This is a genomic window from Rhodoferax sp. (assembly GCF_030646845.1).
In the GTDB taxonomy this organism is placed as follows: domain Bacteria; phylum Pseudomonadota; class Gammaproteobacteria; order Burkholderiales; family Burkholderiaceae_C; genus Rhodoferax.
On the sequence record NZ_JAUSLE010000047.1, the window covers coordinates 1 to 54,458 of the forward strand.

At 62.9% G+C, this 54,458-nt stretch carries 62 protein-coding genes (1 of these 62 running past the window's edge); 30 read left to right on the top strand and 32 right to left on the bottom strand.

The genetic code is table 11. The features are described 5' to 3' along the window. The 3 genes from Q7T10_RS10545 to Q7T10_RS10555 all read left to right on the top strand — a co-directional run. Positions 1-555 (top strand): ABC transporter permease (locus tag Q7T10_RS10545; RefSeq protein ID WP_304747971.1); only part of this gene is annotated, 555 nt, incomplete at its 5' end. Then, positions 552-1,064, top strand: a complete 513-nt coding sequence (locus Q7T10_RS10550) for a hypothetical protein (protein WP_304747973.1) — start codon at positions 552-554, stop codon at positions 1,062-1,064. The genes Q7T10_RS10545 and Q7T10_RS10550, both read left to right, overlap by 4 nt. Then, entirely contained in the window at positions 1,061-2,401 is a 1,341-nt protein-coding gene (locus Q7T10_RS10555; RefSeq protein WP_304747975.1) for a GAF domain-containing protein, read from the top strand. The genes Q7T10_RS10550 and Q7T10_RS10555 overlap by 4 nt, the downstream gene beginning before the upstream one ends. Before the next feature lie 24 nt (positions 2,402-2,425). Here Q7T10_RS10555 and Q7T10_RS10560 read toward each other — a convergent pair whose 3' ends face one another. From Q7T10_RS10560 to Q7T10_RS10575, 4 genes are all read right to left on the bottom strand, one after another. Continuing rightward, positions 2,426-3,991, bottom strand: a complete 1,566-nt coding sequence (locus Q7T10_RS10560) for a hypothetical protein (RefSeq protein ID WP_304747977.1) — start codon at positions 3,989-3,991, stop codon at positions 2,426-2,428. A 55-nt stretch (positions 3,992-4,046) separates the two neighbouring features. Continuing rightward, complete coding sequence (locus Q7T10_RS10565) at positions 4,047-4,433, bottom strand: hypothetical protein (RefSeq protein ID WP_304747978.1); 387 nt, start codon at positions 4,431-4,433, stop codon at positions 4,047-4,049. Between the two features lie 32 nt (positions 4,434-4,465). Further along, entirely contained in the window at positions 4,466-5,203 is a 738-nt protein-coding gene (locus tag Q7T10_RS10570; protein ID WP_304747980.1) for a hemerythrin domain-containing protein, read from the bottom strand. 197 nt (positions 5,204-5,400) lie between these two features. Continuing rightward, positions 5,401-7,011, bottom strand: a complete 1,611-nt coding sequence (locus Q7T10_RS10575) for a GMC family oxidoreductase (protein ID WP_304747982.1) — start codon at positions 7,009-7,011, stop codon at positions 5,401-5,403. Positions 7,012-7,117: 106 nt separating this feature from the next. Here Q7T10_RS10575 and Q7T10_RS10580 point away from each other — a divergent pair, with 106 nt between their 5' ends. The 3 genes from Q7T10_RS10580 to Q7T10_RS10590 all read left to right on the top strand — a co-directional run bounded on the left by Q7T10_RS10580 (position 7,118) and on the right by Q7T10_RS10590 (position 8,801). Continuing rightward, entirely contained in the window at positions 7,118-7,597 is a 480-nt protein-coding gene (locus tag Q7T10_RS10580; protein ID WP_304747984.1) for a MarR family winged helix-turn-helix transcriptional regulator, read from the top strand. Between the two features lie 19 nt (positions 7,598-7,616). Beyond that, positions 7,617-8,303 (top strand): hypothetical protein, encoded by a 687-nt coding sequence (locus tag Q7T10_RS10585; protein ID WP_304747986.1) that lies wholly within the window; start codon positions 7,617-7,619, stop codon positions 8,301-8,303. A gap of 69 nt (positions 8,304-8,372) precedes the next feature. Continuing rightward, positions 8,373-8,801, top strand: coding sequence for an organic hydroperoxide resistance protein (locus Q7T10_RS10590; RefSeq protein WP_304747987.1), 429 nt, complete (start codon positions 8,373-8,375; stop codon positions 8,799-8,801). A gap of 284 nt (positions 8,802-9,085) precedes the next feature. Here Q7T10_RS10590 and Q7T10_RS10595 read toward each other — a convergent pair whose 3' ends face one another. Continuing rightward, on the bottom strand, positions 9,086-9,388 hold the full coding sequence (locus Q7T10_RS10595; protein ID WP_304747989.1) for a hypothetical protein: 303 nt from the start codon (positions 9,386-9,388) through the stop codon (positions 9,086-9,088). A gap of 95 nt (positions 9,389-9,483) precedes the next feature. Between Q7T10_RS10595 and Q7T10_RS10600 the strand changes: the two genes are divergently transcribed. The 4 genes from Q7T10_RS10600 (at position 9,484) to Q7T10_RS10615 (ending at position 13,568) form a co-directional block, all read left to right on the top strand. Next, positions 9,484-9,900, top strand: coding sequence for a helix-turn-helix domain-containing protein (locus Q7T10_RS10600; protein ID WP_304747990.1), 417 nt, complete (start codon positions 9,484-9,486; stop codon positions 9,898-9,900). Between the two features lie 15 nt (positions 9,901-9,915). After that, complete coding sequence (locus tag Q7T10_RS10605) at positions 9,916-10,563, top strand: thioredoxin domain-containing protein (protein ID WP_304747992.1); 648 nt, start codon at positions 9,916-9,918, stop codon at positions 10,561-10,563. Positions 10,564-10,703: 140 nt separating this feature from the next. Further along, positions 10,704-12,785 (top strand): sensor histidine kinase, encoded by a 2,082-nt coding sequence (locus Q7T10_RS10610; protein ID WP_304747994.1) that lies wholly within the window; start codon positions 10,704-10,706, stop codon positions 12,783-12,785. 12 nt (positions 12,786-12,797) lie between these two features. Further along, positions 12,798-13,568, top strand: coding sequence for a LytTR family DNA-binding domain-containing protein (locus tag Q7T10_RS10615; RefSeq protein ID WP_304747996.1), 771 nt, complete (start codon positions 12,798-12,800; stop codon positions 13,566-13,568). 3 nt (positions 13,569-13,571) lie between these two features. Here Q7T10_RS10615 and Q7T10_RS10620 read toward each other — a convergent pair whose 3' ends face one another. From Q7T10_RS10620 to Q7T10_RS10635, 4 genes are all read right to left on the bottom strand, one after another. Beyond that, positions 13,572-14,405 carry a hypothetical protein gene (locus tag Q7T10_RS10620; protein ID WP_304747997.1) on the bottom strand — a complete coding sequence of 278 codons (834 nt, stop codon included), beginning with the start codon at positions 14,403-14,405 and terminating at the stop codon, positions 13,572-13,574. A gap of 21 nt (positions 14,406-14,426) precedes the next feature. Further along, positions 14,427-15,458, bottom strand: coding sequence for an acyltransferase (locus tag Q7T10_RS10625; protein ID WP_304747999.1), 1,032 nt, complete (start codon positions 15,456-15,458; stop codon positions 14,427-14,429). Positions 15,459-15,464: 6 nt separating this feature from the next. After that, positions 15,465-16,619, bottom strand: coding sequence for a hypothetical protein (locus Q7T10_RS10630; RefSeq protein ID WP_304748001.1), 1,155 nt, complete (start codon positions 16,617-16,619; stop codon positions 15,465-15,467). 71 nt (positions 16,620-16,690) lie between these two features. Further along, positions 16,691-17,203, bottom strand: a complete 513-nt coding sequence (locus Q7T10_RS10635; protein WP_304748002.1) for a GNAT family N-acetyltransferase — start codon at positions 17,201-17,203, stop codon at positions 16,691-16,693. 167 nt (positions 17,204-17,370) lie between these two features. Between Q7T10_RS10635 and Q7T10_RS10640 the strand changes: the two genes are divergently transcribed. Then, positions 17,371-17,772: a phage holin family protein gene (locus Q7T10_RS10640; RefSeq protein WP_304748003.1), complete on the top strand. Its 402-nt coding sequence runs from the start codon at positions 17,371-17,373 to the stop codon at positions 17,770-17,772. A gap of 5 nt (positions 17,773-17,777) precedes the next feature. Here the strand turns inward: Q7T10_RS10640 and Q7T10_RS10645 are convergent, their stop codons facing one another. The 3 genes from Q7T10_RS10645 to Q7T10_RS10655 form a co-directional block, all read right to left on the bottom strand. Further along, positions 17,778-19,358 (bottom strand): methyl-accepting chemotaxis protein, encoded by a 1,581-nt coding sequence (locus Q7T10_RS10645; RefSeq protein ID WP_304748006.1) that lies wholly within the window; start codon positions 19,356-19,358, stop codon positions 17,778-17,780. A gap of 151 nt (positions 19,359-19,509) precedes the next feature. After that, positions 19,510-20,019 (bottom strand): heme-binding protein, encoded by a 510-nt coding sequence (locus tag Q7T10_RS10650; RefSeq protein ID WP_304748009.1) that lies wholly within the window; start codon positions 20,017-20,019, stop codon positions 19,510-19,512. Positions 20,020-20,037: 18 nt separating this feature from the next. Beyond that, a complete protein-coding gene (locus Q7T10_RS10655) occupies positions 20,038-20,604 on the bottom strand; it encodes a DUF2059 domain-containing protein (protein ID WP_304748010.1) in 567 nt (188 codons plus the stop codon). A gap of 167 nt (positions 20,605-20,771) precedes the next feature. Here Q7T10_RS10655 and Q7T10_RS10660 point away from each other — a divergent pair, with 167 nt between their 5' ends. From Q7T10_RS10660 to Q7T10_RS10685, 6 genes are all read left to right on the top strand, one after another. Beyond that, positions 20,772-21,392, top strand: coding sequence for an ATP-binding cassette domain-containing protein (locus Q7T10_RS10660; protein WP_304748011.1), 621 nt, complete (start codon positions 20,772-20,774; stop codon positions 21,390-21,392). Between the two features lie 20 nt (positions 21,393-21,412). Next, positions 21,413-22,018 (top strand): CDP-alcohol phosphatidyltransferase family protein, encoded by a 606-nt coding sequence (locus Q7T10_RS10665; RefSeq protein ID WP_304748013.1) that lies wholly within the window; start codon positions 21,413-21,415, stop codon positions 22,016-22,018. 31 nt (positions 22,019-22,049) lie between these two features. Continuing rightward, on the top strand, positions 22,050-24,224 hold the full coding sequence (locus Q7T10_RS10670) for an FAD-dependent oxidoreductase (RefSeq protein ID WP_304748014.1): 2,175 nt from the start codon (positions 22,050-22,052) through the stop codon (positions 24,222-24,224). Positions 24,225-24,226: 2 nt separating this feature from the next. Beyond that, positions 24,227-25,018: a DUF3047 domain-containing protein gene (locus Q7T10_RS10675; RefSeq protein ID WP_304748016.1), complete on the top strand. Its 792-nt coding sequence runs from the start codon at positions 24,227-24,229 to the stop codon at positions 25,016-25,018. A gap of 55 nt (positions 25,019-25,073) precedes the next feature. Further along, positions 25,074-26,231 (top strand): FAD-dependent oxidoreductase, encoded by a 1,158-nt coding sequence (locus Q7T10_RS10680; protein ID WP_304748018.1) that lies wholly within the window; start codon positions 25,074-25,076, stop codon positions 26,229-26,231. Between the two features lie 80 nt (positions 26,232-26,311). After that, positions 26,312-26,809, top strand: coding sequence for an RcnB family protein (locus Q7T10_RS10685; protein WP_304748020.1), 498 nt, complete (start codon positions 26,312-26,314; stop codon positions 26,807-26,809). A 38-nt stretch (positions 26,810-26,847) separates the two neighbouring features. Here the strand turns inward: Q7T10_RS10685 and selD are convergent, their stop codons facing one another. The 3 genes from selD to egtD form a co-directional block, all read right to left on the bottom strand. Further along, the gene (gene selD, locus Q7T10_RS10690) at positions 26,848-27,945 is read right to left on the bottom strand and encodes a selenide, water dikinase SelD (protein ID WP_304748022.1); all 1,098 of its coding nucleotides are present in this window, start codon (positions 27,943-27,945) and stop codon (positions 26,848-26,850) included. A 40-nt stretch (positions 27,946-27,985) separates the two neighbouring features. Continuing rightward, on the bottom strand, positions 27,986-28,945 hold the full coding sequence (gene senB / locus Q7T10_RS10695; RefSeq protein ID WP_304748025.1) for a selenoneine biosynthesis selenosugar synthase SenB: 960 nt from the start codon (positions 28,943-28,945) through the stop codon (positions 27,986-27,988). Positions 28,946-29,018: 73 nt separating this feature from the next. Then, entirely contained in the window at positions 29,019-29,990 is a 972-nt protein-coding gene (gene egtD, locus Q7T10_RS10700) for an L-histidine N(alpha)-methyltransferase (RefSeq protein WP_304748027.1), read from the bottom strand. A gap of 133 nt (positions 29,991-30,123) precedes the next feature. Here egtD and Q7T10_RS10705 point away from each other — a divergent pair, with 133 nt between their 5' ends. The 6 genes from Q7T10_RS10705 to Q7T10_RS10730 all read left to right on the top strand — a co-directional run bounded on the left by Q7T10_RS10705 (position 30,124) and on the right by Q7T10_RS10730 (position 35,883). Next, a complete protein-coding gene (locus Q7T10_RS10705; protein ID WP_304748029.1) occupies positions 30,124-30,990 on the top strand; it encodes a putative selenate ABC transporter substrate-binding protein in 867 nt (288 codons plus the stop codon). 68 nt (positions 30,991-31,058) lie between these two features. Beyond that, the gene (locus tag Q7T10_RS10710; protein WP_304748031.1) at positions 31,059-31,892 is read left to right on the top strand and encodes a phosphonate ABC transporter ATP-binding protein; all 834 of its coding nucleotides are present in this window, start codon (positions 31,059-31,061) and stop codon (positions 31,890-31,892) included. Positions 31,893-31,903: 11 nt separating this feature from the next. Beyond that, complete coding sequence (locus tag Q7T10_RS10715; RefSeq protein WP_304748033.1) at positions 31,904-32,758, top strand: ABC transporter permease; 855 nt, start codon at positions 31,904-31,906, stop codon at positions 32,756-32,758. Continuing rightward, positions 32,755-33,588 carry a phosphonate ABC transporter, permease protein PhnE gene (gene phnE, locus Q7T10_RS10720; RefSeq protein ID WP_304748035.1) on the top strand — a complete coding sequence of 278 codons (834 nt, stop codon included), beginning with the start codon at positions 32,755-32,757 and terminating at the stop codon, positions 33,586-33,588. The genes Q7T10_RS10715 and phnE overlap by 4 nt, the downstream gene beginning before the upstream one ends. A gap of 290 nt (positions 33,589-33,878) precedes the next feature. After that, the gene (gene rpoH, locus Q7T10_RS10725) at positions 33,879-34,820 is read left to right on the top strand and encodes an RNA polymerase sigma factor RpoH (RefSeq protein WP_304748036.1); all 942 of its coding nucleotides are present in this window, start codon (positions 33,879-33,881) and stop codon (positions 34,818-34,820) included. 67 nt (positions 34,821-34,887) lie between these two features. Further along, positions 34,888-35,883 carry a tripartite tricarboxylate transporter substrate binding protein gene (locus Q7T10_RS10730; RefSeq protein WP_304748037.1) on the top strand — a complete coding sequence of 332 codons (996 nt, stop codon included), beginning with the start codon at positions 34,888-34,890 and terminating at the stop codon, positions 35,881-35,883. 44 nt (positions 35,884-35,927) lie between these two features. Here the strand turns inward: Q7T10_RS10730 and Q7T10_RS10735 are convergent, their stop codons facing one another. The 6 genes from Q7T10_RS10735 to Q7T10_RS10760 are packed head-to-tail and all read right to left on the bottom strand — an operon-like array spanning position 35,928 to position 40,881. Further along, positions 35,928-36,746 carry a DNA alkylation repair protein gene (locus Q7T10_RS10735; protein ID WP_304748039.1) on the bottom strand — a complete coding sequence of 273 codons (819 nt, stop codon included), beginning with the start codon at positions 36,744-36,746 and terminating at the stop codon, positions 35,928-35,930. 5 nt (positions 36,747-36,751) lie between these two features. Further along, on the bottom strand, positions 36,752-37,357 hold the full coding sequence (locus tag Q7T10_RS10740) for an SCO family protein (RefSeq protein WP_304748041.1): 606 nt from the start codon (positions 37,355-37,357) through the stop codon (positions 36,752-36,754). Between the two features lie 8 nt (positions 37,358-37,365). Further along, entirely contained in the window at positions 37,366-38,262 is an 897-nt protein-coding gene (gene cyoE, locus Q7T10_RS10745; protein WP_304748042.1) for a heme o synthase, read from the bottom strand. After that, positions 38,259-39,392 carry a heme A synthase gene (locus Q7T10_RS10750; protein ID WP_304748114.1) on the bottom strand — a complete coding sequence of 378 codons (1,134 nt, stop codon included), beginning with the start codon at positions 39,390-39,392 and terminating at the stop codon, positions 38,259-38,261. Before Q7T10_RS10750 ends, cyoE begins: the two co-directional genes overlap by 4 nt. A gap of 51 nt (positions 39,393-39,443) precedes the next feature. After that, positions 39,444-40,208: a hypothetical protein gene (locus Q7T10_RS10755; protein ID WP_304748044.1), complete on the bottom strand. Its 765-nt coding sequence runs from the start codon at positions 40,206-40,208 to the stop codon at positions 39,444-39,446. Next, entirely contained in the window at positions 40,159-40,881 is a 723-nt protein-coding gene (locus Q7T10_RS10760) for an SURF1 family protein (protein WP_304748046.1), read from the bottom strand. Before Q7T10_RS10760 ends, Q7T10_RS10755 begins: the two co-directional genes overlap by 50 nt. Positions 40,882-40,896: 15 nt before the next feature. Between Q7T10_RS10760 and Q7T10_RS10765 the strand changes: the two genes are divergently transcribed. Continuing rightward, positions 40,897-41,118, top strand: coding sequence for a twin transmembrane helix small protein (locus tag Q7T10_RS10765; protein ID WP_304748047.1), 222 nt, complete (start codon positions 40,897-40,899; stop codon positions 41,116-41,118). 68 nt (positions 41,119-41,186) lie between these two features. Here Q7T10_RS10765 and Q7T10_RS10770 read toward each other — a convergent pair whose 3' ends face one another. The 8 genes from Q7T10_RS10770 to Q7T10_RS10805 form a co-directional block, all read right to left on the bottom strand. Further along, positions 41,187-42,068 (bottom strand): cytochrome c oxidase subunit 3, encoded by an 882-nt coding sequence (locus Q7T10_RS10770; protein ID WP_304748048.1) that lies wholly within the window; start codon positions 42,066-42,068, stop codon positions 41,187-41,189. Between the two features lie 54 nt (positions 42,069-42,122). Continuing rightward, entirely contained in the window at positions 42,123-42,344 is a 222-nt protein-coding gene (locus tag Q7T10_RS10775) for a DUF2970 domain-containing protein (protein ID WP_304748050.1), read from the bottom strand. After that, positions 42,341-42,940 carry a cytochrome c oxidase assembly protein gene (locus tag Q7T10_RS10780; protein ID WP_304748051.1) on the bottom strand — a complete coding sequence of 200 codons (600 nt, stop codon included), beginning with the start codon at positions 42,938-42,940 and terminating at the stop codon, positions 42,341-42,343. Before Q7T10_RS10780 ends, Q7T10_RS10775 begins: the two co-directional genes overlap by 4 nt. 3 nt (positions 42,941-42,943) lie before the next feature. After that, on the bottom strand, positions 42,944-43,054 hold the full coding sequence (locus Q7T10_RS10785; protein ID WP_304748052.1) for a cytochrome oxidase small assembly protein: 111 nt from the start codon (positions 43,052-43,054) through the stop codon (positions 42,944-42,946). A gap of 20 nt (positions 43,055-43,074) precedes the next feature. Further along, positions 43,075-44,709: a cytochrome c oxidase subunit I gene (gene ctaD / locus Q7T10_RS10790; RefSeq protein ID WP_304748054.1), complete on the bottom strand. Its 1,635-nt coding sequence runs from the start codon at positions 44,707-44,709 to the stop codon at positions 43,075-43,077. 41 nt (positions 44,710-44,750) lie between these two features. Then, positions 44,751-45,935, bottom strand: a complete 1,185-nt coding sequence (gene coxB, locus Q7T10_RS10795; protein WP_304748115.1) for a cytochrome c oxidase subunit II — start codon at positions 45,933-45,935, stop codon at positions 44,751-44,753. A 60-nt stretch (positions 45,936-45,995) separates the two neighbouring features. After that, a complete protein-coding gene (locus tag Q7T10_RS10800) occupies positions 45,996-46,472 on the bottom strand; it encodes a DUF2244 domain-containing protein (RefSeq protein WP_304748056.1) in 477 nt (158 codons plus the stop codon). A gap of 143 nt (positions 46,473-46,615) precedes the next feature. Continuing rightward, positions 46,616-47,488 carry a biotin synthase gene (locus tag Q7T10_RS10805; protein WP_304748057.1) on the bottom strand — a complete coding sequence of 291 codons (873 nt, stop codon included), beginning with the start codon at positions 47,486-47,488 and terminating at the stop codon, positions 46,616-46,618. Positions 47,489-47,523: 35 nt separating this feature from the next. Here Q7T10_RS10805 and Q7T10_RS10810 point away from each other — a divergent pair, with 35 nt between their 5' ends. Both Q7T10_RS10810 and trmL read left to right on the top strand, forming a co-directional pair. After that, positions 47,524-48,219 (top strand): phosphoribosyltransferase family protein, encoded by a 696-nt coding sequence (locus tag Q7T10_RS10810; RefSeq protein ID WP_304748059.1) that lies wholly within the window; start codon positions 47,524-47,526, stop codon positions 48,217-48,219. Between the two features lie 214 nt (positions 48,220-48,433). Continuing rightward, a complete protein-coding gene (trmL, locus tag Q7T10_RS10815) occupies positions 48,434-48,904 on the top strand; it encodes a tRNA (uridine(34)/cytosine(34)/5-carboxymethylaminomethyluridine(34)-2'-O)-methyltransferase TrmL (protein ID WP_304748061.1) in 471 nt (156 codons plus the stop codon). Here the strand turns inward: trmL and Q7T10_RS10820 are convergent. After that, positions 48,893-49,822, bottom strand: coding sequence for a LysR family transcriptional regulator (locus Q7T10_RS10820; RefSeq protein ID WP_304748063.1), 930 nt, complete (start codon positions 49,820-49,822; stop codon positions 48,893-48,895). The two genes, trmL and Q7T10_RS10820, sit on opposite strands and share 12 nt — an antisense overlap. 408 nt (positions 49,823-50,230) lie before the next feature. Between Q7T10_RS10820 and Q7T10_RS10825 the strand changes: the two genes are divergently transcribed. Continuing rightward, a complete protein-coding gene (locus Q7T10_RS10825) occupies positions 50,231-50,419 on the top strand; it encodes a hypothetical protein (RefSeq protein WP_304748064.1) in 189 nt (62 codons plus the stop codon). 121 nt (positions 50,420-50,540) lie between these two features. Here the strand turns inward: Q7T10_RS10825 and Q7T10_RS10830 are convergent, their stop codons facing one another. Both Q7T10_RS10830 and Q7T10_RS10835 read right to left on the bottom strand, forming a co-directional pair. After that, on the bottom strand, positions 50,541-50,996 hold the full coding sequence (locus Q7T10_RS10830) for a MaoC family dehydratase (RefSeq protein ID WP_304748066.1): 456 nt from the start codon (positions 50,994-50,996) through the stop codon (positions 50,541-50,543). 71 nt (positions 50,997-51,067) lie between these two features. Continuing rightward, a complete protein-coding gene (locus tag Q7T10_RS10835; protein ID WP_304748067.1) occupies positions 51,068-51,685 on the bottom strand; it encodes a ParA family protein in 618 nt (205 codons plus the stop codon). Between the two features lie 41 nt (positions 51,686-51,726). Here Q7T10_RS10835 and Q7T10_RS10840 point away from each other — a divergent pair, with 41 nt between their 5' ends. The 3 genes in view from Q7T10_RS10840 to Q7T10_RS10850 are tightly spaced (at most 29 nt apart) and all read left to right on the top strand, a layout consistent with a single transcriptional unit that may run on beyond the window. After that, entirely contained in the window at positions 51,727-52,377 is a 651-nt protein-coding gene (locus Q7T10_RS10840) for an NAD(P)H-dependent oxidoreductase (RefSeq protein WP_304748069.1), read from the top strand. Positions 52,378-52,385: 8 nt separating this feature from the next. Next, the gene (kefC, locus tag Q7T10_RS10845; protein ID WP_304748071.1) at positions 52,386-54,212 is read left to right on the top strand and encodes a glutathione-regulated potassium-efflux system protein KefC; all 1,827 of its coding nucleotides are present in this window, start codon (positions 52,386-52,388) and stop codon (positions 54,210-54,212) included. A gap of 29 nt (positions 54,213-54,241) precedes the next feature. After that, positions 54,242-54,458 carry the start of a hypothetical protein gene (locus Q7T10_RS10850; protein WP_304748073.1) on the top strand. It continues 551 nt past the right edge of the window, so only the first 217 of its 768 coding nucleotides appear in the window; its start codon is at positions 54,242-54,244; its stop codon lies off the right edge, out of view.

Below are 54,458 nucleotides of genomic sequence, written 5' to 3' on the forward strand. Positions count from 1 at the left end.
ATGCAGGCGGCCTCGTTCGAGGCGCTGTACTCAGCCTTCAGCCGCATGCATGTGCAAAAGACCTGGGACGGCATCATGAACGCGCCGGTCGGCCTGGACGACATCGTGCTGGCCGAGATGCTGTGGGCGGCCTTCAAGTCGCTGTTCACCGTCACCGCCATCCTGGGCGTAATGCTGGCCCTGGGCATCAGCCATTCGCCAAGACTGCTGCTGGCCTGGCCGATTCTGCTGGGCGTGGGCATCACCTTTAGCTGCATCGCGCTGATCTTCAACGCACTGGCCAAGGGTTATGATTTTTTCACCTACTACTTCACGCTGTTTCTGACCCCGATGATGTTTTTGAGCGGTGTTTTCTTTCCATTGGAGCAGTTGCCGGTGGCCGTGCGCGTGGTGGCGGACTGGCTGCCACTGAGCAACGCCGTGCAACTGGTGCGACCCCTGTTCATGGACCAGTGGCCTGCCAACGTGGCACGCCATGCACTGGTTTTGCTGGCCTATACCGGGGTGGCGTTTTGGGTGGCGCTGGCGCTGACGCGCAAGCGGTTTCGGGTATGAGTGCCCCACCAGCCCCCGTGCTGTCCGCCGATCTGATTGCCATGGTGCAACGCGGCGTCTCCACCATCGTGAGCTCTTGCGATGCGGCGCTGCGCCCCAGCATGATGCGGGCGATGGGCAGCACGATCACAGACGATGGGCGTTTTGCCACCGTCTACCTGTCGCGCAAGCAGTCGCGCCAATTGCTGCAGGACATCGCGGCCAGCGGGCGCGTGGCGGTCGTCTTCACGCATCCGGCCAGCAACCGGGCCCTGCAGCTCAAGTCCCTACAGGCCCGCACACGCAACACGGATGCCACGGACCAGGCCGTACTGGCGCGCTACCTGGTCGCCATGGAAACGGAAATCGCGGAGGTCGGCTTTCCGCCGGTCCTCACGCGCGCCATGCTGGCCCACGACATCGCCGATGTGGTGGCCGTGGAGTTTGAGCCCGCCGAGGCCTTCGACCAGACACCGGGGCCCAAGGCCGGCGCGCCATTGGACGCGGTGCGCGCTGGAGATGGCACATGAACAAGCCCACTCTGGGCGAGATTCGCCCCTGTCTGGAGGGCCTCATTCCGGCCGTCATCGCCACGGCCGCTGCCGACGGCACGCCCAATGTGGCCTACATCTCGCAGGTCTGCTTTGTCGATGAAGACCATGTGGCGCTGTCGTTCCAGTTCTTCAATAAGACGCGTGCCAACATCCTGGCCAACCCCCATGCCAGCCTGCTGGTGCTGCATCCGCAAACCGCGCAGTTCTTTCGCCTGCACATTCGGTATTTGCGCACCGAGACACAGGGCCCGCTGTTTGAAAGCATGAAGGCCCAACTGGCCGGCATTGCATCGCACACCGGCATGGCCAATGTGTTCATGCTACGGGGCTCCGACGTCTATGCGGTGCAGGAGATCGAGGCGCTGGAAGGCTCACCACTGCCGGCACCGCCGCCGCGCTGCGGCATGCTCAATAACGTGCGCCGCTGCAGCGAACGCCTGTCACGCTGCACGTCGCTGGACGAAGTGCTGAACGCCACGCTGGCCACACTGACCGACTTCATGGGCGTGCAACACGCCATGCTGTTGATGCTGGACCCGGTGAACCAACGCCTGTACACCGTGGCCAGCTGTGGCTACGCCACCTCGGGCGTGGGCTCGGAGATCGCCGTGGGCCATGGCGTGATTGGCGTGGCCGCACGCGAACGCACGCCGGTGCGCATTCAGCACATGACGACCGCCTACCTGTACAGCAGCGCCATCCGCAGCAGCCTGCAGGCGAATACGCCGGACCTTGCTCTGGACGTGGACATTCCCTACCCCGGCCTGCGCGAGCCGCACAGCCAGTTGGCCGTGCCCATCGTCTCCGCCGCGCGCGTGCTGGGCGTGGTGTTCGTGGAGAGCCCGCACGACATGCAGTTTGGCTTTGAGGACGAGGACATGCTGGTGGCCATTGCCGGTCATCTGGGTGCGGCCATCGACCTGATGCAGTCCGCCAGTGAGCCCCAGGAGACGGTGGCCGCCGAGCCATCCGCACCGCCGGCGCTCGGGTCCGCCCTGCAAGTGCGCCACTACCGCGCCAACGACAGCATCTTCATCGGCGACGATTACCTGATCAAGGGCGTTGCGGGCGCCATCTTCTGGAAGCTGGTGCGCAACTACACCGAGCAGGGGCGCACCGCCTTCAGCAACCGCGAACTGCGGCTGGACCCCGACCTGGGCCTGCCCGACGTGACCGACAACCTGGAGGCACGCCTGCTGCTGCTGCAGCGCCGGCTCAAGGAGCACGGCCCGATGGTGCGCATCGAGAAGACCGGGCGTGGCCGCTTCCAGTTGATGGTGCAGCGCCCGTTGGAGTTGCAGGAAGCCTCCTGACGCCCGCCCCTGTCAGCACCGCGCTCAGTTCAGCGTGTGAACGGTCTGGTAGCGGCCCGAGCGGAGCATTTCCGTGACGGCGGCCGTATCGTCGCCAAGACCATACCCCACCAGCAGTTGCACGCCCTTCAGGCCCGTGAGGTTCTCACTGGAAGCGAGGCGCACCGGCACCGACCGTGGCAGCGCTCCGGACAGATAGGGCGGGATCGCAGCCATCGTGGTGTAGGGCACCCAGCCGTTGGAGCCCAGGAAGAACAGGCCCGATCCCGTTTGTGCTGCCACGTAGACCCGGCCCGCCTTGCCACGGTGCAGCGTGGACACGGCTGCGGCGACGTCCACTGTGGCAATGCCCAGCGGGCCGGTCTGCGATCCGCTAAACATGCCGCTGGCTTCGCCCACCCGGCCCGCGTCAAATGGCACTCCGGCGGCCTGCATCACGCGCACGGGCGTGGTGGACTTGCTGGCTGCGCCGGTGGCCAGATTGGTGGCCCTGCCCCACACCCACACACTTCCGTCCGTCCCGATGGCTGCAGAAATGGCCGAGCCTGCGGCTGCGGCCACCACCGGCGGCAAGCCTGCGATGTGCGCAATCTTGGGCGCTTCGGTGGAGGGATTGACGAGCGTGCCGTCGCCCAGTTGACCGGCGCTGTTGGTGCCGCACGCATGGAGCGCGCCGTCGGCGTCGATGAACAGAGTATGACCATCCCCCGGTTCGATCTGGCTGATGCGCGCCAGGCCCTGGATGGGCGAGATATCGATCAGTGCATAGGACGACGTGCGTACACCGGCCTGTCCGCAGAAGGTGGCATTGGTTGATGCCTGGCCCCAGGCCACCACGGACCCGTCGTTCTTCAGCGCGTAATACTGTCCCGCGATGTTGATGGAGGTCGATGCGACAGCCTGCACGGAGGGCAAGGCATTGATCACGACGGGCGCCGTGGCGCTGCCGGCGACGGGTGCCAGTGCCTGGTTGCCGTTCAGCCCCCAGGCCAACAGCTTACCGTCCTGGCGCAGCGACAGCACCGCGGCGTCCGATGCGCTCACCGCCACCGCACCCTCTGCTCCGGCCACCAGCCGGGGTACATAGTTGCCACCCGCGCTGACTTGGCCGGTGCCCAGTTGCGCGCTGCTGTTGCTGCCCCAGGCATACACCCGCCCGGATGCGTCCGTAGCGAAGGCCGCTGCCGTGTCGGTGCCGGCATTGATGCTGACGATGTTGGACAGGCCATTGATCTGCACCGGCACGCTGGTGCCGTTGCCGCCGGTGCGGCCACCGGAGTTGTCACCCCAGGCCCAGACGGTGCCGTCGGCCTTGAGTGCCATCGAGAAGGAGCCCCGCGCCACCACCTGCACCACATTCTGCAGCGTGGGAATCTGGGTAGGCGCCGTGCGCGTGCTGGTGCTGCCCAGGCCGAGCTGCCCGCTGCCGCCATAGCCCCAGGCCCAGACCGTGCCGTCGGCGCGCAGCACCAGGGCATGGTCGCCACCCATGGACACGGCGGGCTGCACCGCGTGGGCGGCGGATAGGGCAAAGGCGGAGCACAGCGCAGCGACGCCTATGGCGGCGGCCGTACGAAAGTTCTGTTTCATCATTGGATGTTTCATCGGTTCAATCAAAAAGGACAAGAAGGAAGAAGGCTTGGTCTCATGCCCATTCGTCATAGGCGCGAAACACCATGAACAGCATGGTCGCCGCCCCCACCAAAACCGCGACCGACGAGAAACCCAGAATCGGCTCCAACTGGGGTGGTGGCACAAAGCCGCCGTACAGCAGAAACAGCCCCGCGCACATCGCTAGCACGCCAAGCTGGTGCGCCAGGAATTGCATCCAGGCCAGCGCCGGCCGTGCGGCCCGCAGCCACAGCTTGTAGACCACGCCATACACCAAGGAGGTGATGAAGCCCACCAGCAGAATGTGCGCATGGGTCACATGCTGCCCGTGGTTTTGCGATGCCGCCATGTAGATGCCCAGTCCCATGCCTGCCAGGGCATAGGACAGCGCGCACAAGACCTGTTTTCGATCGAATCCCATTTGCTGACTCCCTTTTCCGTTGTGCTGCGTGCTCACGCGGTGACCAGACCCGCCACCGGGGGCAGACCCAAGGCGCGGCTGAGCTTGGCCCAGTCCGCCTGCGACAGGTGCGGCTGCACGACAGCCAGCGCCGCGGCAAAGGCCGGCGCTGGGGCATGGGCCTGCATGTCGCCCAGCATGCCCGCCCGTTCGGCGGGGTTCATGGCGGGTACGAGCCAGCGCAGCGCAAACATCATCTCGGCCGGTGCAATCGATGCCAACAAGGCATCGTGGATGGCGATCAGCTCGGCATCGGTGTAACGGGCCCACAGCACGGCGTTGTGCGCGGTTTCTTCCATGTGCATGTGCTGGAAGTTCTCGGCCACGAAGAGGGTCAGGGCCAGGTACAGGTCCTGCGCCAGCGCTGCGGCTGAGCCTGCTTCGCTTGCACATAAGGCAGCCACCTTGCGTTTCAGGTTGTCGATGTTCGCGACATGGTCGTCATGCTCGTGTGCAATGCGTGCGCTGGCGCCTGGGGCGCGTGCCTCGATGGCGGTGTGCACAAAGTTGTTTTCGTGCTCCAAATGGGAGCTGCAAAAATCCAGCAGTTCCAGCACCCGCTCGCCTACGGCGGCCAGCTCTTGCGGATCCTGCGGGTCCATGCGCCCAACAGCCATCAGCGTGTCGGCCATCAAGGCGCGCATCGCCTTGTGGATGCCGGCATACATGTCAAAGCGGGGAGTGGAGTGGGCGGCCGCGACGGCCCGGTTTTCTTGTGCAGTGTGTTTCACGGTACTTCTTTCCTCAGGTTTTTGGTGCCCGTTTTGGGCCTGGCCTGGTGGCGCCCCATGCGCCAGTGACCATGGAAAGAAGTCTAGAAATTTGCCGTGTGCGGCGTTGCTAAATATTGCCTACGGTTTTGCTACGCAATACTTAACAATTTGCTAAAAAGATCTTAAGGACGGCAAACGCCGCATCGGCGGACCGCTCAGGCCTCCATCGCGGCGGCCTTGATCAGGTCGGCCGCCTTCTCGGCAATCATGATGGTGGGGGCATTGGTGTTGCCGCTGACGATGCGCGGCATGATGGAGGCGTCCACCACGCGCAGGCCCTGCACGCCATAGACCCGCAGCTTGTGGTCGACCACATCCATCAGGCTTTTGCCCATGCGGCACGTGCCCACCGGGTCGTACAGCGAATCGGCGTTGTCCCGCAGGAATTGCTCGATGTGGAAGTCGCTGCTGGCCTGCGCGGAGTGCTTGGTTTCACGCCCGCCCAGCTGGGCCAGTGCGGGTTGCTGCAACAGGTCGCGCATGATTCGGAAGCCACGCGCCAGGCGCTCCATGTCGTCGCGCACACCCAGAAAATTCGGGTCGATCAAGGGCGGCTCAAACGGGTCCTTGCTGCGCAGCGTCACGAGGCCCCGGCTCGCCGGGCGCAGCAGACTGACCAGGCCCGAAAATCCATGACCCAGCGCGGTGCTGCGACCATGGTCCAGCATCTTGCCCACGACGAAGTGCAACTGCAGGTCCGGCGTGCGCTCCGAGGACTGGCTTTTGATGAAGCCACCAGCCTCGGCGAAGTTGGTGGTCAGCAAGCCCGTGCGGTGTTTCTGCCACTCCACCAGGCCCCGGGCTACGTTGAGGGCTCCCGTCAGCGACAGACCAAAACTTTCGGTGAGGCGCGGCGCGTTGATGACCTGGGCGACGCCGATGTGGTCATGCAGGTTGTGCCCCACGCCGGGCAGGTCGTGCACGGTGGCAATGCCTTTGCGTACCAGGTGTTTGTGCGGGCCAATGCCAGACAGCATCAGGATCTGCGGTGACTGCAGCGCGCCGGCGCACAGCAGCACTTCGCGTGCGCAGCGCAGTTGCATGGTCTCGCCGTCGCGCACGAACTCCACACCCACTGCGCGTTTGTGCTCAACCAGGATGCGCGTGGCGTGGGCTCTGGTAAACACGCGGATGTTAGGGCGGCGGTGGATGGGCGTCAGGTAGGCCTTGGCGGCACTGCAGCGCTCGCCGTTGCGCTGTGTGACCTGGTACGGGCCCACGCCCTCCTGGCTGGCGCCGTTGAAGTCCGGGTTGGGCGAATACCCTGCCTGCTGGGCTGCCTCCAGAAATACTGTCCCCAGTCGACTGGGGCTGGCCAGGTCCATGACATGCAGCGGGCCCTCGATGCCATGGAAGTCGTCTTCCCCCCGGGCGTTGTCCTCGGCTCGTTTGAAATAGGGCAGCAGGTCGTCGTAGGACCAGCCCGGATTGCCCATCGCGGCCCAGTGGTCGTAGTCGGCACGCTGGCCGCGGATGTAGACCATGGCGTTGATCGCGCTGGAGCCCCCCAGCACCTTGCCCCGCGGCTGGTAGCCGCAGCGGCCGTTGAGTCCGGGCTGCTCCGTGGTCTCGAACTGCCAGTTGGCATCGCCCTTCTTCATCAGCACCGCCTGCCCCGCCGGGCAGTGCATCAGCACGCCCTTGTCCGACGCGCCCGCTTCCAGCAGTGCCACGTTGATTCCGGGGTTTTCGGTCAGGCGAGAAGCCAGCACGCAGCCGGCGGAGCCACCGCCCACGATGATGTAGTCAAACTGCCCCTCAGCCATGTGGTTGGTCTCCGCGGAATGTTGTGCTGCCTTGCCCCGAAGTACCTGCATCGTACAGATGTTTATTTAAATTGCACACAATTTAATTGCGTGCTACAATTCAACCATGCGAACCACACCTTCCACCACGCCCCCCGCCAATCCGGCCCAGCTGCTGGACAACCAGGTGTGCTTCGCGCTGTATTCCGCGTCGCTGGCCATGACCAAGCTCTACAAGCCGCTGCTCGACGCGCTGGGTCTGACCTACCCGCAGTACCTGGTGCTGCTGGTGCTGTGGGAGACGGATGGCCCCACCGTGTCCACGCTGGGCGAACGCCTGAGCCTGGATTCCGGCACGCTGACTCCCCTGCTCAAACGCATGGAAGCCGCCGGCTGGCTGGAGCGTCGGCGCTCCAGCGCCGACGAGCGCCGGGTGCACGTGTGGCTCAGCCCGGCGGGCCAACAGCTGCAGCGCGAGGCTGCCCACATTCCGGGCTGTGTGCTGGCCCAAAGCGGCCTGTCGCTGGGTGAGCTGGTCGCGCTGAACCAACAGATCAAAAAACTGCGCGGTGCCATGCATGCCAGCGCAGCCCCATCCAACCCCTGAACCCGAAAGGACCACCACTATGTACCCAACCCCAGACACCACGCCACGGCCCGCCAACGGCCTGCGCACCTTGGCCCGCAGGCTGGGTTCGCAGCTGCGGCTGGTTACCACCGCCATGGCGCTCAGCCTGGGTCTGGTCGCCGTCGGCCAGGTGGCAGACGCCGCCACCGCCCTGGTCAAGGTCGATGACAACAGCTTCAAGTGCATGCGCCAGATGGCCCAGGTGCGCCACTTCTATGTCGACAACCTGCTGGGTGATGTGATGTCCACCGTCACCGCCGCCAATGCACCCAAGGGCGCGATCTACCCGGTCGGTTCGGTCGTGCAATTGGTGCCCACCGAGGCCATGGTCAAGCGCGAGGCCGGCTTCAGCCCCGCCACCGGCGACTGGGAATTCTTTGAGTTGTCGGTCAATGAAAACGGCACCAAGATCGGCAAGCGGGGCTTTGCCGAGGTCAACAACCGCTTTGGCAAAAACTGCTTCACCTGCCACGTGCCGGCCCGTGAGACCTGGGACTTTATCTGCGAATCCGACCACGGCTGCGAAGCCATTCCCATCGACCACAAGATGACCGGCGCCCTGCAACGCTCCGACCCCCGCTGTGGCCCCGCCATTCCCGAAGCCGGCGACACCCTGGCTTTGCTGAAGCTGCGCGCCCTGGTCACCATCGGCGCCACCGTGAGCTGGTTCAAGAGCCTGCTCTAAGCCCCCGTTCTCTCACCCCATTACCCACCCGCTCCAACCCGGGGCACCTTACCTGAAAGCACCACCACCATGGCCACCAAAGTCGAAAAAGTCATTTACCAAGCCCACGCCAAATCCACCGGCGGACGCGACGGCACCACCCGCACGTCGGACGGTCTGCTGGACCTGAAGCTCGCCGTTCCCAAGGAAATGGGCGGCGCCGGCGGCGGCGTCAACCCCGAGCAGCTGTTTGCGGCCGGCTACAGCGCCTGCTTCATCGGCGCCATGAAGTTCGTCGCCGGTACGCAAAAGATTGCGCTGCCCGCCGACACCAGCATTGACGCCACCGTGGGCATCGGCCAGATCCCCCAGGGCTTTGGCATCGAAGTCCAGCTCGTGGTCAGCATCCCCGGCATGGAGCGCGCCGCCGCCGAGGCCCTGGTCGCCAAGGCCCACGCCGTGTGCCCCTACTCCAATGCAACCCGCGGCAACATTGAAGTGACGATCACCGTCGCCTAAGCAAGCGGCCGCTGCATCGGCCGAATCCACGACCCCGGCTTCGGCACCCAACTACCCCCTGTGGGTCATTGGGTGCCGAAGCCGGGGTTTTGCGTTGTGCCGAGACGGTTCATGCCAAACTGGCCTCTAGCCCCCGTCAATGCTATACATTGCGCTATCTTTATGGTAGCAATTCTGCGGCGAGACCATTGGGAGTCTGGGCGGCAGAGCGTTCTGCTCCGTGTCCCCCGCCCACTGCGCGGGCTCCTCCTTTACCTGCACAGAACGCTCTGCCGCCCAGCCTACTAAGCGCCACCGGCAGCCTTGCAACTGCAATTGGTGGCGCAGGCGGGTCGTGCAGAACTTTGTAGGCGCCTGCGCCACCACCAGACAATCAGGGGGCTCAACACCAGCAGGGCCGCCGCCGCCAGCCACCAGCCGTTGGTCAGCACATCCTTGAAGGAGTAGACGCCCAGGCTGGCGAGCAGGGTCAAGGCCAGGGGGGTGATCAATGGAATACAGCATACCCCGCAGGCCAGGACTGTGGCTGCAACTACGGCGGCTGCGGCTTTCCCTGTGTGTGGCGGGGTTTTGTGGATGGAAGTCATGGAACAGTCCTTGTGTTGTGTGCAATAGTGCAGGCCGTACCGTACAAGCTCAAGTCACTTGAGGTGCAAGCCTTTTTTGCAGAAAAACTTTCAAAATGTCCAACGCACCACTCACCATAGGCGCCCTGGCGGCCCATACGCGCTGCAGCGTGCCCACCATCCGTTACTACGAACAGATTGGTCTGTTGCCCAACCCGGGGCGTGCGGCCAACGGGCACCGCTACTACAGCCGCCGCGATCTCACGCGCCTGGGCTTCATCAAGCGGTGCCGGGACTTTGGTTTTCCGATCGAGCAGGTGCGCGTGCTGGCCCAGTTGTTCGAGGATGGCGACCGTGCCTGCCGCGAGGTGCGTGACCAGGCGCAGTTGCACCTGGATGCGGTGCGTGCCAAGCTGGCCGATATGCGCCAGTTGGAGGCCAGTCTGGAATTGATGGTTGGCAGCTGTGATGCCACCTGCAGTGCCGGCCCCACTCGGGACTGCTGCATTCTGACCGACCTTACCACCCTATAAATTCAGGACTCCATCGTGCAAAAGAAACCAGTTGTTGTTGTCGTCGTCGCAGCTTTCGCCATGCTGGCCCTTGGGCTTTGGTGGTACTTCGCCAATCAGAACTCCCAAAGTCTGGAAGCCGTCACCGTTGACCGCACGGCGCTGATCCGCCCCCATTCGCCCAGCATGGGCAAGGCCGATGCCCCCGTCGTCATCGTCGAGTACTTTGACCCGGCCTGCGAGACCTGCCGCACGTTCTATCCGATGGTCAAACAACTGATGGCACAGCATCCAGACCGCATTCGCCTGGTCATGCGCTACGCACCGTTTCACAAGGGTTCGGACAAGGTCGTGGCCGTGCTGGAAGCGGCGCGCCGGCAGGGGAAGTTCTGGCCGGTGCTGGAGGCCTTGCTGCAGAACCAGAAGGACTGGGTGTCCAACCATACCGCCAGGCCGGACCTGATCTGGCCCCTTCTCGATGGAGCGGGTCTGAACATGGAACAACTGGCCATTGACCTGACTGCACCCGACCTCCAGCAGGTCGTCGCACAGGACCTGGCCGACGCCAACACCCTGGGCGTCTCCCAGACACCGGAATACTTCGTCAACGGCAGGCCATTGCCGTCTTTTGGGTTCGAGCAGTTACAGCAACTGGTGCGCGAGGAACTCGCAAGAGCGAACTGACAAGCCGTCGCTTCATTCCCTGCTTTCTGCAATCTGTCCCTTTTCGCTGGCCTGGCCGGCACACGCCCGGTATTCTGACCCCCATTCGGCGCGATCACCCCGGTCGCACCACCCTCCTACTGCTACAGGTGTCAGCCATCATGTTCAAAGCTATCGGTGACTTTATCCACAAGACCCCCTGGTGGGGAATGATCGTCGGCGGCGTCGCCACACTGGCCGTGCTGGTGCTGTTTGCCCTGCCGGTGCACGTGATCCGCCTGGTCGACAGTGGTTCCACGCCGGCCGAGAACCGCGCCATCCAGCGTGAGATCGGGCTGACAGTGGGCACCCGTGCGCTCGACCTGGCCTCTGACGTGCTGGGCGCGATGAAAGACCGCAGCACCAACCCTGAGCGGCGGGCCGAATTTGAACGCGCGCAGGCCGAAGTGCGCCGCGCCCGGGCAGAGCTCATCCGCGCGCAAACGGCGGGCTATGACACCATGATCGATTCCGCACAAGAGGCTGCGGACGCGGCACTGGAGGCCGCCACCGATGCGGCCGAGGCCGCGCTGGACGCCGCCGTCGAGGCCCGCCAAGCAGTGGAAGAGGCCCGTGCCGACACGATGGAGCGCCTGCGCGACAAGGGTGTGGACGTCGCCGCCACACTGAAGTCCATGGAGCAACTGGTGGCGTCCGCCCACGAGAACGAAAAAACGGCGCGCGAAGCCCTCAACGCCTTGCGCGCCGCGCAGCACGGTGGCCAGGAAGCACGTACCAGCCAGCCAGGAGTACCTGGGGTACCAGGCATTCCTGGGGTACCCGGCGTTCCCGGTACTCCCGGCAAGGCCGCGATTCCAGCGATTCCAGCCGTCCCGGCGCTACCGGCACTACCAGCAGTACCAGCCGTTCCGGCAATTCCCGCGAAGCCCGCCAGTGACCACACCGTTTTAGTGCTGACGCCCGAAGTCCGGGGCGACATCCGCGCCCAGGTCGGCAGCGATGTCTGGCGCGTGGCCGTCGGCTCGGCACTGATCCTGGCGTTCATTCCCTTGTACGTGGTGCTGTTGATTGCCAAGTTTTTCATTGGCCGCTCCCGCAGCGCACTGGCCCTGGCCGACCGCAAGACGCGCGAGGCCGAAGTCAGCGACGTCAGCCGCCAGGTCACCGAGGCGCGCCTGCAGGCGCTACAGGCCCAGGTGGAGCCCCACTTTCTGTACAACACGCTGGCCAATGTGCAGGCCCTGAATGAAGTGGACCCGCCCGCTGCCAACCAGATGGTGGGCCACCTGATCCAGTACCTGCGGGCCTCGCTACCCAAGATGCGCGAAAGCACGTCCACCGTGGGCCAGGAACTGGAGCTGGTGCGCGCCTACCTCAACATTCTGCAAATGCGCATGGGGCCGCGTCTGGCGTTTGGCATCCAGGCGCCTGACGATGTGCTGGCCTGCGCCTTCCCGCCCATGATGCTGCCGTCCCTGGTCGAGAACGCCATCAAGCATGGCCTGGAACCCCAGCGCGAGGGCGGGCGTATCGACGTGGTGGTGGAGCGCGTGCTGGAAAGCCACGGTGAAACCCTGCGCGTATCGGTGTGCGACACCGGCAAAGGGCTGTCCGATACGCCGATACAGGCCGGTGGAGGTGTCGGCTTGAGCAACCTGCGCGAGCGCCTGGCGGCGCTCTATGGCACACGGGGGCGCTTTACCCTCACGTCCAACGAGCCCCAGGGCGTGGTGGCCCGCATCGAGGTGCCGCTGCAATCCTCCGCCGCCTACCTGTCGTCCCAACACAGGCCTCTACAGACTTCAGCCCAGCCCCCCATCCCAAGCGCAACGCCGCCCACCGGCTGGCGCCGCGTCTGGTACGCCACCAGCAAGACACATGGCGTGTGGGCCCGCCTGTTGGCCCGCATGTTCATGGTGCTGATGCTGGTGTTGGCAGGCCTGCTGCTGGCGGGCTTCGTTGCCCTGCTCACCGGCTGGCTGCCGGTGCAGATGGGCGACTTTCAGCTCGATGGCATCGAAAGCCTGGCTGTCGGCTCCGTAGGCCTGCTGATTGCGTTTGGCGCGGCGGCACTGGCAGTGGCGATTGTGGTGGGCGTGCTGTACGGCCTGGGCTTTCTGCTCGCCGCGGTACTGGTGGTGGTCGCGATATCCATCGTGATCGGCCTGCTGCCTGCCGTGTCACCCTTCATCGTCATCGGTCTGGTGATCTGGTGGCTGGTGACAAAACGCAAGCGCTCATAGCACAATCACCCCATGCAAACCACCGCCGTTATTGCCGAAGATGAACCGATTTTGCGGGCCCAGCTCAAAAGCAAGCTTGCCCGGATGTGGCCCGATCTGCGCATCGTGGCCGAAGTGGGCGACGGCGAGGCCGCACTGGAAGCGATCGAAGCGCAGCAACCCGACCTGGCGTTTCTGGACATCCAGATGCCGGAAATGACGGGTGTGGAAGTGGCCAGATGCCTGGCGACCAACTCGGCGGTTCGAACCCATCTGGTGTTTGTGACCGCCTTCGACCAGTATGCTGTGGAAGCGTTCGAGGCCAACGCCGTGGACTATGTGCTCAAGCCCTACACCGACGAACGTCTGCAGGCCACGGTCGACCGGCTCAAGGGGCGCTTGGCCATGGTGCCACCGCCTTCGCAGGATCTGCAGGCGCTGGTCGCACAGATATCGGCCCAGCTGCGACCCGCCACGGAGGCACTCCAGTGGATCAAGGCCAGCGTGGGCAACCAGTTGCGCCTGATTGCGATCGATGATGTGCTGTTCTTTCAATCCGACGAGAAATACACGCTGGTTGCCACCCGCGATTTGGACACCCTGATACGCACACCGATCAAGGACATCCTGACCGGGCTCGATGCCAACAAATTCTGGCAAATCCACCGCTCCACCATCGTCAATGCGACGGCCATTGAAACCGTGACGCGGGATTTTCGCGGTCAGGCGTCCGTCAAGATCAAGGGCCGCCCCGAGAATCTGACCGTGAGCCGGCCATTCTCACACCTGTTCAAGGCGGCGTAGGGGCTAGAGCCGCGTCGTGCCGGGCACCTTCGGTATGCTGCTTCCCAGCCGCTGGGCGGCCGCCGACAGGGATTTGTCCAGCGCGTCCGTCATCGCGACGGATATGGCGCTACCGGATTTGGACGACAGGAACTTCACGTACTGCTCCAGTTCCTTGTCGCTGGCCGTCTGGTAGGTCAGGGCAAACAGGGTCAGCACTACGCCCATGGATTGCGCCAGCATCTGCGGCTTTCTGGCTTCGAGCAACCGGCGCAACTCATCGGCAGACGGCGCGGCTGGGTTGGGCGCCACATTGGACAAGCCCTGCAGGACCGCCAGGGTGGTGTTGATCTGCATGGCCACCATGCCCTCGGCCGCGCGCGTCGCCTGCACCACCTGTGTCAGCAGGGTATAGCGCCGGGCCGATGCACTGCCCAACGCCTTGTTGCCGTCGGCCATCACGCGCTGCATGTCGTCGGAGTTGGCCGACGAAGCCTCCTCCAGACGGGTCATCAATTGCCCGGTCGGGCTGTCGTACCACCTGAGCGCGTGCGCGCCCTGCGCCACCGTCACCTGTTGCGACACCTCCCGCAGAAAGGCATCGCGCAGGCGGGGGGCCGCAAAGGCGTCTTCTGCCAGCTCTTCCAGCCGTTTCACGTCTTCGGCGGACATCTTGCCGCTGGTAGCCGACTGGGTGATTCCCGCTTTCACCTGAGCCGCCAGGCCGCCCAGCTGCGCCCATACGCCCGACTTGCGCATCAGTGCCTCTGCGGTTGCTTCAGGCACCTCTGCGGCAACCAGACTGTGCAGGCCGACCATGACAAGGCAGGCCAGAGCAAGACGAAATTGTTGGATCATGATGGCTCCCATATGCAGTGTTCAGTCAACCAGCCGCAACCCCGACAGGGGTCGCTCGACGTAGCGCTCAAAAGCCAGCGCCAATGCGACGCAGGCGCCCCAGGCTACCAGAGCAACCAGACCGGCGCTGCCCGAGAAGGTCCATTGCAGGTGTGCCCAGGCCACATTGGCCAGCAGGATCACACAAAAATGCGTCAGGAACAGCGCGTACGAACACCGCCCCAGCACCCTGACGGCCTTGGCCAAGCCCACGGGTAGAGTATGCGCGCGTCCGTCCCGGGCCATGCGCCAGCGCGCAAACCCCAGCCACAGGGCAACCACCAGCGCCAGCACGATGCGCAACCGAAAGTCCCACAACAGGGCGAGCGTGCCCACTGCGGCCAGCGCCGCAAGCCGCAGCCCGGCCTGGCGTGAATGCCCCGCCCACCAGGCAAACGCCCCCATGCCATAGGCGCCGAAAAAATACGGTGCCCAGTTGTCGCCCTCGGTTTGCAGATTGAAGACCAGCAACGATGCCAACGTCACCAGTGCCACCAGCCACTGAGCCTGGCGTCTGCCGAACCACAACAGAAAAGCCATCAGGACGTACAGCTGAAAATCGATGGCCACATACCAGATGCCAATCGATAGCGACTCCACACCCAGCACACCCTGCACCAGACCAGCATGGGTCAGCAGTTGCCACAGCCCCGGGGCCGCCGGAATGAACTCGGACTGCAGAGCGCCGCGCGCCAGGGCACTGGTGGCCATGACCAGCAACAGGGCCACAGAAAATGGCAACACCAGTCGCACATAGCGCTGCCCCACCCGACGAAGCAGATGCGAAAGCTGCAAGTAGCCGTGGGGCGCCAGCGAACTGGCCGCGAAGTAGCCGCCAATCACCAAAAACACCTGCACCGCCATGCGTGCGTACTCGAAGAAAAAATCCGTCAACCGCGGCGCGGCCACGCCCAGCGCATCGGCCAGGGGCCCATACACCGTGAAGTGGTGCAGCACAATGAGATGCGATGCAAGAACCTTGGCCGCATCGATGTGCAATTGGCGCCGTGGCATCGCGGGTCAGGGCAGCGGCAGGACCAGGTCGGTCGTGCCAGGGCGCACCCAGCGCGCAAACTCACGGGTCGTGTCAATGCAGCCCCCGGCGTCGGTATAGACGCCGCGTGGCTCGCGATAGCGCCCCATGACAGCCACAATGCGCACCATTTCGGCGGGGTCCTTCAAGGTTTCCTGCACCAGCCGGGCCACGCGGTCCTCATCAATGCGCTCTTCACCCGTGTCGTCGCGGTACACGGCATTGCGCCAGTGGTAGATCTCCAGGTACTTGGCCACCATGGTGTAGGGCTTGTCACGTTGCCAGAAGTTGTTGAACAGCCCACCGCCCAGGTACATCACCCAGGAACCTTCAAACCCGGAAGCATCGGCAGATGCCTCATCCGGGTTGCGAAACCAGGTGCGGTCACCCGGCACAAAGTAGTGCGGCGGCAGGGGGGCGTCCATGGACCCCTGCTCATGCAGAAAGACGTCATGGAACAGGCCTGACTTGATCGGGTTCGTCGTCCACATGGACTGCAGTTGTGCGTACAGAGCGGGATTGCATCGCTCCAGCTCCTGCGCAATCCCTAGCAATATGAGGTATTCAGAGGCGCGATAGCAGGAGAAGGAATACAACTCGCCCGATACTTCGGGCTGCGTCGCCTTGATGAGCGCGGTCGTCAGCGAAGCCTCGGGTCGCAGTACGAAGCCACGGTCTTCATCGTATTGCCAGCAGTCCTGCGGGCGCTCGGCCTGCATGGTATGGAAAGCCAGCATCGTCTTGCGTGCGGCCTGCACAATGTTGATGCGGATGTGAACGGCACTGACCAGCTCGTCCACGCTGGGGAACTCGAAGGCCACCGGCCCCATCAGCATGGCGACCACAATCTCACGGGCCAGATCCTGCCGGCTGCCTACCGTGTCGATTTGCAGGGTGGCAGCCAAGCCCAGAGTGTCGAGACCAGGGGCCCACTGCTGGACCTGATCGGGGTGGAGTTTCAGTGACAGGAACTTCTCATGCGACCCGTGCAGATGCTGTGCGACAACCATCGGCTGCAAATCCGCCAGACCCAGCCGCTCCAATATGTCGAGACAGGCCTGACGCGGGTCGGGAAGTGTGGGTCCATGAACATGGCACCCCATGCAATCGACATGCACCTGCCTTAGCAACCGACTCCCCATGGTCCCGATCCTCCGTGTCGTTAGCGGAGGCATTCCCAGCCGCGCGCAATGTTGGTCTGTTAAGTGTAGCGTCAGCCTTGGTGGGACTGCGTCGGTCCCGACGCGTCGGCGCTGGCCAGCGGCTTGAACATATTGATATTGGTCGGCACGTAGCCCAGCTTTTGGTAGAGCGCCTGCGCGCCTGCGTTGTGGCCAAAGACGTGCAGCGCGATGCCCGTGAGACCGAGCCTGCGGGCTTCGACCTCCAGCGCCGCAAAGGCGCGCCCGGCATGCCCCATGCGCTGGTGCTCTGGCCGGACATAGACGTCGTACACATAGGCGATGCGCTGGCCACCACGCAGCTGCGCCGCAAACCACAGCATGCCGACGTCCGCCTGTGTGGCGCCATCGCACAGTGTGTAGAAAAAGTTGTCGGGGGTGGCCAGGCCCTGTGGCAGCATGTCAACGTAGCCAGAACGCGACAGCTCCAGCGATTCGCCTTCGGCCCACTGACCGGCTTGCACCTTGTCCCGGGCAAAGTCAGGAATGGCATACGCCAGGTAATCCGCGAATGCGGATTCGGACATGGGAGACAGTGAGGTCATGGAATCCTTGGCTTCAAACAGGCACTGGCGCACCGGCAACTGATGAAAAATGGCGCCAGCCCTCGTGAAATATATCTATACAGCTATCAATACAATAGCATTCTTCGCGCTGGGCGGTATCAGCAATCAGGGTATATTGTGCCTTTGGCCATCACCACCCTTCCCCCATGCTTGACGAACTCAGACCCTTTATTCTGCATTGGTGCATCACCGCCGCCGCATTGTGGGTGGCCAGCGGTGTTTTCCGGGGGCTGCGGTTTGCCGATACCTCCTCGCTACTGATATCCGCCCTGTTGCTGGGTCTTGCCAATGCGCTGGTCAAGCCGCTGCTCATTGTTCTGACCCTGCCGCTGACGCTCATCACCTTTGGTCTGTTCCTGCTGGTGATCAATGCCCTGATGATCCAGCTGGTGGCCGCTCTGGTCAAAGGCTTCTCGGTGTCGGGCTTCTGGACGGCGTTTTTTGCCAGCATTTTCGTCTCGGTGCTGAGCTTCCTGATCGGCGCCTTCGTATTGGGCGGCAGCACTGCGCACCCGATACAGATGCCACACAGCGGGGTCTGGCTGTAGGGCGCTTACCGCAGCGCCAACGCCCCGCCCGTACCCAGCTGAAAAACCGATACGGCCTGCACCAGATCCTTGGCCTGGGATCGCAGGCCGGCGGCCGACGCCGCCATCTGCTCGACCAGGGCCGCGTTTTGCTGGGTCACTTGGTCCATTTGTGCCACCGCATCGCCGACCTGGGCCACGCCGGCGGCCTGCTCGCTGCTGGCCGAGCTGATCTCGCCCATGATGTCGGTGACGCGGCGAATGCTGCTGACCACCTCGGTCATGGTGGTGCCGGCCTGGTCCACCAGGGTGGTGCCGTGTTCGACGCGCTCCACACTGGCGTTGATGAGTGATTTGATTTCCTTGGCCGCTTCGGCCGAGCGCCCGGCCAGGCTGCGCACCTCGCTGGCCACCACGGCGAAGCCGCGGCCCTGCTCACCGGCGCGCGCCGCTTCCACGGCCGCGTTCAGGGCCAGGATGTTGGTCTGGAAGGCAATGCCGTCGATCACGCTGATGATGTCGGAGATCTTGCGGGAGGAGTCGTTGATGCCCTTCATGGTCTCCACCACCTGGCCCACGACTTCACCGCCCTTGACCGCCACTGAGCTGGCGCTCATCGCCAACTGGTTGGCCTGACGGGCGCTGTCCGCGTTTTGTTTTACGGTGGCGCTGAGCTGCTCCATGGAGGCGGCGGTTTCTTCCAGGGCGCTGGCCTGGCTCTCGGTGCGGGCCGACAGGTCGTGGTTGCCCTGGGCAATTTCTGCGCTGGCAGTCGCGACGCTCTCGGAGCCCTGGCGAACCTGGCCCACGATGGCAGCAAACTTGTCGCGCATGGATTTGATGGCATGCAACAAACTCGCCTGATCGTCATTCTTCAGAACGATATCGGCCGTGAGATCCCCCTCGGCAATGCGGTGCGTGATATCCGCGGCGTAGCCGGGCTCGCTGCCGAGCTGTTTCAATATGCCACGTGAAATCAGCAGGCCAATCACGAGCAAGATCCCGGCCAGCACCAAAGTACTAATGGCGAAACCAACGACGCGACTCGCGATGGCAGAGTCCACCGTATCCACATAAACGCCAGACCCAATCACCCAGCCCCACGGCGCAAACCCCTTGACATAGGAGACCTTCTGCACCGGCTGCTCACTGCCCGGCTTGGGCCACATGTAGAAAACAAAACCGGCGCCGCTCGCTTTGACCGTGTTGACGAACTCCACAAACAAATGCTTGCCTGTCGGATCCTTGTTGCCGGTCAAATCCTTGCCATCAAGCTCGGGGCGGATCGGATGCATCACCATTTTCGGCTGCATGTCATTGATCCAGAAATATTCGTTGCCGCTGTACCGCAGGTCCTTCAGGGCCGCCATCGCGCTGGCGCGGGCCTCTTCCTCCGGCATCTTCCCCTTGGCCACCAGCCCGTGAAAGTGAACCACCAGACTGTGCGCGGATTCCACCCCTTGCCTGACACCGTTCTGCCGCTCCTCCATGATCAACCGACGTTCCGAGACCAGGAACAGGGCAGACAGGATGATGATGCCAAGAATGGCGCTGCCGATGAGTACGCCCAGACGTTTGGCGATGGTGAAGGAAGAGAGATTGAACATGCTGGACCCGATACTTTTGGGACAACCCGTGCGCGACGGCCGATAGCCATTGTCAAACAAGCCGATAGCTAGAATTGTAGTTCGCTACGCATGAACGTGCATAGCGAGGTCCAATCCGGTCAGCCGGCGATCCCCCGTCGGATCCAAGTTGTCAGAATTCGATGTCGTCGCGGATGCTGGCGATGCCCGCCCTGGCACAGGCCTCGTCCATGTCGCCGGTCGGCGCCCCGGACACCCCGATGGCGCCAATGATGGTGCCCCCCGCCTGCACCATCACACCGCCACCGGCGCCGACAAAGCGCGGCACGTGGCGAATGCCGGAACTGGGCTGGCCCGCTTCCGTGGCCCGGGCCAATTCCAGCGTGTCTGTGCGAAAGCTGGCCGCAGTCCACGCTTTGTTTGTCGCGGTGTCCGGCGTGTGCGCGCCCGCAAACCGGTCACGCAGCATCACCTGCGCCACCCCGCTGCGATCCACCACCGCCACCGCCACCTGGAAACCGCGCTTGCGACAGTCCTGCAGCGCGCCCGAAGCGGCTTTCAGCGCCGCCTCGGGCGTCAGCAACCGTATGGTGTGGGTGCCCCCGCCGGCCTGCGCCAGCACGGGCACGCTGGTGCCAAGCAGGCAGGCAGCAGTCACAGTCGTCAAGATGGATTTCCTCATGGTTTCACTCCTTTGGTTTTACTTGCTCTCGGCTTTGGCTGGTGGACGCGCCGTGGCGGCGGGTGTCAGACCCAATCGTTTGGCGATGGACTGTTCCAGCGTCTTCACTTTGGGCTCGATCGCGCCCTGGGTCTCGGGAATCAGCTTCTCCACCAGCGCTTTTTGCATGTCGCCGTTCATCTGGGAGAATTTGCGCCCGACGGGTGACTCGAAAAGCGCAATGAGTTGTTTGAGTTCGTCCTCACTGAATTTTTCTTCCAGCAAGGCGCCAATGGTCGACGGTGCCAGCTTGACCGCCCGGTCACGCACGATAGGAACAGCCTCGTCGAGGTATTTCTTGATGTCGGCCTGAATCTCTTTGCCGATGGCCTCGCGCTTGTCTGCCGCCACCCGGGTCTGCAAGGCCAAACCGGCTTGCTGCATCATCAGCGCGGCCGGACGTTCCGCCAGGGCGCGCCCCGCCTGCTCGATGGAGGGCTGCTGCAGCTGCAGCACCTTCGCCACCAGCTCTTTCTTGGCCGCAGTCGACTCCGCCTGCGCACCACCGGCCAGCGCCAGCAGCGCCACGATCAATAATTTCTTCATCGTAAATCTCTCCATAAAAAAAGCACAACCCTGGCAGCCCGAACTGACGGACTGCCCATAGTTCATTATGGCCCTGTGACACGGGCGAACCCGACAATCAGGGATGATCGCGCCAGGCAAATGAAGAATTGTCAAGCCCGCCAGGATATTTACAACGCGAAAAATCAATGAGTCTTGAAATCGTACTGAAGCAACTGTCGACCCCTGGCGTCACGCTGGTGCGGGACTTGCACCTGCGCGTGCCCAACGGCGCCATCCATACCGTGATGGGCGCCAGTGGCTCTGGCAAATCCAGCCTGCTGGCCGCGGTTTGTGGCACTTTGCCGGACGGCATGGTGTTTGACGGCGAAATTTCCCTCCATGGCACACGTATTGAACGCTTGCCGACCGAACGACGGCATGTGGGCATCCTGTTTCAGGAAGACCTGCTGTTCGCTCACATGACCGTGTTCGAAAATCTGCTGTTTGCCGTGCCCCCCGGCCCCCGGGCCGAGCGCACGGCGTGCGTGGTGCAAGGGCTGCAGGATCTGGAAATGTCGCAGTTTGCGCAGGCCGACCCGGCCACGCTTTCCGGCGGGCAGCGCGCGCGCGTCGCCCTCATGCGGGCGCTGCTGGCCCAACCCCAAGCCCTGCTGCTGGACGAACCGTTCTCCCGACTCGATGCCGCCCTGCGCGGGCGCATGCGTGACTTTGTGTTCGAACTTGTAAGAAAACGCGGCATTCCGGTACTGATGGTGACGCACGATGCAACCGACATCGCCGACCCGACCCGTCTGACCTGCCTTTGAGCTTGCCTGAGCACCACCCCATGCTGGACCGCACCGCCACTGCTCTGATCAAACCCCTGGTGACCAGGCTGGCGCGCGCCTTGCTGCGCGCCGGGCTGAGTGCCAACCAGGTCACCATCGCCGGTTTTCTGATTGGTTTGCTTGCTGCATTATTGATAGCTAATGGCGCTTATATGACGGGGGCTGTGGCCATATTTGCCTCAAGACTCTGTGACGCACTGGACGGCGCGCTGGCGCGCCTGACGCGGGCCACCGATCGCGGCGGCTTCCTGGACATTGCGCTGGACTTTCTGTTCTACGCCAGCATCCCCCTGGCCTTTGCCTTCAGTGACCCCGCCCGCAATGCGCTGCCCGCTGCCGTGCTGCTGGCCGCTTTCATTGGCACCAGCTCCAGCTTCCTGGCCTTTGCCGTGATTGCGGCCAAGCGCGGCATGGTGAGCGTGGCCTATCCCGACAAATCGTTCTTCTTTCTGGGCGGCCTGACGGAAGCCACGGAAACGCTGGCCTTCTTTGCCGTCATGTGCCTGTGGCCAGCCCATTTCATCGAACTGGCCTATGTGTTTGCCGCGCTGTGCGGTGTCACCGTCATCACCCGCATCTGGTGGGGATGGCGCGCCTTTTCCTGATGCCGAACTGGATCAACCGGGAACCTGTCTGATGAACAAGAAAAAAGCCGGCCTGCTGCTGGCGCTGGCCGCGCTGGTCGTGAGCTACTTCGCACTCGATCTGGGGCGTTTCCTGAGCCTGGACTACCTCAAGGCCAGCCAGGCGGCGTTCGACACCCTGTATGCGCAAAAACCGCTGCTGATCGTTGCCGCCTACTTCGCCATTTACGTTGCCACCACGGCGCTGTCGTTCCCGGGCGCGGTGATCTTGACGCTGGCGGGCGGTGCCATCTTTGGCTTGTGGTGGGGCACGCTGATCGTGTCGTTTGCCTCCAGCGTGGGGGCCACCCTGGCGTTTCTGGCGGCGCGCTTTGTGCTGCGTGACAGCATCGAGGCCCGCTTTGGCCAGCGTCTGGCGGAGTTCAACCGGGGCATTGAGAAAGAGGGCGCCTTCTACCTGTTCACCCTGCGCCTGGTGCCGCTGGTGCCGTTCTTCGTCATCAACCTGCTGATGGGCCTGACCAAGATGAAAGCCGCCACCTTTTACGGGGTGAGCCAGCTGGGCATGCTGGCTGGCACGGCGGTGTATGTGAATGCCGGCACCCAGCTGGCGCGGCTGGACTCACTGCAGGGCATCCTGAGCCCCGCCCTGCTGGCGTCGTTCGCCCTGCTGGGCATCTTCCCGCTGCTGGCCCGCAAAGTGGCAGACGCGCTGAAACGCCGCCAGGTGTACGCGCGCTGGAAGCACCTGAGGCCGAACAAGTTCGACCGCAACCTGATCGTCATCGGCGCCGGGGCCGGCGGCCTGGTGTCCGCCTATATCGCCGCCGCCGTCAAAGCCAGGGTCACCCTGGTGGAAGCGCACAAGATGGGCGGCGACTGCCTGAACTATGGCTGCGTGCCGAGCAAGGCGCTCATCAAAAGCGCCACGCTGGCGCATCAGATGCAACACGGCACGCGGTACGGCTTGTCGGACACGCCGGTGTCGTTCAGCTTCCGGGCCTTGATGCAACGCATCCAGCACGTGATCGCCACCATTGCGCCGCATGACAGCATCGAGCGCTACACCAGCCTGGGCGTCGAAGTGCTGCAGGGCTACGCCAGAATCGTGAACCCGTGGACGGTGGAGATCACGCTGAATGACGGTGGCAAGCAAACCTTGACCACGCGCGCCATCGTGATTGCCGCCGGTGCGCGCCCTGTGGTGCCGCCGCTGCCGGGTCTCGACGAAGTAGGTTATGTGACCAGCGACACGCTGTGGCACGAGTTCGCAACGCTGGACGCGGTACCCAAACGATTGGTGGTGCTCGGCGGCGGCCCGATTGGCTGCGAGCTCGCTCAAAGCTTTCAGCGCCTGGGCGCCCAGGTCACGCAAATTGAGATGGGGCCACGCCTCATGGTCCGCGAGGATGCCGAGGTCTCGGCGCTGGCCCAGGCGTCGCTGCAGACCGATGGCGTGCAGGTACTGACTGGCCACAAGGCCTTGCGCTGCGAGAAGTCAGGGGATACCAAAGCAATCATTGTGGAACACGAGGGCCGGCAGATGCGCATCGAGTTCGACGCCCTGCTGTGCGCCGTGGGCCGCGTGGCGCGGCTGACGGGCTACGGACTGGAAGAACTGGGCATCCCCACCACCCTGCCCCAGGGCGGCACGATTGAGACCAACGAGTACCTGCAAACGATCTACCCCAACATCTTCGCGGCGGGGGACGTGGCCGGGCCGTACCAGTTCACCCACACCGCCTCGCATCAGGCCTGGTACGCCGCGGTCAACGCGCTGTTTGGTGACTTCAGGAAGTTCAAGGCCGACTACCGGGTGATCCCGTGGGCGACGTTCATTGATCCCGAAGTGGCGCGGGTTGGCTTGAACGAGCAGCAGGCCAAGGAAGAAGGCGTTGCCTGCGAGGTCACGAAATACAGCATCGAGGAACTGGACCGCGCCATTGCCGACAGCGAAGCACGGGGATTCGTGAAAGTATTGACGGTCCCCGGCAAAGACAGGATTCTGGGCGTCACGATCGTGGGAAAGCACGCCGGGGATTTGCTGGCCGAGTATGTGCTGGCCATGAAGCACGGCCTGGGCCTGAACAAGATACTCGAGACCATCCACACCTACCCGACCCTGGCCGAAGCCAACAAGTACGCCGCCGGCGAATGGAAGCGCGCGCACCAACCCACCGCGCTGCTGGCGTGGGTGCGCCGCTACCACGACTGGAGGAGAGGCTGAACATGCCCGCCATGGCATCCGTCATGAAGAAAACTCATTTTGCTATGTATTTCATAGCTGCATGCGCAGTTTTGACGGGGGCTACTCCCGCTTTTACTCAAGAGTCCACGCCGGCCGCTGCGCAACCCGCTGCGCTGACGCTGGCCCCCTTCAATGGCGTCGAAGCCAACACGCTGCACCCGGCCTGGCGCCTGGTCACGCTGCCCAAGGACAAAGGCGTACCGCCCTCGCGATTTGAGCTGATCACCCTTGCCGGCGAACCGGCCTTGCAGGTCAGCACCGACAAATCCTATGGCGTGCTGTCCCACGCCTGGCAGGGCCCGCCACCGACAGAACTGACCTGGCGTTGGCGCGTGGATCAGCCTCTGGCACAAACCGACATAGCCACCCGGGGCGGTGACGACGCGGCGCTCAAGGTGTGTGTCATGTTTGACCAGCCCGAGTCCGAGATTCCCTTTCTTCAGCGCGCCGGTCTGACTCTGACCCGCTCAGTGACCGGCCAAGACCTGCCAAACGCCACGCTGTGCTACATCTGGGACCAGCGCTATCCGCAGGGCACTGCCGGCGTCAACCCCTATACGGCCCGCGTGCGCTACATTGTGCTCGGGGGGCCTAACGCCCCAACCGGGCAATGGAGCACCCAGCGACGTCGGGTGGCCGATGATTTTCAGCGCCTGTTTGGCAGAGAGAGTAAGAGCACGCCCCCGGTCTCGGCGGTGGCGGTAGGCGCGGACAGCGACAATACGCAAGGTCACAGCCTCGCTTATCTCGGCCGGCTGCGCTGGCTGCCCTGAGTTCACGTCTGTCCGGTTGGCGTCGTCCCGTCCCCTTGCTACTGATCTTCCATTCATGAAAAAACTGGTATTGCTCGGCGCAGGCCACGCCCATGTGCACGTGCTGTCCACCCTGGCCGCCCAGCCCATGCCCGATGTTCAGATTACCCTGGTTGCGCCCTACCCGCGTCAGCTGTATTCCGGCATGGTGCCGGGCTTTGTGGCGGGGCATTACGCCCTGGAAGACTGTGTGATTCCGCTGGCACCGCTGCTGAAGAATACCGGCATCAAGTGGCTGACCCGCAGCGCCACCGGGCTGGATGCGAATGCACGCACTGTCACGCTGGATGACGGCAGCACGCTCAGCTTCGACTGGCTGTCAGTCAACACCGGGCCGGTGCAGGACCGGGACCAGATTGAACAGACCATGCCCGGCGCCAGTGAACATGGCCTGTTTGTGCGCCCGATCGAGGCGTTCGGGGCGCTCTGGCCCAAGGTGGCCGAGTTGGCAAAGACACGCGCCCTGCGGGTGGCCGTCATCGGCGGCGGCGCCGCGGGCATTGAGCTGGCGATGGCCATCCGGCACGGGCTGCGCAGTTCTTCCGTCACGATCATCAGCGGCGCGGCAGCCGTGGGCGCCAACTACACGCCGGCCGTGCAACAGCGGGTGGTCAAGGCCCTGAAGCGCCGCAACATCACGGTGCTGCCCGATCTGGCAGTAGGTATCCAGGCGGGAGAAGTTCTTCTGGGGTGTGGCGCCCGGCTGGCCTGCGACGTACCGCTGATTGCCACCGGCGCGCAGGCCCCGGCATGGCTGGCGGGCAGTGGCCTGGCGCTGGACGGGAACGGCTTTATCGCGGTGGATGCCTGCCAGCGCTCCACCAGCCACGCCCATGTGTTTGCCGCGGGCGATGTCAGCACGCGGGTGGATCGGGCCATCGCGCGCAGCGGCGTGTACGCCGTGCGGGCCGGGCCGGCCCTGGCCAACAACCTGGCGGCGGCCATCGCCGGTCGTGAGCCCACCCCTCACCAACCGCCCGAAAACACCTTGAACCTGCTGTCCTGCGGCGACCGGCAGGCCATCGCCAGCTGGGGCCACTACGCAGCGCAGGGGCGCTGGGTGTGGTGGCTGAAAGACCGGATCGACAGGGCATTTATCAAGCGGTACTCGCGTCCCCCTCTCACGCCCGCCGGAGACATGGACAGCGACGGTGCGCCAGCGAACAGACGATGAGCGGGGTGCCCGGCATGATTGGCATCAGACGGCGTGCCGTATCCCATCGCCCATTCTCTCCAACCCTCAAAAGGTTCACCATGAAAATCACTGAAATCAAAACAGGCCGTGCCCTGGCGTTTTTGCTCGCGGGTCTGCTGAGCACAGCGGGAGCGATGGCCGAAAAGCCGGAGTGGGCAGGCGGTGGCAAGCACGGCAAGCCCAAGCAGAACGAAATGCAGGAACATCAGGGGAAATCGGCGTCAGGCAAGACGGACCGGGCTGCCGGGCACTTTCGCGATGACCAGCGCACCGTGGTGCGAAATTACTATGGCGAGCAATACCGCGTTGGGCGCTGCCCGCCCGGGTTGGCCAAGAAAAACAACGGCTGCGTGCCGCCGGGGCAGGCCCGCAAGTGGGCGGTAGGCCAGCCAATGCCGCGTGATGTTGTGTCCTACAGCTTGCCCTCCGCCATCACCGTGCAACTGGGCGTGCCGCCAGCCGGACACCGCTATGTGCGAGTGGCCTCCGACATTTTGCTCATTGCCATCGGTACCGGGATGGTCGTCGATGCCATCCAGGACCTGGGTCGCCTCTAGCCGGACCGAGCCCGCAATGGCATGAAGGGGGAAACCCCTCAGCGCACCAGCAGCTTCGGCCCGTCCGTTCTGGCCGTGATCTCCCCAATCTCGGCCGCCGCATCAAACCCGTGCTGCTTGAAGATCGCCATCACGGCATCCACCGCGTCGGGCGCACACGACACCAGCAGGCCGCCACTGGTTTGCGGGTCGCTCAGCAGCGCCTGGTCGACGTCCGCAAAACCTGCGGGCAAGCCGATGTCGTGACCGTAACCGGCCCAGTTGCGCCCCGACGCGCCGGTGACCATGCCTTGCAGGGCCAGTGCACGCACACCATTCAGCAAGGGCACGCGAGCCCAGTCCAGTTGCACGGTGCAGTTGGCACCGCGTGCCAGTTCCAGCGCGTGGCCGGCCAGGCCGAAACCGGTGATGTCGGTCAGCGCGTGCACGCCCGCCAGTGCCGCCAGTTCGGGGCCGGGGGTGTTCAGCTTGGTCGTCACGGCGATCATCTGCGCGTAGCCGGCGGCATCGAGTTTTTCCTTCTTCAGCGCGGCTGACAGAATGCCCACGCCCAGCGGCTTGCCCAGAATCAGGCGGTCGCCCACCTGGGCATCGGCATTGCGTTTGACGCGGCTGGGATGCACCAGGCCCAGGGCCACCAGGCCGTAGATCGGCTCCACCGAGTCAATGGTGTGGCCACCGGCGATCGGAATGCCGGCCTCGCGGCAGACGGAAGCGCCGCCTTCGAGAATTCTGGCAATGGTGGCCGTGGACAGCACATTGATCGGCATGCCGACCAGGGCCAGCGCCAGAATCGGTTTGCCGCCCATGGCATAGACGTCCGAGATGGCGTTGGTGGCGGCAATGCGGCCAAAGTCAAACGGATCGTCGACGATGGGCATGAAGAAGTCAGTCGTCGCAATCAGGGCCTGCTCATCGTTGAGCTTGTACACGGCGGCATCGTCCGCGGTCTCGATACCCACCATCAATTCTTTGGGCATGGGCATGGCGGTGATGCCCTTCAGGATCTCGGACAGCACGCCGGGCGCGATCTTGCAGCCGCAGCCGCCGCCGTGGGACAGGCTGGTCAGGCGCGGCTCGCCCAGAGTGCTGCTGGCAATGCCTGGGCTGGTGGGAGTGATGGAGGTATTGGTCATGTTATTTCCATTGAATCGTCAGTTTATTTTGTTCGATAGATCAGGCGGCTGCCATCCGGGCGACCAGTTGGCGCAACAGGGCTTGCTCGCGCTGCGGCTCAAACAAGGGGGCACGCGCCTCGCATTGCTGGCGCAGCAGGGGCAGAAAACCGGCATCGTCGCGACAACGCTGCAATAACGCAGCCAGGGCCGCATCATCGCCCAAAGCGAAATACCCTGCATAGTGCGGGCCCAGCATGCCCACATTGCCGTCGATACGCGAGGCCAGCACCGGCGTGCCGCTTTGCACCGCTTCCAGAATCACATGCGCGCCGCCTTCCATCTTGCTGGGGTGCACCAGCACATGGGCGCGCTGGATGCGGCTGCGGGTCTGGGCATGCGCCAGGCCGCCCAGCCAGCGGTAATGCGGATGGCTACTGGCGGCTTGCTGCGCCGCCTGCCCGAGCGCGGGTTCGAGCGCGTCGCCAATGTGGTCCAGGTAGATGTCAGTTCGCTGCGCCAGGCGGGCCGCCGCACGCAGATAGGTCAAGGGGTCTTTTTCGTCGCGCAGGTGGCCCACCATCAACGCCCGGACATGCCCAGCGGTCTTGCTCAGCGTGGCACGCCGCGGCGCCGACTGAAAAATGACCCGGGTCTTGGGCCGTAGCGCCTCAGGCAGGGCGTCTGGCGCGCGTTCCTGCAGCACCACCAGTTGCCCAGCGGCCTGCAGGGCACGCTGGGCCGAGACGTCGGTGTGAATGTCACGGTACAAATCGGTACCGGTCAGCACCACCGCCAACCGCTCCGCGCCCTTGGCCTGTGCCCAGGCCAGCGCCGCGTCCGCCGATTTGCGCGCGTGCAGCGCCAGCATGACGTCGGCGTCCTCGCCCTGCCACTGGCTGGCGATGGTGGTGCGAAACAGCGGATGCAGCATGCGCGACCAGCGCCAGGCGGTTTGCCAGTTGCCGTTGTTGGACCCGGCCAGCGCCGGGCTGATGATCAGGACGTGCGGCTTCTTCATATGCCAAACAGACCTCTAACCCTCGTCTTCATTGCGCAACACGCTATCAATTTAATAGCATTCATACTCACCTTCAGCCTCGCGCCAGAAACACGGCAAACCAGTCCTGCGGGTCGCGCCATTGCTCGATCCGTGAGAAACCTGCCTCGCGCAGCAAGTCCTCAAACTGCTGCGGCGTGTATTTGCAGGAGTTTTCGGTGTGAATGCTCTCGCCTTGTTTGAAGTCGCGCTGCGCCCCCGGCCAGCGCACCGTCACGTCTTGTACGGCGTCCAGGTGCATCTCGATGCGGGCGTCCCCGGCCTTGTACAGCGCCCGATGCCGCCACTGCGACACCTCAAAATCGCTGCCCAGCAGCCGGTTGATGTGCAGCAGCATGTTGCGGTTGAAAGCCGCGGTCACGCCCAGCGCGTCGTCATAGGCCGGCTCCAGCACCGAGACGGGTTTGACCAGGTCCACGCCAATCAGCAAGCCGCCGCCCGGGGCCGCCTCGCGGGCCTGCCGCAGGAATACCAGGGCCTCGGCCGGCGTGAAGTTGCCGATGCTCGAACCCGGGTAGAACAGCAGGCGCTGCCCGTCACCCGCTGCCGGTGGCAGCGTCAAACCAGCCGAGAAGTCCATGCCCACGCCCACCATGTCCATCAACGGGTGCTGGCGCTGCAGACACTGCAGGGCGTCCTGCAAAAACGTGACTGAAATATCGACCGCCACATAGCGCGCGGGACGCAGCACGTCAAACAGGCGCGCCGCCTTTTCACAGTTGCCCGCCCCCAGGTCCACCAGGGTCATGCCTTGCGGGATCAGCGCCGCCATCGCCGGCGCGTGGCTGGCGAAGATGCTGGCCTCGGTACGGGTCGGGTAGTACTCGGGCAACTCGGTAATGGCTTCAAACAGGCGGGAGCCCAGCACGTCATACAGGTACTTGGGATGGGTGAAGGCGATGTCTGCCTGCAGACCACTCGCCAACTCGGCGCGCACGCCAGCATGGTCGTCCTGATGCAGCTGGACAAACAGGGGGGCTCGCTCGCGGACAGGAACTGGGTTCATCGGTTATCACCTTCTCGATGGGGTCGCAGGAATGCGCAAATACCCTGGCGGCGGTGCTGCCGTCCCGGCGGGTCAACAAAAGGGCGGGGTTTCGAGTCTAATCGGTGCTCGCAAAAAATTCATGGAGTCTCCAATGCTCATTTTTTCTTCCCCCCGTACCGTCAAAGCCCTGTTGGCTGGCGCCGTTCTGGCCTTCGGCAGCCTGGTCGGCGCGCAGCCCGTGTTCAAGGTGACCGCCATCCCCGACGAGTCGCCGACCGAACTGGCGCGCAAGGCGGTGCCGCTGGTGAAGTACCTGGAGCAGAAGCTGGGCATGAAGGTGGAGTTCACCCCGGTGTCCGACTACGCCGCCGCGGTGGAAGCGCTGGCCAACAAGCAGGTGGACATGGCCTGGTACGGCGGCTTTACCTTTGTGCAGGCCAACATTCGCTCCGGCGGCAAGGCCGTGCCCTTGGTGCAGCGCGAAGAAGACGAGAAATTCAGGTCGGTTTTCATCAGCAGCGACCCGGCCATCAAGACCCTGGCCGACCTGAAAGGCAAAACCGTCAGCTTTGGCTCGCAGTCCAGCACCTCCGGCCACCTGATGCCACGCAGCTTTCTGCTGCAGGCCAATATCGACCCTGACAAGGACTTCAAGCGCGTGGCCTACTCCGGTGCGCATGACGCAACAATAGCCGCCGTGGCCGCTGGCAAAGTGGACGCTGGCGCGCTCAATATCTCGGTGTGGGAAAAATTCGTGGCCGACAAGAAGGTCGACACCAGCAAGGTCAAGGTGATTTACACCACGCCACCCTACTTCGATTACAACTGGACCGTCCACGCCGACATGCCAGCCGCCCAGCGCGAAAAACTGACCAAGGCCTTTCTGGACCTGAACAAGAACACCCCGGAAGGCAAGGAAATCCTGGAACTGCAGCGCGCCACCAGGTTCATCCCCACCAAAGCCGACAACTACAAGGGCATCGAGACCGCGGCCCGCAGCGCCGGTCTGATCAAGTAAGTCGAACTCGCTATTTAAATGATAGCTACCTACGCCCTATCCACGAGGGCCAGAGGTCGATTTCATTCATGAAAATCTTGTTGGAAAACTGCTCCGGGTACCACCCCGCCGCCCGTGCCAATGCGCCGGCGGCGCTGCGTAGTGTGAGCCTGCAGGTGGCCAGCGGCGAGCAGGTGGCCGTGATCGGCCCGTCCGGCGCCGGCAAGACCACGCTGCTGCATCTGCTGGCTTGTGCGCTCAAACCGGCGCAGGGCAGCCTGCAACTGGACGGCCGCGATCCCTGGGCCTTGTCGCGCGGTGACTTGCAGCGGCTGCGCGGTGAACTGTTTCTCGCACCGCAGGTGCCGCCGCTGCCGCCGCGGCAACGCGTGGTCACTACGGTGCTGGCCGGACGGCTGCCGCACGAAAGCCTGTGGACCAGTGTGCGCAGCCTGTTCTACCCCACCGGTATCGCGCTGGCCGACCAGGCGCTGGCGCGTTTTGATGTGGGCGACAAGTTGTTCGAGCGGGTCGACCGGCTCTCGGGCGGCGAACGCCAGCGCGTCGGCCTGGCCCGTGCGCTGGCCACGCAGGCCCGGCTGTTTTTGGTGGACGAACCCCTGTCCGCGCTGGACCCGACCCGGGCCCAGCAAGCCATCGAATCATTGACCGGGGCGGCCCACGAACGGGGTGCCACGCTGGTGGCCACGCTGCACCATGTGGAGATGGCGCTGCGCCATTTCCCGCGCATCATCGGCCTGCGCGACGGTGAGCTGGCATTTGACCTGCCGGCCGCACTGGTGACACCGCCGTTGCTGCACCAGTTGTACGAACAGCACCTGGACGAACTCAACGGTGCGCCGCCTGCGGCCTTGCCGGACGCGCCCGAGGCGCCCGCCCCTGCGGCGATGCATTGCCGCTAGCGCCACCGGCCATGCAAGCCACGCTTCTCCCGCCATTGCCCCGCGCCCCAGGCCCGGCCCGGCGTGACCCGGCCTGGCGCGGACGCGTGTTCTGGACCCTGGCCGCGCTGGTGCTGCTGTGGCCGATGCTGGTGCTGACCGAGTTCAAGCCCTGGCTGCTGCTGGAGCCGGACGCCCTCAAGCCCACCTTGCGCTTTCTGGGTGATTTTTTCCCGCCCAAGCTGGACGGCGAATTTATGGCGATGGTGGCGCGCGAGACATGGCGCACGGTGGCCATCGCCACCGCCGGCCTGACGCTGGCCCTGCTGCTGGCGATCCCGCTGGCGCTGCTGTCAGTGCGGGTGCTGTCCATCTCCGCCCTCACCGGCCCCATGGCGCTGCTGCCATCCGTGGTGCGGCAACTCGTGCGCTGTCTGCTGATCGTGCTGCGCAGCGTACCCGAGCTGATCTGGGCGCTGGTGTTTGTGCGCGTGGTCGGGCTGGGCCCGACCGCCGGTGTGCTGGCCATCGCGCTGACGTTTGCCGGCATGCTGGGCAAGGTGTACGCCGAGATTCTGGACAGTGGCGAGACCCATGCCACCAGCAGCCTGCTGCGCAATGGCTCGGGCCGTCTGCAAGCCTTTTTGTATGCGCTGCTGCCGCAAAACGCGGCGGAGCTCACCAGCTACACCGTGTACCGCTGGGAATGCGCCATCCGTTCCTCGGCGGTGCTCGGCTTTGTCGGCGCGGGTGGGCTGGGCCAGCAGATGGACGCCTCCATGAAGATGTTCAACGGCTCCGAGGTGGCGACCATGCTGCTGGTGTTCATGGCGCTGGTCTGGCTGGCCGACCGCATCAGCGCCTGGCTGCGGCGGGGCTTGGCATGACACTTGACGTCAAGGCGGCGGCCAACGAGGTCTACAAGCTGCCGCCCCGGCTGTTTGATGCCCGCTGCAAAGCCTGCTGGTTCACGCTGGGGGTACTGCTGCTGGTGGCCTTGAGCTTCTGGACCCTGGACCTGAAGTGGGCGCAATTTCTGTCGCTTGATGCCCTCAACAAGATGGGCCGGTTCCTGGGTGAGCTGCTGCACCCCGAGACCAGCCCGGCATTTCTGACGAAGCTGCTGTTCGCCGCGCTGGAAACACTGGCCATGTCGGCACTGGGCACTTTGCTGGCGGTGCTGCTCGGGCTGGCGCTGGCCCTGCCTGCCAGCAAGGCGTTTGATGGCGACCCGGCGCGCTGGCGCACGCTGACCCGGCTGCTGCTGAACGCCTTGCGCAGCATTCCCGAACTGGTCTGGGCCACCTTGCTGCTGATTGCAGCCGGCCTGGGGCCGTTTGCCGGCACGCTGGCGCTGGGCTTGCACACCGCCGGTGTGCTGGGCCGCCTGTTTGCCGAGGCCATCGAGAACGCACCGCCCGGTCCCGGCTTTGCGTTGCGCGTGCGGGGGGTGGCCGAGAACCGCGTGTTTTTTTATGCCACCTTGCCGCAGGTGCTGCCCCAGCTGATGAGCTACACCCTGTACCGCTGGGAAAACAACATCCGCGCCGCCGCCGTGCTGGGGGTGGTGGGGGCCGGCGGGCTGGGCCAGATGCTGGCGTTTCACATGGGGCTGTTCCAGATGGGTGAAACCAGCAGCGTCCTCATCGCCATGCTGGTGCTGGTGGCGCTGGTGGATGCGCTCAGCTACGCCAGCCGACGCTGGCTGGCCAGTTAGATCCCGAACGCCCGGAGCGCCACCTCGTCATCGGTTGACTCCCATGTGGCCAGGGAGGAACCAAAGTATTGCGCCAGACTCTAATTTTGCATGTGATTGCGCTTGCGCGGCGATCAGCGGCCCCTCGGGTCTCTGTGCGCTGTCGTACAGACGGGACTTCAACGATTTGACACCCTCCATGCATGTCAATCGGCTGGGCAAAAACTTCTATTGCCCTCATTGAACTTATGGATTGGCACTCGATCATAGAGAGTGCTAATATTATAAATATGACAAAAAGGAGTTCTGGCATGACTAATCAAACTGGAGTTGCAGGTGCCGCACTGGCAGTCGCCAATCCGTGGTCGCTGGTGCCCCCCTTGGGCAATCTGGATGCCTATATTTCGGCAGCCAACCGCTTGCCCATGCTGACGCCCGAAGAAGAGCAGGAGTTCTCGCGCAAGTTCAGGTCAGACAACGATCTGGACGCGGCCGGGAAACTGGTGCTTTCCCATTTGCGGCTGGTGGTGTCGGTGTCACGCCAGTACCTGGGATATGGCCTGCCCCATGGCGACCTGATTCAGGAAGGCAATGTCGGCCTGATGAAGGCGGTCAAACGTTTCGATCCGGACCATGGTGTGCGTCTGGTGAGCTATGCCCTGCACTGGATCAAGGCGGAGATCCACGAGTACATTCTGAAAAACTGGCGCATGGTGAAGGTGGCTACCACCAAATCCCAGCGCAAGCTGTTTTTCAACCTGCGTTCCATGAAGCAGCGCTACAAATCCGACGATGCGGCGGCCGATGCCGGCACGCACCGCGAGACCCTGAACGAAGACCAGATCGATGCCATGGCGGCCACGCTCAAGGTCAAGCGCGAAGAGGTCATCGAGATGGAAACCCGGTTGTCGGGCGGTGATGTGCTGCTGGACCCCAGTCCATCCGACGACGGCGAGGACGCCTATGGCCCGATTGCCTACCTGACCGATGCCACGCACGAACCCACCGCGATGATTGAGGCCAGGGAGCGCGACGTACTGGCCAGCGATGGCATTGCGACCGCGCTGGAAGCCCTGGATGAGCGCAGCCGCCGTATCGTGGAAGAGCGCTGGCTCAAGGTGAACGACGACAACTCGGGCGGCATGACACTGCACGAACTGGCAGCCGAGTACGGCGTCAGCGCCGAACGCATCCGCCAGATCGAAGTGGCGGCCATGAAAAAGATGAAGAAGACGCTGGCCGAATACGCGTAAGTCCGGCCTGCCCGTGAAATGAGGCAAACTCCGTAGGTTTTTTTGCTGAAACCTACGGAGATTTGTCATGAACCGCACTTTGCTGCGACGCACCGTTCTGGTCGTCGCCCTCACCTCGCTCACCGGCCTGTCTTTCGCGCAGAAAGCGAAGCCCAACGCTGCACAGCCCTGGCCGACCAAGACCGTGCGCATCGTTGTCGGCTTTCCGGCCGGATCATCGCCCGACCTGACCGCCCGCACCCTGGCTGAACCGCTGGCCAAGGCGCTGGGCCAGGCCGTGATTGTGGAGAACAAGGTGGGCGCCGGTGGCAATATCGCTGCCGACTTCGTGGCCAAAGCCACTGACGATCACACCATCGGCCTCATGATCAATGGCAACATGACGATTGCCAAGCTGCTCAATCCCAAGCTGAACTATGACCCGCTGAAAGACCTCACGCCGATCAGCCTGATCGGCATGTCGCCGCTGGTGTTGACAGCACCTGCGGGGTCGCCCGGGGCCACGGCGCAGGAGTTTCTGGCAGCGGCCCGCCAGGCGGGTGACAAGTGGAGTTACGGCTCGCCCGGCGTGGGCACGGTAGGCCACATTGGCATGGAACTGCTCAAGAGCCGCAGCGGCATCAACCCCGTGCACGTGCCCTACCCCGGCTACCCGCAGGTGGCGACTGCCATGATCGGTGGGCAACTGCAGCTGTCCATGATGCCGCCAGCACTGGCCCTGGCCCAGATCCGGGCAGGCAAGCTGCGCGCCATTGGCGTGACCTCGGGCGGACGCAGCACGCTGGCACCCGAGTTGCCCAGCATGTCGGAAGCCGGCGTGCAGGGATTCAACCTGGAAATCTGGAACGCGGTCGCGGCCCCGAACTCGCTGCCCAAGCCGGTCGTGGCCAGACTGTCCGCCCTGTTCAGCGAGATCGTCCGCACCCCCGAGATTCGGCAAAAGCTGTTCCAGCAGGGCTGGCAGGTGGCGGGCACCACATCCGAGGGTCTGGCCAACCGCGTCAAGTCCGATACCGCTGTGCTGGGCGGCATCATTGCCACGCGCGGCATCAAACCTGAATAGTCAAAGAAATCGCCCTTTAGCCCCCATCCATGGGGCGCATTCAGCTATTGTTTTGATAGCGTACGCAGGGCCCGCTGCACAATGTAGCGGGTTTGGGGCGCAGCCGACTCGTCGAGCCAGCGCTCACACAACCCGCTGACCCATTGCGGCTGCGACTTGCTGGCATCGTTGAGCCAGTTCGCCACCGAGTTCTGCACGTAGCGGCTCGGATCGGCGCGCAACGGCTCCAGCAAGCTCAAAGCCCGCCACGGCTCGGCCTTGAGAACCTCGATCTGGGCGCACCAGACACCGCGCGGACGGGTCAGCTCACTGGCGAAGCGGCGAATGTTCGGGTCACGGTCGAGGACCCAGGGCTGCAGCAACGCCACGCCTCGATCGGGCGCCGCCGCCAGCTCGTCACGCACCGCCATCCAGGCGGTTTCACGCGCGCCGAAATGGCGATCGGCTGCGAACCGCCGTACCGAGTGCAGCTTGTCAGGCAAGGCCAGTTCCGAGAGCATGACCCACTGGGCCGCCCAGCAACGGGCGACGTCACTGGCATGCGTGGCCAGGCGATGGGCGATGGCGTCACGTTCGGAATGGGCCGCCGTCAGGTCGTAAAGGGCGCGCGCCACATGCAGGTGGCGCTTCATGGGCTTGAAAGCCCCGAGCATGGCCAGTGTGTCACTGAGGCGTTCATCGCCGGCATCCAGCCCGATGTGGGTCGCCACGCTGGCCGTCAGGCGCGCCAGGTCGATCGCCAGAAATTCATTGAGGTTGACCGTCTCGATCAATCCCTCATTCAGCGCGTCCAGCACGGGCGGCGGGATCAGCGCGATACGGGCCGCGCCAGTCCGCCCCAGCAGCGGCTGGAGGTCTGCCATGCTGACTAGGGTTGCAACAACAGCTTGATGTCGGCCGCCAGTGGCTGGGCACCGGTGCCGTAGCGGGTGTACAGACGCAACTTGCCCTGCGTGTCGTACACATAGCTGCCCGCCGAGTGGTCCATGGTGTAGCTGGTGGGCGTTTTGCCATCGACCTTTTTGAAATAGACCTTGTATTCCTTGGCAAGCGCTTCCAGCTTGTCGGGCGTGGTGTACAGCGCCAGAAACGACGGATCAAAATTGGCCATGTACCCTTTGAGCACTTCGGGCGTGTCGCGCTGGGGGTCCACCGTGACAAACAGGCCCTGCAAACGCTCGCCATCCTTGCCCAGCAGCTTTTTGACTTCGGCCAGCTCCGCCATCGAGGTGGGGCACACGTCAGGGCATTGCGTGTAGCCAAAGAACAGTACCACCACCTTGCCGGTGAAATCCTTGATGGTTCGGGGCTGGCCGTTGTGGTCCGTCAAGGCAAAGTCCCGCGCGTAGTCTGCGCCGGTGAGGTCGATCGCGGCAAAACTTGGTTTTTTCTCAGAACATGCAGAAATTAGACCGGCAGCCCCCGCAACCATTGCGCAAGTTGCTATGAATTTAAGAGCATTTCTTTTTTTCATGGGATCCGTCACAGTACATAGTGGTCCACCAGCAAGGCGGCAAACAGCACGCTGAGGTGAATGAGGGAGAAACGAAAGGTCTTGCGGGCCAGTGCGTCCGAGTAGTCGCGCCAGAGCCAATAAGCATACAGACAAAACCCCACACTCAACGCCAACGCGGCGACGAGATAGATCCACGAACTCATGCCGTAGATATATGGCATGAGGCAGGCGGCGAACAGCATGAAGGTGTACAGCAGCACCATCAGCCGCGTGAACTCGTTGCCATGCGTCACCGGCAGCATGGGCAAGCCTGACTTGCGGTAGTCTTCCACGCGGTACAGGGCCAGGGCCCAGAAATGCGGCGGCGTCCACAGGAAAATGATCAAAAACAGGATAAGGGCTTCCGGCCCGACGGTGCCCGCCATCGCCGCCCAGCCCAGCACGGGCGGCATGGCACCCGAGGCACCGCCAATCACAATGTTTTGCGGCGTCAGGGGTTTCAGGATCACGGTGTAGACCACCGCATAACCGATGAAGGTGGCAAAGGTCAGCCACATCGTCAGCGGGTTGACCCAGACATACAACACCGTGGAGCCCAGCCCACACAGCACGCCCGAGAACAGCAGCGTCTGCCGGTCGTTCAGCTCGCCTTTCGCCGTGGGGCGCCAGGCGGTGCGTTTCATCTTGGCGTCGATGCCTTTTTCGACGATGCAGTTGAAGGCGGCCGCGGCGCCGGCCACCAGCCAGATGCCAAAACAGGCCACCAGCGCCCGTTGCACCTCCACCCATGACGGTACGCCGGGCACGGCGAGCACCATGCCAATCAGGGCGCAAAACACGATGAGCTGGATCACACGCGGTTTGGTCAGGGCGTAGTACTGCCGAAACACGGAAACTTGAACGGCTAGCAAATTGGCACTCATGCGGGGACTCTCGATGCAGAGGTTTCTGGGGCGACAGGCGCCCGGGTTCGTGGGTCGGTCCGGCTGGCAGCGATGGCCCAGGTCAAAACGATGCCCAGCGCGCCGGCCCCACCAGTATGCAGCACGGCGGCCACCAGGGGCCAGTCGAGCACGACGTTGCTCAGGCCGGTCACCAGTTGCAGGCTGATGAGCGCGGCGATCCAGCGGGAGGGACTGCGCATCGCCGCCACGCGATTCAGTCGCCAGGCCAGTACACCGAGCAGCGCCAGGACAATGAACGCCATGATGCGGTGAACATAGTGAATGGCCGTCAACGCGGAAAAGCTGATGTGCTCGCCCGTGCCGGTCAGCCCCAGCTCGCGCCAGAGCTCAAAACCCTGGCGGAAGTCCATCAGCGGCCACCAACTGCCCTGGCACATCGGAAAATCGGTGCAGGCCAGCACAGCGTAATTGGTGCTGACCCATCCGCCCAGCGCAATTTGCAGTACCAGCAGCGCAAAGGACAGCCACAGCAGCCGTCGCAAGCCCGCGCGCATGGCCACCGGTGCCATGCCCCCCTCAAACTGTGCAGAGCGTACGACCTGCACGCACAGCAGCGCCAGCAGCGCCAGCCCCCCCAACAGATGAAGCGTGACAATTGCGGGAAAGAGCTTCATCGTGACCGTCAAAGCGCCAAACGCGCCCTGAATGCAGACCCATACCAGGGTCAGTGTCGGCCACCAGGGACTCATGAGACGTGCCCGCCCATTTCGCGCTGAACGCTTCCAGCCCACCCAACTCACGATCGCCAGCACCAGAATGAGCACGCCAACGCTGGTAGCCAGATAGCGGTGAATCATTTCAACCCAGGCTTTGCCGTGCGTCACCGGGCCCGTGGGCATGGCGCTTTGGGCCGCTTCAATGTGGGCACTGGCGCCGATCGGGCTGGCGTTGCCATAGCAGCCGGGCCAGTCGGGACAGCCCAGACCCGAGTCGGTCAGGCGGGTGAATGCGCCAAACAAGACCAGGTCAAAGGTCAGGAACAAAGTCAGCAAGGTCAGCGCCTGGAGCCGCCGCAGCGGCGTGGCGTGGCGGTGCTGATGCCACACCCACACCAATGGCCCCAGCGCCAGCACGACGCCGCCCAGCATCAGGCGCGCCAGCGGCGACAGGTCGTAGAGAGATTGCACCTGCAACTGCTCCTAATTGCCGCCCGCAGCCGCAGGCTCCCGCCCGGCCCGGTCCCACGAAGCAGACGCGCGCATGAGGCGTTCCAGATCCCGTTTCGCCTTCGCGGCGCTGGATACATCCAGATTGGGGGGAAAACGCATCATCCAGTTGCCCATCGGGTCAACCAGGTACAGGTGCTCGTTGAGCTGGTGACCACTGTCCGGCGCCAGCCACCCGGACAGGCCAGCCATGGGCACGCGCAATACCGTGGCCTCCTTCAGCCCCGGCAGCAGCTTGCTGGCCACCGGCGCATCGTCCGGGATCAGCCAGACCCAATCGACCCGGTCCTTCTCCTTGCCCAGGCTCTCGCGAAGCTGGCGCTGCAGATACAAGTGGCGGCTGCAGGTTTCGTCGCAGGCGCCACCCGCCACGCTGACCAACAACCATTGCCCCTTCAGCGCCTTGAGGTTTCCGGCTTGACCGCTCAGGCTGACGCTGGCCTGGTCGGGCAAAGCGCGCTGCGGATCGATCAATTGGCCGAAATTGCGGCGACCCTCCGGGCGCACCACGTAGTAAGTGAAATACGAGGCCACGATCGGCGCTGCGCAGACCAGCATCAAAACCAGCATTGTCCAGCGCCCTTTGCGTCGTGCCTGCAGTTCCACGACCTGTTCCGGCGAGGGGATGGAATGAACGGTCAAACCCAGCGGTTGATCGGCGTGGCGGGGGCCTGAGCCTTTTGACGCCTCAGGCGCGCTTTGGGTAGATGAATCGTCTAACAATTTGAAACCAGACATAAAGAATTGCGATCAGACCGCTGAGTCCGAACCATTGAAAAGCATAACCATAATTTTTGTCGACGCCCATCCTGGCAAGCGGCCATTCGCGAAGCAGGCCTTCACTGGCGGCGCCAGTCTGCTGAACCCAGACTGACAGCAACGGCAAGCCGGTCTCGGCGCGAAACTGCGCGATATCCAGATTCTGACGTATAGGCCCTGTCTCAGTGCCGCCGAGCTCGTATAGCTTGGATAACGGGGGGACAATGCGTCCCCCGATTTCAACTACCCCCGCAGGTGTGTCAAGCGTTGGCACGCTGGTGCGATCGACAAAATTTCTCGCGACCCAGCCGCGCTGAACCAGGATGACCGCCTCACCGCCCTCCAGTTTCATGGGCGTCACCACATACAGACCCGGCTTGCCGTTCATGGGGCGATTGTCGAGAAAGACCGTGCGTTCGGCGAGCCAGCGGCCACGCAGACTCACGCCCCGGTACATCTCCTGCGCCGGATCGGGCAGCGAGGCCATCGCCGGTCCACTCAGTGGTGGCGATCCCGTCTTTTCGTCGATGCTGGCCTGCACCGCCTGCTTCTGGGCAGCACGCGACAACTGCCAGCGCCCCAGCGCCAGCGTAACGGCGATCGCCAGCAAGGAAGAAAGTGTGATCAGCCAGAATTTCGAGCGCGCAGTCACCGGATAATCGTCTCCATGAAGTACTTAGTCATTCTTGCGTTTTTCGCCATCATTGGCAGTCTCGGTACCGCCCTTTTCTTCATGATGAAGAACGATGCCAGCGGAAAATCCAGAGGCCAAAAAATGGCGCGTGCACTGGCCATGCGGGTGGGTATTTCCATTCTGCTTTTCGTCTGCATTCTGGCGGCCTGGAAGCTCGGCTACATCCACCCTACCGGCATCCCGTCGGGACAGTAGCCGACGCATCGCCCGCACCAACCAAAAAGGCACCGCGAGCGGTGCCTTTTTTCAGGTCGCCCGGCAGCTTAAAGCCAATAGACGAGGACGTAAAGTCCGAGCCACACCACGTCCACAAAGTGCCAATACCAGGCAGCACCTTCAAAACCAAAATGCCGCTCGGCCGTGAAGTGGCCTTTTTGCAGACGCAGGGTAATGAACAGCAGCATCAACATGCCCACGAGAACGTGGAAACCGTGGAAACCGGTCAGCATGAAAAAGGTGGACCCATAGACGCCTGAAGTGAGCTTCAGGTTGAGCTCATGGTAGGCATGGTAGTACTCGTAGCCCTGAACACACAGGAACACGATACCCAGCAAAACAGTCAGCCACATAAAGGCAATGGTCTTGCCCCGATTGCCACCGATCAGGGCGTGGTGCGCAATGGTCAGCGTGACCCCTGAACTGAGCAACAACGCGGTGTTGATCGTGGGAAGCCAGAACGGCCCCATGGTCTGGAAGGGCTCCACGGTGCCGGCCGGGGACCCGGTCACGCCTGCCGCGAGGCTGGGCCAGACAGCCTTGAAATCAGGCCAGAGCAATGCATTGCCCAAGTTGCCCAAGTCCGGCACCGAATGGGCACGAGCCCACCACAATGCCGTGAAAAATGCGCCGAAGAACATCACTTCCGAGAAGATGAACCAGCTCATGCTCCAACGGTAAGACAAGTCGATCTTGTGTCCGTACTGGCCGCCTTCGCTTTCACGAACAGCCTCGCCGAACCACTGATACAGTACGCCCAGAAACCACACCATGCCGAAGGCCAGCAAGTACTTGCCCCAGTCCGAACCGTTGATCCATTGACCAGCGCCAAAGAAGACACATAGCAGACCAAACGCGGCCAAAACAGGATGCCGCGACGGATTGGGCACAAAGTAATACGGGGTTGTACCGTGTGTTGTTGAACTCATTTCAGCTCCATTCCTTCCAGTTCTCTTCAATCATTTCAGGTGCCGGGCCGCACTTTATTTAGCGACAACCCAATTCACCAACACTATCAAACCAACTACAAAAACAACTGCAATCCCGATCCCCACTCCAATGATATGAAATGGGTTGACCCGGGCCATGTCTTCCTGCGATTCACTATTTTTTCGAATGCCAAAAAACGACCAGGCGACCATCTTGATGCTGCGTAAAAAAGATCCAGCGCGCACCGGCTCCCTGGCCTTGCCATCCTCACTCAAGAACCCGCTCCAATGACCAGGTGCCCACGGGCATCGGCGACGGGCGCCGGCGGCGTTTTGCCGCCTACCTCAAAAAACGTATAGGACAGCGTGATGGTCTTCACATCCTTGGACAGCTTGGGATCAATCACAAAAACAACCGGCCAGGACTTCTTCTCACCCGCTTCCAGTGTGTACTGGCTAAAGCAGAAGCACTCCAGCTTGCTGAAATGGGCGCTTGCCTGCTGCGGGGCGTAGCTCGGGATAGCCTGGGCAGACATGCGCCGGTTCTGCACATTCTGGAACTCGTACATCACGGTCGCCAATTCGCCCGGATGAACCTGCAATGAACGCTGCGCCGGTTTGAACTCCCAGGGTCCGCGCGAATTCGCATCGAACTCAATCGTGATCGTACGGCTGGTGTCCACCTGCGTATTGGCGGGCAGAGTCACGGTGGCACCGGGTATGTTGCGGTCCCCGAGCGCCAGGACGTTGATGCCCGTCATCTCGCATATGGCCTTGTAAATCGGCACCAGCGCATAGCCGAATGCAAACATGCCAGCCGCCACCACGGCCAGCTTGCCCACCATCCTGACATTTGCGCGCCGCAGACTCATGGTCTATTTACCCAGGAAAGCCATCTTGATCATGAATCCAACAAAAAACACCGCAACAACCGACAGCAGGATCAAGCCGGTCTTCAGATTGGTTTTCTTTTGTTCAGGCGTCATGTTGGATCTCAGTTTGCGTCTTAACCAATGATTTTGGTTGCCGTCGCGTCCAGTTTGGGCGGTGTGGCAAAGGTGTGGAACGGCGCTGGCGAGGGCACTTCCCACTCCAGCCCTTCGGCACCGGCGCCATCAGCGTCGTTCCAGGGGCGCTGGGGCGCCTTCTTGCCCTTACCACGCATTGCAGGCACCACAATGAACAGGAAGAAATAGACCTGCGCAAAGCCGAAGAAGAAGGCACCGACCGAAGCCACCGCGTTGAAATCAGCGAACTGCATCGGGTAATCGGCATAGCGGCGTGGCATGCCGGCCAAGCCCAGGAAGTGCATCGGGAAGAAGGTCACGTTGAACGCGATCATTGACCACCAGAAGTGGATCTTGCCGCGGGTTTCGCTGTACATCACACCGGTCCACTTGGGCGCCCAGTAGTAGAAACCCGAAAACATGGCGAACAGGGAACCAGCGACCAGCACGTAGTGGAAGTGAGCCACGATGTAGTAGGTGTCCTGCAGCTGGATATCGATCGGCGCCATGGCGGGAATCAGCCCGGTAAAGCCGCCGATGGTGAACACAAAGATGAACCCGACGGCAAACAGCATGGGCGTCTCAAAAGTCATCGAGCCCTGCCACATGGTGGCGATCCAGTTGAAGATCTTCACGGCAGTCGGCACCGCGATCAGCATCGTGGCGTACATGAAGAACAGCTGACCGGTGACCGGCATGCCGGTCGTGAACATGTGGTGAGCCCATACGATGAAGCTGAGAATCGCAATCGAGGAAGTTGCGTACACCATGGAGGCGTAGCCAAACAGTTTCTTGCGCGCAAACGCGGGTACCACCTGGCTGATGATGCCGAAGGCCGGCAAGATCATGATGTACACCTCGGGGTGACCAAAGAACCAGAAGATGTGCTGGAACATGACTGGATCGCCGCCACCGGCGGGGTTGAAGAAGCTGGTGCCAAAGTGGCGATCCGTCAGCGTCATGGTGATGGCACCGGCCAGCACCGGCATCACGGCGATCAGCAGGTAAGCGGTGATCAACCAGGTCCAGCAGAACATGGGCATCTTCATCAGCGTCATGCCAGGCGCGCGCATGTTCAGGATGGTCACGATGATGTTGATCGAGCCCATGATGGAACTCGCGCCCATGATGTGCAGCGCGAAAATACCGGCATCCATGCTGGGGCCCATTTGCAGGGTCAGCGGCGCATAGAACGTCCAGCCGGCAGCGGGCGCGCCACCGGGCATGAAGAACGAGCCGGCCACCATCAGGCCGGCCGGAATCAACAGCCAGAAGCTGAAGTTGTTCATGCGCGCAAAAGCCATGTCAGCAGCGCCAATTTGCAGCGGAATCATCCAGTTCGCAAAACCAACGAAAGCCGGCATGATGGCGCCGAACACCATGATCACGCCGTGCATGGTGGTGAGCTGGTTGAACAGCTCGGGATTGACCAGCTGGAGGCCGGGCTGGAACAGCTCGGCACGAATCAGCAACGCCAGTACCCCGCCAAGCATCAGCATGGTGAAGCTGAACAACAGATACAAGGTACCAATGTCCTTGTGGTTGGTCGCAAACACCCAGCGGCGCCAGCCGGTGGGCGCATGATCGTGATGATCGTCGTGGGCGTGATCGTGGTGGTCTAGAACAGCACTCATTCTGATTTCTTTCTCAATACTTGTATTCGTGGCACGGCTGCTTACTTGCGTGCAGCGGTGATGTCGGCCGGCTGAACCAGTTGACCCGTCTTGTTGGACCAGCTGTTCTTGGTGAAGGTGATGACAGCCGCAATATCAGTGTCGCTCAGCTGCTTCCAGGCCGGCATACCAAGATTTTCGCGGCCGTTGAGCATCACCGCAATCTGGCTTCCCTTGTCGGCATCCAGCACAACGGCAGACCCATCGAGCGGCTTGATCGGACCAGCACCCTTGCCGTTGGCCTGGTGGCAGGCGGCACAGTTGGCAGCATATACTTTTTCGCCGCGCTTGGTGATGTCTTCTGCGGTCCAGACCTTGGTCGGATCATCGGCTTTGGCAGCCATTTTCTTCTTCTCACCCGCCACCCACTGCGAGTAGTCCGCGGCAGAGACGACCTTCACGTGGATCGGCATGTAGGCATGCTCCTTGCCACACAGCTCGGCGCACTGACCGTAGTAATCGCCAATCTTTTCGGCACGAAACCAGGTATCGCGCACAAAGCCGGGAATGGCATCCTGCTTGACGCCGAAGGACGGCACCATCCAGGCATGGATCACGTCAGTCGCGGTGGTAATGATGCGGACTTTCTGGTTGACGGGCACCACCAGCGCGTTATCAACTTTCAGCAGGTAGTCGTTGACTACTTCGCCGGCCTTCGGACCGCCGTTGTCGGACATGGCACGCTGCGTGCTGTCCAGCGATGCAATGAAACCAATGCCCTCGCCTTCACCCTTGAGGTAGTCATACCCCCACTTCCATTGCATGCCGGTCGCCTTGATGGTGAGGTCGGCATTGGTCGTGTCCTTCATCGCCACCACCACTTTGGTAGCCGGCAGCGCCATCAGAATCACGATGATGAAAGGCACCACCGTCCAGATGATTTCCACAGTGACCGATTCATGAAAGTTGGCCGCCTTGTGTCCGACCGACTTGCGGTGCTTCCAGATCGAATAGAACATCACCGCGAACACGGCGACAAAGATGACCGAGCACAGAATCAGCATGAACCAATGCAACCAGGCCTGTTCCTCGGCAATTTTGGTGACTGGCGGATGCAAATTCAGCTGATTGACAGCCGGTCCGCCAGGCAAATCGCTGACTGCATGTGCCGCTGTGAAAGCCACGGTGCCGGCCCAAGCACTTGCGGCCAGCAGCACGCCGGCCAATTTATTGAAAATGCTCTTCATCATGTTCACTTTTTCATTGCCTCAAATTAACCAAATCTGACCCGACAACCGGGCGTACCTTCACGCACCCCGCAGTGCCATCCGAATCTCTTTTGCAAGCACCGGACGCAATTCCGGCCTGACAAAACGGCCCACATCGATGGAGCGCCCCTGTCCCGACACCTCTATCAGCGACCGGTCGCCCAATCTCGGCTCCACACGAACCCATTCACGACGGAACTCGGCACGCTCCAGCCTGCCGGCGTTTTCAAATTCCACTACGAGACGCCCGTCCTGCAGGTAAATTCGCTCACCGTCCGTGGCATGCCGGGCGTAGAGCAGAAAAGCGGCACCAACCGCCAGCAATTCAGCCCAGGCAAACCAAAGAACCAGCACCGCGCCCTGAAACCAGAACACCGCGCCAATGCCTAGCGACACAACGCACAGCGAGAGGTAAAACCAGCCCAACTGAGTCGGCGTCAGCGCACAGTTACGTCGCAAGAACCACTGAATGGTCTTGCCTTGCACCGTTGCGAAGCGAAATACCATGTTTGTCACACGTTATACCTGCTGAACACCATTCCGAACAAGCGTCGGACGCAAGAGAAAGGGAGACTTCCGTCAATCTATCTGCCGGGCATTGTAGCCGACGCTTTTGACTGCTTCTTCAATGTCAAGCCCTTTTCTCAAGGATCTTTGGATTACCTTTTGCGCTGGTTCAAGGTTTCACGCATTTCGGCCAGAGAAAGTACGGTTTCGGGGCGAATGGGGAGGCGGGGCCGGGGCTTGAAGGCGTGACCGTATATAACCTCGAAGGTCAGTCGCAGGGGTGCCCCCTCAAGCGCCTGATGCAACTGCCCGTGCCACTGCCGTCCGCGCATGGCGGGGAAACGTTGCGAATTCAGGTTGCGCCCCAGACCGCGCAATTCTTCCAGCAGCCGCTGCGGCGTCTCGAATGTCAGCGTGATGCGTTCCATGTCCATCACGGGCTCGGCGAAGCCGGTGGCGACCAGCATGTCGCCCCAATCATGCATGTCGGTGAACTCGTGCGAGGGGGCCGGCCAGCCCAATGATTGATAGAGCCCGCGCAATTCCTGCAAGGTGTCCGGCCCCAGGCAGGAGAACATCACAAATCCATCGACCGCCAGGGCCCGATGCCACTGGGCAATCAAGCCCTGAGGATCGGCCGCCATGTGCAGCGCCATGTTGGCCCACAGCATTTGAACGGCGCCATCGGTCGGCGCTTCAAGCCGGGGTGCCGTGCCCGTCCATCGGGACGGCTGCCACCACGGTGACGCCATTCTTTTTTCGGCGTAGGCGATCCTGGCTTTGTCCGCCTCCACCACAAAACACCCGGCATCCGGATAGCGACGGTTCAGCAGGGCATGCGCCTGAAGACCGCCGCGCACAGGCTCCCAGTGCGCCCAGTTTTCGGGTTTGAGCTTGATCCATTCGAGCCGCTCTTCCATCCGCCGGGCCACCTCCTCGTGCAGCCACGGGGACGGACCGGCGGGCATGTGCTGCCAGCGCCGGACAGCCTGGGGATCAATGGTGGGGGGGCGCTGGGTGGTCATGATGCGTAGTGGGATCGCAAGAGTATATTGATCTGATGTTTCCTGGATTGTTCAATGGGATGTTCGAGGCCTTGCCCAGCCAGTGCCTGGTGTGCCATGCGTGGCCGGCGCAGCCGCTTTGCGAGGACTGTGTGAATCGTTTCGCCCAGCCGCAGCCGCGCTGTCAGACTTGTGCGCTGCCGGTGCCGATGGGTGTCAGGCAATGCGGCATGTGCGTCAAGTCACCGCCCCCGCTCGACACCTGTCTGGCGGCAGTGTCCTACGCGTATCCCTGGTCTGACCTGATCGTTGGCTTCAAATTCCAGAAGCAGCCAGGCCGCGCGCGCGCCTTTTCCCTGCTGTTGCGCAGCACCCCGTGGGTGGAGCCCGCACTCGACGCCGCCGATGCAGTGGTGCCCATGCCGCTGTCAGGTTTGCGCCTGCGGTCGCGCGGCTTTAACCAGGCTCTGATGCTGGCCAGGCAACTCGCGCCTGACAAGACCGACAGCCGTCTCCTGCTTCGCATCAAGGACACGCCACCCCAGAGTTCTCTCAAGCGCGCAGAGAGGCTGGGCAGCGTGAAGGATGCGTTTGCCGTGGATCCCTTGCTGCTCAATCGCACCAAGGGAGCACGGCTGGTGCTGGTTGACGATGTCATGACCAGCGGCGCCTCGCTCTTTTCCGCCGCGCGGGCGCTGCGGGCGGCGGGCGCGGCACACATCACCGGTGTCGTGATTGCGCGCACAGAGTAAACCACGCCCCCACGCTTGTCGCTACGCGTACTACGCTGCCCGCCGAGGGTGGCCGTGCCATGCTTGGGGCGGCCCGGCGCTGCGGCAGCCCCCATGCTTGTCGCTGCGCGCACCACGCTGCTGCCCCCCGAGGAGGTCGTTCCTTGCTTGGGGCGGCCCGGCGCGGCGGCAGCCTGCACGCTCTGACAATCGACACGGGGGACAATACGGCCCTATGTTTCATATTGTCCTGGTCGAACCCGAAATCCCGCCCAACACGGGCAACATCATCCGTCTGGCGGCCAACACCGGCTGCACACTGCACCTGATTGAGCCGCTCGGATTTTCGATGGACGACAAGCACATGCGCCGCGCCGGGCTGGACTACCACGAGTACGCCGAACTCAAACGCCATGCCAGCTGGCAGGCATTCCTGGATGCCGAGCACCCGGCACCTGAGCGCATGTTCGCCCTGACCACCCGCGCTACCCGGCGTGTGCACGACGTCCAGTTTGCGCCCGGCGACTGGCTGGTATTCGGTTCTGAAACACGGGGATTGTCGGAGTCGGTGCGGCAGTCGTTTGCACCCGCACAATGCCTGAAACTGCCCATGATTGAAGGCCAGCGCAGCCTGAATCTGTCCAACGCCGTTGCCGTCACGGTCTTTGAAGCGTGGCGGCAAAACGCGTTTGGATCACGCGGCTAGCGCACGCTGCACCGGCGCTGCCGACACCTCATTCAGGAACGCAAGAAAAGCCCGCGTACGGGCCGGTATCAGCTTGCGTGACGGGACGGCAGCATAGACCGTCAAGCGGCCAAACAGCCAATCGGGCAGCAGATGCACCAGCTCACCGCTGGCCAGATGCGGAGCCACCAGCAAACGGGACAGAACGGCAATGCCGGCACCATCCAGCGCAGCGCGGTACAACACATCGAAGCTGACCGACTGCACAGCTACCGGCATCTCCACCTCCACCGGCTCACCCGCGCCTTGCACTGGGCGCAGGCGCAGACGCCGGCTGCTGGCACCACCGGCCTGCTGCCAGGGGAACTTGAGGTAGTCATGATGCTCCAGATCCTGCGGCTTGAGCGGGGTGCCGGCGCGCTTGAGATAGGCCGGCGAGGCGCACACAATCCATTCGGTGCTGGCCAACGGCCTTGCCACGACACTGGCGTCGTAGCCCTCGTCCACCGCCATGAGGGTGACATCGAACTCATCCACCCGCGACTGGGGGAATGGATCAATCGCGATCTCCAGCACCACCTTGGGGTAGCGTTCGCGCCATTTGGCAATCTGGGGCGCGAAAAAATAGGTCGCCAGCACGGGAGAAGCCAGCACACGAACCGTGCCCTGCAGATCCTGCGTACTGCAACCCACTGCCGCTTCGGCATCGTCGATCTCATGCAGGATGCCACGCACCCGCAGCAAATAGCTCTCACCGGCGTCGGTTAGCGCCAGCTTGCGCGTTGTACGGTGCATGAGCCGGGCTCCCAGATGCTGCTCCAGATCACCAAACAAGCGGGTGACGGCAGCCGGCGACATGTCCATCGCACGGGCGGCGGCCGCAAAGCCGCCTTCGTCGACCACGCGTTGAAACACCCGCATTGACAATAAACGGTCCATAAAATGCAACGAAGAGTACTAATTTTTTGAATTATTGCAAATTAAGCAATGATGAATTACTGACCAAGGGGTTTTTAATTCGCATCAACAGGCCTAAAGTTCATCCCATCGATGAGCCGAAACCAAATAGACGACTCACCGAGGCTGGACAAGACGGGACACGATGAATCCCGGCCTGCCCGGAAATGTCCGACAACTTTTGAAAGAAACCATCATGAAAACCAAATTTGCAGCAACCGCATTGATTCTCGCTTCCGGCCTGATCGCCAGCACCAGCTTCGCAGCCGCGACGCTGGCGCACTGACCCGCGAGCAAGTTCGCGCTGACTACCTTCAAGCCCGTGCGGAGGGCAGCCTGCCCCCCATCGGCGAAGGACAGGTGGTCAACGCCAAGTCAGCGCCCAGCACAATGACACGCGAGGCCGTCATGGCCGAGTATTTGTCCGCCAAAAAGGCAGGTGCATTACTCCCCATCGGCGAGGGCCAGATGGTTCAGCTTGAGTCGGCACCCAGCACGCTGACACGCGAAGCCGTCAAGACCGAGTATCAGGCCGCCAAAAAGGCCGGGAACTTGCCCCAGATCGGCGAACACGCATAACGCGCCGCACGAATTCCACGTGCCCAAGCCGAGGTGACGTTGGCGGCCAGCCGCGGTCTTCTTGTCACTTCCCGGTAATCCCGCCCTCGTGGCGGGATTTTTTTGTCTGAACGATCTGCTGCTATGGGTAATGCCGCGCCAGTGACTCGGCCACACACACCGGCTTGGCCGAGCCTTCCCGCTCCACGGCAACCTCCCAGGTCATTTGCGCGCCGCCGTTGTCGATGGGCTCACTCTTGAGAAGCTTCATGCGGGCGCGCAGGCGGCTGCCCACCGGTACCGGCGCCATGAAGCGCACCTTGTTCAAGCCGTAATTGACGCCCATGCGGGTCTCCACGACTGTCATGGAAGACTCAAAAAACTTCGGAAGGAGCGACAGCGTCAGAAAGCCGTGTGCGATCGGGCCACCAAATGGCCCGGTCTTGGCTTTTTCAACGTCCACGTGAATCCACTGGTGGTCACCGGTGGCTTGCGCAAACTGGTTCACCTGCTCTTGCGTGATGGTGATCCAGTCGCTCACAGTGACTTCCTGGCCGGCCAAGGCTGACAGTTCGGAGAGGGTTTGAAATATCTTCATGCCGCCACTGTAGCGATATGGGCGCGGGTCACTTGTCCGATGAGCGACAAGATGACTGTGAGGCGATGCCCTCAGGCGTCCAGCCACTCGCAGACGGCCTGCCACTGCGCCAGGTCTTTTTCCACCCGGCCGGGTGCCACATCAAACAGGGTCAGGCCACGGGCCGCCAGATGAATGTAGTTTTGCGTGTCGCGCAGGTAGCCCAACACCGGCAAGCCCAGGGTATCGACAAACTCATGCAGTTTGTCCGCGGCGATGGTGCGCGCATCCACCCGCATGCCCACCAGGCCAATCTGCAGTTTGTCGTGGTGCTTGTTCTGCAACAGCTGATCCAGAAACGCCCGGGTGGCAAAAATATCAAACACGCTGGGCTGCAGCGGCACGATGACCTTGTCGGCCATCTTCATCACATCACTGAAGCGCCAGCCGTGCAGGCCCGCTGGCGTGTCCAGCACCACATGGGTGGTGCCTCTGGGCGGTTTGGCGATCACGTCGGCGCTGACTTCCCAGGTGGTGATGGGTCGTGCGGCCGGCGGGCGCAGCCCGAGCCACAGGCGTGAGGACTGCTGGCGATCGGCATCGCCCAGCATCACGGCATGCCCTTGTGCCGCAAAATAGCCCGCAATGTTGGTGGCCAGCGTGGACTTGCCCACACCGCCTTTGGGATTGGCAACCACGACCACTGGCATGAAGTGCTCCTGTGAATTGAACTTTGCGCTATGTTAGCGGTATGCAAGAAGAAACCATAACGCTGTCAGCCCCGCCTCTGGATCAAGGCAGCGAAGGCATCTACCTCATTGCCGCGCACCCGAACTGGCGCGAATCCCGCGTCAACCGGCGCTTGCTGGACAGTGCCGGCACCGTGGCCCGCGTCGACACCAACGACCTGTACAGCCGTTACCCGGACTATTGCATTGACGTGCCTGCCGAGCAGGCCCGGCTGGCGGCCGCGCAACTGATTGTGCTGATGCACCCAATTCACTGGTATTCCATGCCCGCCCTGCAAAAGCTCTGGCTGGACGACGTGCTGAGCTACGGCTGGGCCTATGGCTTGGGCGGCGATGCGCTGCGCGGCAAAGACCTGTGGCTGGTGGCCACCACCGGCAGCCCCGAGAGTTCTTATCACCCGCAAGGCTACAACCGTTATTTCTTTGATGCCTTTTTGCCACCCTACGAGCAAACTGCGGCCTTGTGCGGCATGCGCTTTTTGCCGCCACTGCTGCTGCACGGTGCCCACAGCGCGTCCGAGGCAGAGCTTGCGGACCACGTCGAGACCTTCCGGCAACGCCTGCAGAGCTACCCGCGCTGGCCCGAGCTCGACGAACTCGACGAGTGCCCCGCCTGTGAGGTGCCGGTGGCCGATCGCCCTGAAAACAATTAGGGACTGACATGGAACACGCACCCGCCTGGCTGGTCAACAGCTTCATCTACCTCAGCGCCGCCGTCATTGCCGTACCTGTGAGCAAGGCCCTGGGCCTGGGTTCCATCATCGGCTACCTGGCGGCCGGCATCGCCATTGGTCCGTGGGGCCTGGGGCTGGTGACCAACGTGGAGGACATCCTGCACTTTGCCGAATTCGGCGTGGTACTGATGTTGTTTCTGATCGGGCTGGAGCTGGAGCCCAAACGCCTGTGGAGCCTGCGCCGCCCGATCTTTGGCTGGGGCAGTGCCCAGGTGCTGGGCTGTGCCGTGCTGTTGACGGCGACGGCGATGGTATTCGGCGTCGACTGGCGCGTCGCACTCGTGGCGGGCTTGGGGCTGGCGCTCTCCAGCACCGCGATTGCGTTGCAGGTGATGGGAGAGCGCAACCTGATGCCCACCAGCAGCGGGCAGGCGGCGTTTTCCATTCTCCTGTTTCAGGACGTGGCAGCGATCCCGATCCTGGCCTTACTGCCTCTGCTGGCCGTAGTTTCAGCATCAAATGAGGCTCTAGCCCCCGTCAATCATGCGCTGGAAGCTACTAAAATCATAGCAGTCGTGGCCGGCATCATCCTGGGTGGCAGGCTGCTGCTGCGGCCATTGTTCCGCTGGATCGCGCGCTCCAATGCGCCGGAGATCTTCACGGCCGCCGCCCTGCTGCTGGTGGTCGGCATTGCCGGCCTGATGCAACTGGTGGGCCTGTCGATGGCGCTGGGCGCCTTTCTGGCCGGCGTGCTGCTGGCCGAGAGCGAGTACCGGCGCGAACTGGAAACTGACATCGAGCCCTTCAAGGGGCTGCTGCTGGGCCTGTTCTTCATTGCGGTCGGCATGAGCATCGACTTCGGCCTGCTGTTGAAATCGCCCGGATCGGTGCTGGTGATCGTGCTGGGGCTCTTGCTCATCAAAGGCCTGCTGATCTATGCGCTGGCCCGCCTGATGAAACTGCCGTTTCAGGAGCGCCCCGTGTTCACGCTCTTACTGGCGCAGGGCGGCGAGTTCGCGTTTGTGGTGTTTCAGGCGGCCGCTGGCGCCCATGTTTTTTCGGGCCAGACCGCCTCGCTGCTGATCGGCGCAGTGGCCGTATCCATGCTGGTCAGCCCGCTGCTGCTGGTGGCCCATGACCGGCTGCTGCTGCCGCGCTATGCCCATTTGGGCAAGGCTGACCTGCCCGAGATTTCCGAGCCGCAGGACGCGCCGATTGTCATCGCCGGTTTTGGCCGTTATGGGCAAATCGTGGCGCGCATGATGCTGGCGCAAGGCATCCCCTGCACCGTGCTGGACCACGACGCCGAGATGATCGAGGCCGCCCGCAGCTTTGGTTACCGGGTGTTCTATGGCGATGCCTCCCGGCTGGACCTGCTGCGTATCGCCGGAGCCGCCCGTGCCAGGATTCTGGTGGTGGCGGTGGACGACGTGGCGCAATCACTGGAGATCGTCGACCTGGCCCATGCGCACTTTCCCAACCTGCAGATCGTGGCCCGGGCCCGTGACGTGACGCACTGGAACCAGTTGCGTGACCGCGGCGTGATGCGGGTGGAGCGCGAAATGTTCGAGTCCAGCCTGCGCAGCGCGCGCAGCGTGCTGGAGCTGATGGGCCACGGCGCCCACGAAGCACGCCAGACCGCCATGCGCTTTCGCCGGCACAACCTGGAGCTGTTCGAGAAAATGCACCCCCACTACAAGGATCGGGCCAAACTGATTGCCGTCGTCAAACAGGGTCGCCGGCAACTGGAAGAGCAGATGGCGCAGGAGCGCGAGCAGCGGGCCGAGAGGCGCCCGCCGGGTTGGGACAGCTGATTTGAGAACCCGAACAGGAACACCGCGCCATGCCCATCCCCTACCCCCGTTGTCCCAAGTGCGGCCACAGTCCGTTGCCGGCAGAGCAGGCCTTGCCGGCCGCCTGCCCCGGCTGCGGCGTGATTCTTGCCAAAGCAGGGCAAACGCCGCATCGCACAACAATTCGCCAGGACGATGAACCGGCATCGCAAGACATCGCGACCGGTTGGACGGCACTGCTCACGCATATCCCGGACCGGGTCGACG

Bases quoted from the DNA above. Each gene is read 5' to 3' on its own strand.
- kefC (WP_304748071.1), top strand. From the start codon at position 52,386: ATGGAACACGCACCCGCCTGGCTGGTCAACAGCTTCATCTACCTCAGC.
- cyoE (WP_304748042.1), bottom strand. From the start codon at position 38,262: ATGAGTGCCAATTTGCTAGCCGTTCAAGTTTCCGTGTTTCGGCAGTAC.
- Q7T10_RS10685 (WP_304748020.1), top strand. From the start codon at position 26,312: ATGAAAATCACTGAAATCAAAACAGGCCGTGCCCTGGCGTTTTTGCTC.
- Q7T10_RS10670 (WP_304748014.1), top strand. From the start codon at position 22,050: ATGAACAAGAAAAAAGCCGGCCTGCTGCTGGCGCTGGCCGCGCTGGTC.
- Q7T10_RS10550 (WP_304747973.1), top strand. From the start codon at position 552: ATGAGTGCCCCACCAGCCCCCGTGCTGTCCGCCGATCTGATTGCCATG.
- Q7T10_RS10665 (WP_304748013.1), top strand. From the start codon at position 21,413: ATGCTGGACCGCACCGCCACTGCTCTGATCAAACCCCTGGTGACCAGG.
- Q7T10_RS10600 (WP_304747990.1), top strand. From the start codon at position 9,484: ATGTCCAACGCACCACTCACCATAGGCGCCCTGGCGGCCCATACGCGC.
- Q7T10_RS10675 (WP_304748016.1), top strand. From the start codon at position 24,227: ATGCCCGCCATGGCATCCGTCATGAAGAAAACTCATTTTGCTATGTAT.
- Q7T10_RS10710 (WP_304748031.1), top strand. From the start codon at position 31,059: ATGAAAATCTTGTTGGAAAACTGCTCCGGGTACCACCCCGCCGCCCGT.
- Q7T10_RS10810 (WP_304748059.1), top strand. From the start codon at position 47,524: ATGTTTCCTGGATTGTTCAATGGGATGTTCGAGGCCTTGCCCAGCCAG.
- egtD (WP_304748027.1), bottom strand. From the start codon at position 29,990: ATGAACCCAGTTCCTGTCCGCGAGCGAGCCCCCCTGTTTGTCCAGCTG.
- Q7T10_RS10730 (WP_304748037.1), top strand. From the start codon at position 34,888: ATGAACCGCACTTTGCTGCGACGCACCGTTCTGGTCGTCGCCCTCACC.
- Q7T10_RS10625 (WP_304747999.1), bottom strand. From the start codon at position 15,458: ATGCCACGGCGCCAATTGCACATCGATGCGGCCAAGGTTCTTGCATCG.
- selD (WP_304748022.1), bottom strand. From the start codon at position 27,945: ATGACCAATACCTCCATCACTCCCACCAGCCCAGGCATTGCCAGCAGC.
- Q7T10_RS10830 (WP_304748066.1), bottom strand. From the start codon at position 50,996: ATGAAGATATTTCAAACCCTCTCCGAACTGTCAGCCTTGGCCGGCCAG.
- Q7T10_RS10580 (WP_304747984.1), top strand. From the start codon at position 7,118: ATGCGAACCACACCTTCCACCACGCCCCCCGCCAATCCGGCCCAGCTG.
- Q7T10_RS10770 (WP_304748048.1), bottom strand. From the start codon at position 42,068: ATGAGTTCAACAACACACGGTACAACCCCGTATTACTTTGTGCCCAAT.
- Q7T10_RS10680 (WP_304748018.1), top strand. From the start codon at position 25,074: ATGAAAAAACTGGTATTGCTCGGCGCAGGCCACGCCCATGTGCACGTG.
- Q7T10_RS10750 (WP_304748114.1), bottom strand. From the start codon at position 39,392: ATGCTGGGCGGCGTCGTGCTGGCGCTGGGGCCATTGGTGTGGGTGTGG.
- Q7T10_RS10630 (WP_304748001.1), bottom strand. From the start codon at position 16,619: ATGGGGAGTCGGTTGCTAAGGCAGGTGCATGTCGATTGCATGGGGTGC.
- Q7T10_RS10820 (WP_304748063.1), bottom strand. From the start codon at position 49,822: ATGGACCGTTTATTGTCAATGCGGGTGTTTCAACGCGTGGTCGACGAA.
- ctaD (WP_304748054.1), bottom strand. From the start codon at position 44,709: ATGAGTGCTGTTCTAGACCACCACGATCACGCCCACGACGATCATCAC.
- Q7T10_RS10805 (WP_304748057.1), bottom strand. From the start codon at position 47,488: ATGACCACCCAGCGCCCCCCCACCATTGATCCCCAGGCTGTCCGGCGC.
- senB (WP_304748025.1), bottom strand. From the start codon at position 28,945: ATGAAGAAGCCGCACGTCCTGATCATCAGCCCGGCGCTGGCCGGGTCC.
- Q7T10_RS10585 (WP_304747986.1), top strand. From the start codon at position 7,617: ATGTACCCAACCCCAGACACCACGCCACGGCCCGCCAACGGCCTGCGC.
- Q7T10_RS10565 (WP_304747978.1), bottom strand. From the start codon at position 4,433: ATGGGATTCGATCGAAAACAGGTCTTGTGCGCGCTGTCCTATGCCCTG.
- Q7T10_RS10765 (WP_304748047.1), top strand. From the start codon at position 40,897: ATGAAGTACTTAGTCATTCTTGCGTTTTTCGCCATCATTGGCAGTCTC.
- Q7T10_RS10780 (WP_304748051.1), bottom strand. From the start codon at position 42,940: ATGAGTCTGCGGCGCGCAAATGTCAGGATGGTGGGCAAGCTGGCCGTG.
- Q7T10_RS10735 (WP_304748039.1), bottom strand. From the start codon at position 36,746: ATGGCAGACCTCCAGCCGCTGCTGGGGCGGACTGGCGCGGCCCGTATC.
- Q7T10_RS10660 (WP_304748011.1), top strand. From the start codon at position 20,772: ATGAGTCTTGAAATCGTACTGAAGCAACTGTCGACCCCTGGCGTCACG.
- Q7T10_RS10835 (WP_304748067.1), bottom strand. From the start codon at position 51,685: ATGCCAGTGGTCGTGGTTGCCAATCCCAAAGGCGGTGTGGGCAAGTCC.
- Q7T10_RS10615 (WP_304747996.1), top strand. From the start codon at position 12,798: ATGCAAACCACCGCCGTTATTGCCGAAGATGAACCGATTTTGCGGGCC.
- Q7T10_RS10590 (WP_304747987.1), top strand. From the start codon at position 8,373: ATGGCCACCAAAGTCGAAAAAGTCATTTACCAAGCCCACGCCAAATCC.
- Q7T10_RS10825 (WP_304748064.1), top strand. From the start codon at position 50,231: ATGACACGCGAGGCCGTCATGGCCGAGTATTTGTCCGCCAAAAAGGCA.
- Q7T10_RS10555 (WP_304747975.1), top strand. From the start codon at position 1,061: ATGAACAAGCCCACTCTGGGCGAGATTCGCCCCTGTCTGGAGGGCCTC.
- coxB (WP_304748115.1), bottom strand. From the start codon at position 45,935: ATGAAGAGCATTTTCAATAAATTGGCCGGCGTGCTGCTGGCCGCAAGT.
- trmL (WP_304748061.1), top strand. From the start codon at position 48,434: ATGTTTCATATTGTCCTGGTCGAACCCGAAATCCCGCCCAACACGGGC.
- Q7T10_RS10575 (WP_304747982.1), bottom strand. From the start codon at position 7,011: ATGGCTGAGGGGCAGTTTGACTACATCATCGTGGGCGGTGGCTCCGCC.
- phnE (WP_304748035.1), top strand. From the start codon at position 32,755: ATGACACTTGACGTCAAGGCGGCGGCCAACGAGGTCTACAAGCTGCCG.
- Q7T10_RS10755 (WP_304748044.1), bottom strand. From the start codon at position 40,208: ATGTCTGGTTTCAAATTGTTAGACGATTCATCTACCCAAAGCGCGCCT.
- rpoH (WP_304748036.1), top strand. From the start codon at position 33,879: ATGACTAATCAAACTGGAGTTGCAGGTGCCGCACTGGCAGTCGCCAAT.
- Q7T10_RS10650 (WP_304748009.1), bottom strand. From the start codon at position 20,019: ATGAGGAAATCCATCTTGACGACTGTGACTGCTGCCTGCCTGCTTGGC.
- Q7T10_RS10705 (WP_304748029.1), top strand. From the start codon at position 30,124: ATGCTCATTTTTTCTTCCCCCCGTACCGTCAAAGCCCTGTTGGCTGGC.
- Q7T10_RS10840 (WP_304748069.1), top strand. From the start codon at position 51,727: ATGCAAGAAGAAACCATAACGCTGTCAGCCCCGCCTCTGGATCAAGGC.
- Q7T10_RS10620 (WP_304747997.1), bottom strand. From the start codon at position 14,405: ATGATCCAACAATTTCGTCTTGCTCTGGCCTGCCTTGTCATGGTCGGC.
- Q7T10_RS10645 (WP_304748006.1), bottom strand. From the start codon at position 19,358: ATGTTCAATCTCTCTTCCTTCACCATCGCCAAACGTCTGGGCGTACTC.
- Q7T10_RS10635 (WP_304748002.1), bottom strand. From the start codon at position 17,203: ATGACCTCACTGTCTCCCATGTCCGAATCCGCATTCGCGGATTACCTG.
- Q7T10_RS10595 (WP_304747989.1), bottom strand. From the start codon at position 9,388: ATGACTTCCATCCACAAAACCCCGCCACACACAGGGAAAGCCGCAGCC.
- Q7T10_RS10655 (WP_304748010.1), bottom strand. From the start codon at position 20,604: ATGAAGAAATTATTGATCGTGGCGCTGCTGGCGCTGGCCGGTGGTGCG.
- Q7T10_RS10560 (WP_304747977.1), bottom strand. From the start codon at position 3,991: ATGAAACAGAACTTTCGTACGGCCGCCGCCATAGGCGTCGCTGCGCTG.
- Q7T10_RS10785 (WP_304748052.1), bottom strand. From the start codon at position 43,054: ATGACGCCTGAACAAAAGAAAACCAATCTGAAGACCGGCTTGATCCTG.
- Q7T10_RS10610 (WP_304747994.1), top strand. From the start codon at position 10,704: ATGTTCAAAGCTATCGGTGACTTTATCCACAAGACCCCCTGGTGGGGA.
- Q7T10_RS10740 (WP_304748041.1), bottom strand. From the start codon at position 37,357: ATGAAAAAAAGAAATGCTCTTAAATTCATAGCAACTTGCGCAATGGTT.
- Q7T10_RS10715 (WP_304748033.1), top strand. From the start codon at position 31,904: ATGCAAGCCACGCTTCTCCCGCCATTGCCCCGCGCCCCAGGCCCGGCC.
- Q7T10_RS10640 (WP_304748003.1), top strand. From the start codon at position 17,371: ATGCTTGACGAACTCAGACCCTTTATTCTGCATTGGTGCATCACCGCC.